Origin of the sequence: Micromonospora sp. GCM10011541 (assembly GCF_042650725.1) — a bacterium.
Lineage (GTDB): Bacteria > Actinomycetota > Actinomycetes > Mycobacteriales > Micromonosporaceae > Micromonospora > Micromonospora sicca.
The window spans coordinates 1-53,550 of record NZ_JBHSBP010000074.1 but is presented as its reverse complement, the minus strand read 5'-3'; the positions used below and the strand labels follow the sequence as shown (position 1 = coordinate 53,550).

At 73.7% G+C, this 53,550-nt stretch carries 63 protein-coding genes; 34 read left to right on the top strand and 29 right to left on the bottom strand.

Going from position 1 to position 53,550, the window contains the following annotated elements; genetic code table 11:
* The first annotated feature begins 80 nt into the window (after positions 1-80).
* Positions 81-278, top strand: coding sequence for a hypothetical protein (locus ACFOYX_RS28595; RefSeq protein ID WP_322439757.1), 198 nt, complete (start codon positions 81-83; stop codon positions 276-278).
* A gap of 69 nt (positions 279-347) precedes the next feature.
* On the opposite strand, the gene ACFOYX_RS28590 is transcribed toward ACFOYX_RS28595, so the two are convergent.
* Together ACFOYX_RS28590 and ACFOYX_RS28585 are read right to left on the bottom strand one after the other, a co-directional pair.
* Positions 348-941, bottom strand: a complete 594-nt coding sequence (locus ACFOYX_RS28590) for an ATP-dependent Clp protease proteolytic subunit (protein ID WP_322439756.1) — start codon at positions 939-941, stop codon at positions 348-350.
* A gap of 136 nt (positions 942-1,077) precedes the next feature.
* On the bottom strand, positions 1,078-1,731 hold the full coding sequence (locus tag ACFOYX_RS28585) for a helix-turn-helix transcriptional regulator (RefSeq protein WP_322439755.1): 654 nt from the start codon (positions 1,729-1,731) through the stop codon (positions 1,078-1,080).
* A gap of 191 nt (positions 1,732-1,922) precedes the next feature.
* Here ACFOYX_RS28585 and ACFOYX_RS28580 point away from each other — a divergent pair, with 191 nt between their 5' ends.
* Entirely contained in the window at positions 1,923-2,939 is a 1,017-nt protein-coding gene (locus ACFOYX_RS28580; RefSeq protein WP_322439754.1) for a potassium channel family protein, read from the top strand.
* Positions 2,940-3,007: 68 nt separating this feature from the next.
* On the opposite strand, the gene ACFOYX_RS28575 is transcribed toward ACFOYX_RS28580, so the two are convergent.
* The 3 genes from ACFOYX_RS28575 to ACFOYX_RS28565 all read right to left on the bottom strand — a co-directional run bounded on the left by ACFOYX_RS28575 (position 3,008) and on the right by ACFOYX_RS28565 (position 7,630).
* The gene (locus ACFOYX_RS28575; protein ID WP_322439753.1) at positions 3,008-4,042 is read right to left on the bottom strand and encodes a 2-oxoacid:ferredoxin oxidoreductase subunit beta; all 1,035 of its coding nucleotides are present in this window, start codon (positions 4,040-4,042) and stop codon (positions 3,008-3,010) included.
* Complete coding sequence (locus tag ACFOYX_RS28570) at positions 4,035-5,882, bottom strand: 2-oxoacid:acceptor oxidoreductase subunit alpha (RefSeq protein WP_322439752.1); 1,848 nt, start codon at positions 5,880-5,882, stop codon at positions 4,035-4,037. Before ACFOYX_RS28570 ends, ACFOYX_RS28575 begins: the two co-directional genes overlap by 8 nt.
* A 305-nt stretch (positions 5,883-6,187) precedes the next feature.
* Positions 6,188-7,630: a hypothetical protein gene (locus ACFOYX_RS28565; protein WP_322439751.1), complete on the bottom strand. Its 1,443-nt coding sequence runs from the start codon at positions 7,628-7,630 to the stop codon at positions 6,188-6,190.
* Between the two features lie 129 nt (positions 7,631-7,759).
* Between ACFOYX_RS28565 and ndhC the strand changes: the two genes are divergently transcribed.
* Complete coding sequence (ndhC, locus tag ACFOYX_RS28560; protein ID WP_322439750.1) at positions 7,760-8,137, top strand: NADH-quinone oxidoreductase subunit A; 378 nt, start codon at positions 7,760-7,762, stop codon at positions 8,135-8,137.
* Positions 8,138-8,164: 27 nt separating this feature from the next.
* On the opposite strand, the gene folP is transcribed toward ndhC, so the two are convergent.
* Positions 8,165-9,034 (bottom strand): dihydropteroate synthase, encoded by an 870-nt coding sequence (gene folP / locus ACFOYX_RS28555; RefSeq protein WP_322439749.1) that lies wholly within the window; start codon positions 9,032-9,034, stop codon positions 8,165-8,167.
* A gap of 163 nt (positions 9,035-9,197) precedes the next feature.
* On the opposite strand from folP, the gene ACFOYX_RS28550 reads away from it, so the two are divergent.
* The 5 genes from ACFOYX_RS28550 to ACFOYX_RS28530 all read left to right on the top strand — a co-directional run bounded on the left by ACFOYX_RS28550 (position 9,198) and on the right by ACFOYX_RS28530 (position 12,560).
* Complete coding sequence (locus ACFOYX_RS28550; protein WP_322439748.1) at positions 9,198-9,929, top strand: DivIVA domain-containing protein; 732 nt, start codon at positions 9,198-9,200, stop codon at positions 9,927-9,929.
* Entirely contained in the window at positions 9,926-10,423 is a 498-nt protein-coding gene (locus ACFOYX_RS28545) for an SRPBCC family protein (RefSeq protein ID WP_109800034.1), read from the top strand. Before ACFOYX_RS28550 ends, ACFOYX_RS28545 begins: the two co-directional genes overlap by 4 nt.
* Before the next feature lie 40 nt (positions 10,424-10,463).
* Entirely contained in the window at positions 10,464-11,060 is a 597-nt protein-coding gene (locus ACFOYX_RS28540; RefSeq protein WP_322439747.1) for a DNA-3-methyladenine glycosylase I, read from the top strand.
* 62 nt (positions 11,061-11,122) lie between these two features.
* On the top strand, positions 11,123-11,743 hold the full coding sequence (locus tag ACFOYX_RS28535; RefSeq protein ID WP_322439746.1) for a hypothetical protein: 621 nt from the start codon (positions 11,123-11,125) through the stop codon (positions 11,741-11,743).
* 64 nt (positions 11,744-11,807) lie between these two features.
* Positions 11,808-12,560, top strand: coding sequence for an SDR family NAD(P)-dependent oxidoreductase (locus ACFOYX_RS28530; RefSeq protein WP_109800036.1), 753 nt, complete (start codon positions 11,808-11,810; stop codon positions 12,558-12,560).
* Between the two features lie 32 nt (positions 12,561-12,592).
* Here ACFOYX_RS28530 and ACFOYX_RS28525 read toward each other — a convergent pair whose 3' ends face one another.
* Together ACFOYX_RS28525 and ACFOYX_RS28520 are read right to left on the bottom strand one after the other, a co-directional pair.
* On the bottom strand, positions 12,593-13,384 hold the full coding sequence (locus ACFOYX_RS28525) for an enoyl-CoA hydratase-related protein (protein ID WP_322439745.1): 792 nt from the start codon (positions 13,382-13,384) through the stop codon (positions 12,593-12,595).
* A 4-nt stretch (positions 13,385-13,388) separates the two neighbouring features.
* Entirely contained in the window at positions 13,389-14,207 is an 819-nt protein-coding gene (locus ACFOYX_RS28520; protein ID WP_109800038.1) for a PaaX family transcriptional regulator C-terminal domain-containing protein, read from the bottom strand.
* A gap of 187 nt (positions 14,208-14,394) precedes the next feature.
* Here ACFOYX_RS28520 and ACFOYX_RS28515 point away from each other — a divergent pair, with 187 nt between their 5' ends.
* Positions 14,395-14,562, top strand: coding sequence for a DUF3117 domain-containing protein (locus ACFOYX_RS28515; protein WP_007455245.1), 168 nt, complete (start codon positions 14,395-14,397; stop codon positions 14,560-14,562).
* 144 nt (positions 14,563-14,706) lie between these two features.
* Positions 14,707-16,176, top strand: coding sequence for a leucyl aminopeptidase family protein (locus ACFOYX_RS28510; protein WP_322439744.1), 1,470 nt, complete (start codon positions 14,707-14,709; stop codon positions 16,174-16,176).
* A 40-nt stretch (positions 16,177-16,216) separates the two neighbouring features.
* Here ACFOYX_RS28510 and ACFOYX_RS28505 read toward each other — a convergent pair whose 3' ends face one another.
* Entirely contained in the window at positions 16,217-16,825 is a 609-nt protein-coding gene (locus tag ACFOYX_RS28505; RefSeq protein ID WP_201749459.1) for an O-methyltransferase, read from the bottom strand.
* Positions 16,826-17,080: 255 nt separating this feature from the next.
* On the opposite strand from ACFOYX_RS28505, the gene ACFOYX_RS28500 reads away from it, so the two are divergent.
* Both ACFOYX_RS28500 and ACFOYX_RS28495 read left to right on the top strand, forming a co-directional pair.
* On the top strand, positions 17,081-18,391 hold the full coding sequence (locus ACFOYX_RS28500) for a trypsin-like peptidase domain-containing protein (RefSeq protein ID WP_322439763.1): 1,311 nt from the start codon (positions 17,081-17,083) through the stop codon (positions 18,389-18,391).
* Between the two features lie 72 nt (positions 18,392-18,463).
* Positions 18,464-18,889, top strand: coding sequence for a preprotein translocase subunit TatB (locus ACFOYX_RS28495; protein ID WP_322439743.1), 426 nt, complete (start codon positions 18,464-18,466; stop codon positions 18,887-18,889).
* A gap of 89 nt (positions 18,890-18,978) precedes the next feature.
* On the opposite strand, the gene ACFOYX_RS28490 is transcribed toward ACFOYX_RS28495, so the two are convergent.
* From ACFOYX_RS28490 to ACFOYX_RS28480, 3 genes are all read right to left on the bottom strand, one after another.
* Positions 18,979-20,127: a P-loop NTPase gene (locus tag ACFOYX_RS28490; RefSeq protein ID WP_109800042.1), complete on the bottom strand. Its 1,149-nt coding sequence runs from the start codon at positions 20,125-20,127 to the stop codon at positions 18,979-18,981.
* 97 nt (positions 20,128-20,224) lie between these two features.
* The gene (locus ACFOYX_RS28485) at positions 20,225-20,833 is read right to left on the bottom strand and encodes a DUF1003 domain-containing protein (protein ID WP_322439742.1); all 609 of its coding nucleotides are present in this window, start codon (positions 20,831-20,833) and stop codon (positions 20,225-20,227) included.
* A complete protein-coding gene (locus ACFOYX_RS28480; protein WP_109800044.1) occupies positions 20,826-22,112 on the bottom strand; it encodes a magnesium transporter MgtE N-terminal domain-containing protein in 1,287 nt (428 codons plus the stop codon). The genes ACFOYX_RS28485 and ACFOYX_RS28480 overlap by 8 nt, the downstream gene beginning before the upstream one ends.
* A gap of 33 nt (positions 22,113-22,145) precedes the next feature.
* Here ACFOYX_RS28480 and ACFOYX_RS28475 point away from each other — a divergent pair, with 33 nt between their 5' ends.
* Together ACFOYX_RS28475 and ACFOYX_RS28470 are read left to right on the top strand one after the other, a co-directional pair.
* On the top strand, positions 22,146-23,015 hold the full coding sequence (locus tag ACFOYX_RS28475) for a PhzF family phenazine biosynthesis protein (protein ID WP_322439741.1): 870 nt from the start codon (positions 22,146-22,148) through the stop codon (positions 23,013-23,015).
* Between the two features lie 97 nt (positions 23,016-23,112).
* The gene (locus ACFOYX_RS28470) at positions 23,113-23,628 is read left to right on the top strand and encodes a hypothetical protein (RefSeq protein ID WP_109800046.1); all 516 of its coding nucleotides are present in this window, start codon (positions 23,113-23,115) and stop codon (positions 23,626-23,628) included.
* A gap of 66 nt (positions 23,629-23,694) precedes the next feature.
* Here the strand turns inward: ACFOYX_RS28470 and ACFOYX_RS28465 are convergent, their stop codons facing one another.
* The gene (locus tag ACFOYX_RS28465; RefSeq protein ID WP_322439740.1) at positions 23,695-24,408 is read right to left on the bottom strand and encodes an HAD family hydrolase; all 714 of its coding nucleotides are present in this window, start codon (positions 24,406-24,408) and stop codon (positions 23,695-23,697) included.
* 97 nt (positions 24,409-24,505) lie between these two features.
* Here ACFOYX_RS28465 and ACFOYX_RS28460 point away from each other — a divergent pair, with 97 nt between their 5' ends.
* Both ACFOYX_RS28460 and ACFOYX_RS28455 read left to right on the top strand, forming a co-directional pair.
* Entirely contained in the window at positions 24,506-25,471 is a 966-nt protein-coding gene (locus ACFOYX_RS28460; RefSeq protein WP_377534548.1) for a DMT family transporter, read from the top strand.
* A gap of 105 nt (positions 25,472-25,576) precedes the next feature.
* Entirely contained in the window at positions 25,577-27,736 is a 2,160-nt protein-coding gene (locus ACFOYX_RS28455) for an APC family permease (RefSeq protein WP_322439738.1), read from the top strand.
* Between the two features lie 63 nt (positions 27,737-27,799).
* Here ACFOYX_RS28455 and ACFOYX_RS28450 read toward each other — a convergent pair whose 3' ends face one another.
* Positions 27,800-28,510: a GNAT family N-acetyltransferase gene (locus ACFOYX_RS28450; RefSeq protein ID WP_322439737.1), complete on the bottom strand. Its 711-nt coding sequence runs from the start codon at positions 28,508-28,510 to the stop codon at positions 27,800-27,802.
* Between the two features lie 117 nt (positions 28,511-28,627).
* Positions 28,628-29,452 carry an SDR family NAD(P)-dependent oxidoreductase gene (locus ACFOYX_RS28445; protein WP_322439736.1) on the bottom strand — a complete coding sequence of 275 codons (825 nt, stop codon included), beginning with the start codon at positions 29,450-29,452 and terminating at the stop codon, positions 28,628-28,630.
* Between the two features lie 128 nt (positions 29,453-29,580).
* Between ACFOYX_RS28445 and ACFOYX_RS28440 the strand changes: the two genes are divergently transcribed.
* Positions 29,581-30,537 carry a CoA ester lyase gene (locus ACFOYX_RS28440; protein ID WP_322439734.1) on the top strand — a complete coding sequence of 319 codons (957 nt, stop codon included), beginning with the start codon at positions 29,581-29,583 and terminating at the stop codon, positions 30,535-30,537.
* Positions 30,538-30,603: 66 nt separating this feature from the next.
* Here the strand turns inward: ACFOYX_RS28440 and ACFOYX_RS28435 are convergent, their stop codons facing one another.
* On the bottom strand, positions 30,604-31,116 hold the full coding sequence (locus ACFOYX_RS28435) for a DUF4190 domain-containing protein (protein ID WP_322439732.1): 513 nt from the start codon (positions 31,114-31,116) through the stop codon (positions 30,604-30,606).
* A 122-nt stretch (positions 31,117-31,238) separates the two neighbouring features.
* On the opposite strand from ACFOYX_RS28435, the gene ACFOYX_RS28430 reads away from it, so the two are divergent.
* Positions 31,239-32,129 carry an SDR family NAD(P)-dependent oxidoreductase gene (locus tag ACFOYX_RS28430; protein ID WP_322439731.1) on the top strand — a complete coding sequence of 297 codons (891 nt, stop codon included), beginning with the start codon at positions 31,239-31,241 and terminating at the stop codon, positions 32,127-32,129.
* Between the two features lie 7 nt (positions 32,130-32,136).
* Here ACFOYX_RS28430 and ACFOYX_RS28425 read toward each other — a convergent pair whose 3' ends face one another.
* Positions 32,137-32,565: a DUF4190 domain-containing protein gene (locus ACFOYX_RS28425; protein WP_322439730.1), complete on the bottom strand. Its 429-nt coding sequence runs from the start codon at positions 32,563-32,565 to the stop codon at positions 32,137-32,139.
* Between the two features lie 180 nt (positions 32,566-32,745).
* Between ACFOYX_RS28425 and ACFOYX_RS28420 the strand changes: the two genes are divergently transcribed.
* Positions 32,746-33,942 carry an acyl-CoA dehydrogenase family protein gene (locus ACFOYX_RS28420; protein WP_322439729.1) on the top strand — a complete coding sequence of 399 codons (1,197 nt, stop codon included), beginning with the start codon at positions 32,746-32,748 and terminating at the stop codon, positions 33,940-33,942.
* Between the two features lie 44 nt (positions 33,943-33,986).
* On the opposite strand, the gene ACFOYX_RS28415 is transcribed toward ACFOYX_RS28420, so the two are convergent.
* Positions 33,987-34,643, bottom strand: coding sequence for a PH domain-containing protein (locus ACFOYX_RS28415; protein ID WP_322439728.1), 657 nt, complete (start codon positions 34,641-34,643; stop codon positions 33,987-33,989).
* A 94-nt stretch (positions 34,644-34,737) separates the two neighbouring features.
* Between ACFOYX_RS28415 and ACFOYX_RS28410 the strand changes: the two genes are divergently transcribed.
* A complete protein-coding gene (locus ACFOYX_RS28410; RefSeq protein ID WP_322439727.1) occupies positions 34,738-35,352 on the top strand; it encodes a TetR family transcriptional regulator C-terminal domain-containing protein in 615 nt (204 codons plus the stop codon).
* 19 nt (positions 35,353-35,371) lie between these two features.
* On the opposite strand, the gene ACFOYX_RS28405 is transcribed toward ACFOYX_RS28410, so the two are convergent.
* Together ACFOYX_RS28405 and ACFOYX_RS28400 are read right to left on the bottom strand one after the other, a co-directional pair.
* On the bottom strand, positions 35,372-35,779 hold the full coding sequence (locus ACFOYX_RS28405; protein ID WP_322439726.1) for a CoA-binding protein: 408 nt from the start codon (positions 35,777-35,779) through the stop codon (positions 35,372-35,374).
* Positions 35,780-35,805: 26 nt separating this feature from the next.
* Positions 35,806-37,872, bottom strand: a complete 2,067-nt coding sequence (locus tag ACFOYX_RS28400; RefSeq protein ID WP_322439725.1) for an intein-containing Rv2578c family radical SAM protein — start codon at positions 37,870-37,872, stop codon at positions 35,806-35,808.
* Between the two features lie 91 nt (positions 37,873-37,963).
* On the opposite strand from ACFOYX_RS28400, the gene ACFOYX_RS28395 reads away from it, so the two are divergent.
* Entirely contained in the window at positions 37,964-38,383 is a 420-nt protein-coding gene (locus ACFOYX_RS28395) for a DUF393 domain-containing protein (protein WP_322439724.1), read from the top strand.
* A 13-nt stretch (positions 38,384-38,396) separates the two neighbouring features.
* Here ACFOYX_RS28395 and ACFOYX_RS28390 read toward each other — a convergent pair whose 3' ends face one another.
* From ACFOYX_RS28390 to trxA, 3 genes are all read right to left on the bottom strand, one after another.
* Positions 38,397-39,308 (bottom strand): HTTM domain-containing protein, encoded by a 912-nt coding sequence (locus ACFOYX_RS28390; protein ID WP_322439723.1) that lies wholly within the window; start codon positions 39,306-39,308, stop codon positions 38,397-38,399.
* The gene (locus ACFOYX_RS28385; RefSeq protein ID WP_322439722.1) at positions 39,305-39,745 is read right to left on the bottom strand and encodes a hypothetical protein; all 441 of its coding nucleotides are present in this window, start codon (positions 39,743-39,745) and stop codon (positions 39,305-39,307) included. Before ACFOYX_RS28385 ends, ACFOYX_RS28390 begins: the two co-directional genes overlap by 4 nt.
* A 169-nt stretch (positions 39,746-39,914) precedes the next feature.
* Positions 39,915-40,277: a thioredoxin gene (gene trxA / locus ACFOYX_RS28380; RefSeq protein WP_109800685.1), complete on the bottom strand. Its 363-nt coding sequence runs from the start codon at positions 40,275-40,277 to the stop codon at positions 39,915-39,917.
* Between the two features lie 544 nt (positions 40,278-40,821).
* Between trxA and ACFOYX_RS28375 the strand changes: the two genes are divergently transcribed.
* Positions 40,822-41,337 carry a MaoC family dehydratase gene (locus tag ACFOYX_RS28375; RefSeq protein WP_109800684.1) on the top strand — a complete coding sequence of 172 codons (516 nt, stop codon included), beginning with the start codon at positions 40,822-40,824 and terminating at the stop codon, positions 41,335-41,337.
* A gap of 96 nt (positions 41,338-41,433) precedes the next feature.
* A complete protein-coding gene (locus tag ACFOYX_RS28370; RefSeq protein ID WP_322439721.1) occupies positions 41,434-41,925 on the top strand; it encodes a hypothetical protein in 492 nt (163 codons plus the stop codon).
* A gap of 31 nt (positions 41,926-41,956) precedes the next feature.
* On the opposite strand, the gene ACFOYX_RS28365 is transcribed toward ACFOYX_RS28370, so the two are convergent.
* Complete coding sequence (locus ACFOYX_RS28365) at positions 41,957-42,625, bottom strand: hypothetical protein (RefSeq protein ID WP_322439720.1); 669 nt, start codon at positions 42,623-42,625, stop codon at positions 41,957-41,959.
* Between the two features lie 169 nt (positions 42,626-42,794).
* On the opposite strand from ACFOYX_RS28365, the gene ACFOYX_RS28360 reads away from it, so the two are divergent.
* The 9 genes from ACFOYX_RS28360 (at position 42,795) to ACFOYX_RS28320 (ending at position 50,016) form a co-directional block, all read left to right on the top strand.
* On the top strand, positions 42,795-43,418 hold the full coding sequence (locus ACFOYX_RS28360) for an RNA methyltransferase (RefSeq protein ID WP_322439719.1): 624 nt from the start codon (positions 42,795-42,797) through the stop codon (positions 43,416-43,418).
* A gap of 118 nt (positions 43,419-43,536) precedes the next feature.
* Positions 43,537-44,235, top strand: a complete 699-nt coding sequence (locus tag ACFOYX_RS28355; RefSeq protein WP_309233966.1) for a DUF6758 family protein — start codon at positions 43,537-43,539, stop codon at positions 44,233-44,235.
* 118 nt (positions 44,236-44,353) lie between these two features.
* Positions 44,354-44,512, top strand: a complete 159-nt coding sequence (locus tag ACFOYX_RS28350) for a hypothetical protein (RefSeq protein ID WP_007455302.1) — start codon at positions 44,354-44,356, stop codon at positions 44,510-44,512.
* A 6-nt stretch (positions 44,513-44,518) separates the two neighbouring features.
* On the top strand, positions 44,519-45,394 hold the full coding sequence (locus ACFOYX_RS28345) for a PH domain-containing protein (RefSeq protein ID WP_109806020.1): 876 nt from the start codon (positions 44,519-44,521) through the stop codon (positions 45,392-45,394).
* 103 nt (positions 45,395-45,497) lie between these two features.
* Positions 45,498-46,217, top strand: coding sequence for a SigE family RNA polymerase sigma factor (locus ACFOYX_RS28340; RefSeq protein ID WP_322439718.1), 720 nt, complete (start codon positions 45,498-45,500; stop codon positions 46,215-46,217).
* A complete protein-coding gene (locus tag ACFOYX_RS28335) occupies positions 46,214-47,476 on the top strand; it encodes a hypothetical protein (protein WP_322439717.1) in 1,263 nt (420 codons plus the stop codon). The genes ACFOYX_RS28340 and ACFOYX_RS28335 overlap by 4 nt, the downstream gene beginning before the upstream one ends.
* A 49-nt stretch (positions 47,477-47,525) precedes the next feature.
* Positions 47,526-48,392 (top strand): PHP domain-containing protein, encoded by an 867-nt coding sequence (locus ACFOYX_RS28330; protein WP_322439716.1) that lies wholly within the window; start codon positions 47,526-47,528, stop codon positions 48,390-48,392.
* Between the two features lie 31 nt (positions 48,393-48,423).
* A complete protein-coding gene (locus tag ACFOYX_RS28325) occupies positions 48,424-49,038 on the top strand; it encodes a MarC family protein (protein ID WP_322439715.1) in 615 nt (204 codons plus the stop codon).
* Between the two features lie 147 nt (positions 49,039-49,185).
* Positions 49,186-50,016, top strand: coding sequence for a PD-(D/E)XK nuclease family protein (locus ACFOYX_RS28320; RefSeq protein WP_322439762.1), 831 nt, complete (start codon positions 49,186-49,188; stop codon positions 50,014-50,016).
* 108 nt (positions 50,017-50,124) lie between these two features.
* Here ACFOYX_RS28320 and ACFOYX_RS28315 read toward each other — a convergent pair whose 3' ends face one another.
* The gene (locus tag ACFOYX_RS28315; protein ID WP_322439714.1) at positions 50,125-50,979 is read right to left on the bottom strand and encodes an oxygenase MpaB family protein; all 855 of its coding nucleotides are present in this window, start codon (positions 50,977-50,979) and stop codon (positions 50,125-50,127) included.
* A 66-nt stretch (positions 50,980-51,045) separates the two neighbouring features.
* Entirely contained in the window at positions 51,046-51,474 is a 429-nt protein-coding gene (locus ACFOYX_RS28310) for a Fur family transcriptional regulator (protein WP_109804219.1), read from the bottom strand.
* A gap of 196 nt (positions 51,475-51,670) precedes the next feature.
* Here ACFOYX_RS28310 and ACFOYX_RS28305 point away from each other — a divergent pair, with 196 nt between their 5' ends.
* Positions 51,671-52,153: a DUF2231 domain-containing protein gene (locus ACFOYX_RS28305; RefSeq protein WP_322439713.1), complete on the top strand. Its 483-nt coding sequence runs from the start codon at positions 51,671-51,673 to the stop codon at positions 52,151-52,153.
* 15 nt (positions 52,154-52,168) lie between these two features.
* Here ACFOYX_RS28305 and ACFOYX_RS28300 read toward each other — a convergent pair whose 3' ends face one another.
* Both ACFOYX_RS28300 and ACFOYX_RS28295 read right to left on the bottom strand, forming a co-directional pair.
* Entirely contained in the window at positions 52,169-52,528 is a 360-nt protein-coding gene (locus ACFOYX_RS28300; RefSeq protein WP_322439712.1) for a hypothetical protein, read from the bottom strand.
* An 82-nt stretch (positions 52,529-52,610) separates the two neighbouring features.
* Positions 52,611-52,760, bottom strand: a complete 150-nt coding sequence (locus ACFOYX_RS28295) for a hypothetical protein (RefSeq protein WP_322439711.1) — start codon at positions 52,758-52,760, stop codon at positions 52,611-52,613.
* Positions 52,761-52,793: 33 nt separating this feature from the next.
* On the opposite strand from ACFOYX_RS28295, the gene ACFOYX_RS28290 reads away from it, so the two are divergent.
* A complete protein-coding gene (locus tag ACFOYX_RS28290; RefSeq protein ID WP_109804223.1) occupies positions 52,794-52,976 on the top strand; it encodes a hypothetical protein in 183 nt (60 codons plus the stop codon).
* Between the two features lie 32 nt (positions 52,977-53,008).
* On the opposite strand, the gene ACFOYX_RS28285 is transcribed toward ACFOYX_RS28290, so the two are convergent.
* The gene (locus ACFOYX_RS28285; protein WP_322439710.1) at positions 53,009-53,242 is read right to left on the bottom strand and encodes a hypothetical protein; all 234 of its coding nucleotides are present in this window, start codon (positions 53,240-53,242) and stop codon (positions 53,009-53,011) included.
* Between the last annotated feature and the right edge of the window lie 308 nt (positions 53,243-53,550).

Sequence of the window (53,550 nt, the reverse complement as noted above, 5' to 3'; positions counted from 1 at the left end):
TCGCCGACCTGCACCTTCAGCCCAGCGCGCCGACTATATCGACGCGAAGCTGCGGAACGCAGGCCTGGGTGCGGCTGGCGATGAACGAGAGCCGGGGCTACGGCGGCGCCTGCTACGGCGACTCCGGCGGGCCGAACTTCGTCACCGTCGGCGGGGAGCTGGTGCTCGCCGCTACCACCATCACCGGGGACGGCCCCTGCTACGCGACGAACGTGTCGTACCGGCTGGACACCCCGAGCGCCCGGGGCTTCCTCGACGAGTTCGTCGACCTGCCCTGACCCGCACGCGCCACCGGCGGCCGGCGGGACCATCCCGCCGGCCGCCCCGTGCCGGCCGGCGGGTCGCCGTCAGCCGGGCAGCTGCTCCGCGCGGCTGAGCACCCGGTCGATCAGGCCGTACTCGCGGGCCTGATCGGCGGTGAACCAGCGGTCCCGGTCCCAGTCCCGCTGGATCTCGTCCAGCGTCCGCCCGCTGTGCTCGGCGATCAGCTGCTGCATGGTGTGCTTGACGTGCAGCATGTTCTCCGCCTGGATGGTGATGTCCGCGGCGGTGCCGCCCATCCCGCCCGAGGGCTGGTGCATCATGATCCGCGAGTGGGGGAGCGCGAACCGCTTCCCGGCCGCCCCCGCGCAGAGCAGGAACTGCCCCATCGAGCCGGCGAGCCCGAGCGCCAGAGTGGCCACGTCGTTCTTCACGTAGCGCATGGTGTCGTAGACGGCCATCCCGGCGCTCACCGAGCCGCCCGGCGAGTTGATGTAGAGGAAGATGTCCCGCTTCGGGTCCTCGGCGGCCAGCAGCAGGATCTGCCCGCAGATCTGGTTCGCCGACTCGTCGGTGACCTCGGTGCCGACGAAGATGATCCGTTCCCTGAGCAGCCGCTCGAAGACATGGTCACCGAAGGACGGCTGTCCGCCGTCCAGCATCCACACGCCGTACCCCATGATCTGACCGCCCTCCGCGCCGCCGGCGGGCGACGGATCGCCCGGGGAACCGGCGATCTCCAGCCTCCGGCGGCCCGACGCCGGGGCCCAGCGATTCTGCCCGGGGCAGATCGGCCGTGGGCAGAACCGGGCCGGCCTAACCGGCGGTCAGCCGCCGCCGGCCCGCCCGGGCCCGCCTGCGGGCCAGCACTCCCGAGGTACGCGGCCGGGGGCGCCCGGCCGGCACGGAGGCGATCAACCGGACCCGCAGGCCCGCTCCGCCGACCGTCGACCCGACGTGCCCGATCGACCCGCCCGCGAGCAGCCCGCCGCCGACCCGCAGCAGCGGCCCGTCCGCGCCGCCGATCCGCGCCAGGTGGCCGCCGAACGTCGCGCCGCCGACGTGTGGGACGCGCCCGCCCGACCTCGGCGCCCGATCGACGGACGCCCCGTCCAGGTGTGGCACCCCGCCGTCGGGGTGGAAGCCGATCCGCAGCCGGGGGCCGGCGTCGTGGCGGGCCACCGGCACCCGGTCGAGTCGGGCCAGGCCCGTCCCGGACGTGGCCGGGACCCGGCGCTCGACCCGGCGCAGCTCGTCCCGGGCCTCCTCGAGCAGGTCGGAGAGGTTGATCCCGAGCGCCCGGCAGATCGCCGCCAGCACCTCCGAGGAGGCCTCCTTGCGGCCGCGTTCCACCTCGGAGAGGTAGGGCAGCGACACCCCGGCCGCCAGGGCGACCTCGCGCAACGTGCGGCCCTGCCGCAGCCGCACCCGGCGCAGCACCCCGCCGATCACCCGTCGCAGCAACGACATGCGGGCCTCCTCGCGGTCGTCATCCCGGGACTCCCCCATCATGCCCGCTGGTCGGCGTCGGCGACGGCCCGGCCGGTCCGGCTTCCCTTCCGGCCCGCCCGGACATCGATGCCGGCCACCCGACAGGCCCGCCGAGGTCGTACCCGCTATGTTGTGCACGTGCGAGCGACTGTGGCGGGGCAGGACCGACGGTGATCCATTTTCCCGCGCAACGGCGGGGGCCGCTGAGCGCGCTCAGCCTGCGCCTGCTCGCCGCCCTGGGCCTGGTCTTCGCGGTGGTCACCGTGGTCTACCTGGACCGGGACGGCTACCGCGACGTCAACGAGGACGGGCTCACCCTCCTCGACTGCTTCTACTACGCGGTGGTCTCGCTCTCGACCACCGGGTACGGCGACATCACCCCGGCGGCGCCCTCGGCGCGCCTGGTCAACGTCCTGTTCGTCACCCCGGCCCGGGTGCTCTTCCTGATCATCCTGGTCGGCACCACCCTGGAAGTCCTGACCGAGCAGTACCGGACCGGCCGTCGCCTGTCGCGGTGGAGGAGGACCGTGAAGGACCACGTCATCATCTGCGGCTACGGCACCAAGGGCCGCAGCGCCGTCTCCGCCCTGCTGGAGAACGGGCTGGACCGGTCCCGGATCGTGGTGGTGGAACGCAGCGGCCCGGCCCTGCGCCAGGCCACCTCGGCCGGGCTGGTCGCCATCGAGGGCTCGGCCACCCGCTCGTCCGTGCTGGAGGAGGCGCACATCCGGAGCGCCAAGTCGGTGATCATCGCGACGGACAGCGACGACGCCTCGGTGCTGGTGGCGCTGACCGTCCGGCAGCTCACCGCCGGCCAGGTCCGGATCATCGCGGCGGTCCGCGAGGCCGAGAACGCGCCGCTGCTCAAGCAGAGCGGCGCGCACCACGTGATCGTCTCCTCGGCCACGGCCGGCCGGCTGCTCGGCCTCTCCACCTCCGCCCCGCCGCTGATCGACGTGGTGGAGGACCTGCTGACCCCGGGGCAGGGCATGGCGCTGGCCATGCGCTCGGCCGAGCGCGACGAGGTGGGCCGGTCGCCGCGTGAGCTGGAGTCCCTGGTCATCGCCCTGGTCCGGCGCGGCAAGGTGGTCACCCTCATGGACAAGGCCGGCGCGGTGATCGAGACCGGCGACATGCTGGTCCACGTCCGCGACGACCGCCCCCAGGCCGCCACCTCCGCCCACTGACCAACGAACAAAGGAGGCCGGTCCCCGGGCGGGGAGCGGCCTCCTTCTTACGTGGTGCCGTCAGCGGGTCAGAGGATCGTCCAGGTGTCGCCGCTGGCGAGCAGGCCGGCGAGCTGCTGCTCCGGGGTCTCGGTGACCTTGTCCTTCGCCGAGGCGACCTGCTCCTGCACCGCGCTGTCGTAGGACGGGCGGCCGACCGAGCGGAACACGCCGATCGGGGTGTTCCGCAGGTCCAGCCCGGGCAGCCGGGACAGTGCGAAGGCGTACGCCGGGTCGCTGACCGTCGCGTCGTGCACGACGATCTCCTCGGGGCGTACCGAGGCGGTCTCCCGCACCTCCAGGCCGAAGCCGCCCGGCGGGTGGACGACGCAGAACTGCCCGTCCCTGCCGAACGTGACGGGCTGCCCGTGCTCCAGCCGGATCAGGTAGTCGTCCCGGGTGCCCGGCTCCTTGAGCTGGTCGAACGCGCCGTCGTTGAAGATGTTGCAGTTCTGGTAGATCTCCACGAAGGCCGAGCCCTCGTGCTCCGCGGCGGCCCGGAGCACCGACTGGAGGTGCTTGCGGTCGGAGTCGATGGTGCGGCCGACGAAGGTGGCCTCCGCGCCGAGCGCCAGCGACAGCGGGTTGAACGGTGCGTCCGCCGAGCCGACCGGGGTCGACTTGGTGATCTTGCCGACCTCGGAGGTCGGTGAGTACTGCCCCTTGGTCAGGCCGTAGATCCGGTTGTTGAACAGCAGGATCTTCAGGTTGACGTTGCGGCGCAGCGAGTGGATCAGGTGGTTGCCGCCGATGGAGAGCGCGTCGCCGTCACCGGTGACCACCCAGACCGACAGGTCCGGGCGGGACACCGACAGGCCGGTGGCGATCGCCGGGGCGCGGCCGTGGATCGAGTGCATCCCGTACGTGTTCATGTAGTACGGGAAGCGCGACGAGCAGCCGATCCCGGAGACGAAGACGATGTTCTCCCGGGGGATGTTCAGCTCCGGCATGAACTGCTGGACGGCGGCCAGGATCGCGTAGTCGCCGCAGCCGGGGCACCAGCGCACCTCCTGGTCGGACTTGAAGTCCTTGGCGGTGAGCTTGAGGGCGATGGGCTCAGACATTCTTCAGGACCTCTTCCAGCATCGTCTCCAGCTCGGCGGCCGTGAACGGCAGGCCGCGGACCTGGTTGTAGCCGATCGCGTCGACCAGGTACTTCGCCCGGATCACGTGGGCGAGCTGGCCGAGGTTCATCTCGGGGATGACGACCCGGTCGTAGGCGCGCAGCACCTCGCCGAGGTTGGCCGGCATCGGGGCCAGGTGGCGCAGGTGCGCCTGGGCGATGGAGAGGCCGCGCTGCCGCAGGCCCCGGCACGCCGCCCCGATCGGCCCGTACGTCGAGCCCCAGCCGAGCACCAGCACCCGGGCGTCGCCGTCCGGGTCCTCCACGTCGATGTCCGGCACCGGGATCGTCTCGATCCGGGCCGCCCGGGTCCGCACCATGAAGTCGTGGTTCGCCGGGTCGTACGAGATGTCACCGGTCTTGTCGGCCTTCTCCAGACCGCCGATCCGGTGCTCCAGGCCCGGCGTGCCCGGGATGGCCCACGGCCGGGCCAGGGTCTCCGGGTCGCGCAGGTACGGCAGGAAGGTGGTGCCGTCCTCGCCGTTGGGCGCGGTGGCGAACTCCACCCGCAGGTCGGGCAGGGACTCCACGTCGGGCAGCAGCCACGGCTCGGAGCCGTTGGCGACGTAGTTGTCCGACAGCAGGATCACCGGGGTGCGGTAGGTCAGCGCGATCCGCGCCGCCTCCAGGGCGGCGTGGAAGCAGTCGGCGGGCGACTTCGGGGCGATCACCGCGACCGGCGCCTCGCCGTGCCGGCCGTACAGCGCCAGGTTGAGGTCGGCCTGCTCGGTCTTGGTCGGCATGCCGGTGGACGGCCCGGCCCGCTGCACGTCGACGATGACCAGCGGCAGTTCCAGCGCCACCGCGAGGGAGATCGTCTCGCTCTTCAGGGCCACGCCGGGGCCGCTGGTGGTGGTGACGCCCAGCGAGCCGCCGTACGACGCGCCGAGCGCGGCCCCCACCGCCGCGATCTCGTCCTCGGCCTGCATGGTGATCACGCCGAACTTCTTGTGCTTGCTCAGCTCGTGCAGGATGTCCGAGGCCGGGGTGATCGGGTACGCCCCGAGGAAGACCGGCAGCCCGGAGCGCACCCCGGCGGCCACCAGGCCGAGCGAGAGCGCCGCGTTGCCGGTGATGTTCCGGTAGGTGCCCGGCAGCATCTTCGCCGGCTTCACCTCGTACCGGACCGAGAAGTCCTCGGTGGTCTCGCCGAAGTTCCAGCCCGCCCGGAAGGCGGCCACGTTCGCCGCGACCAGCTCGGGCCGGGCCGCGAACTTGCGCTCCAGGAAGCGCAGCGTCGACTCGTACGGCCGGGAGTACATCCAGCTCAGCAGGCCCAGGGCGAACATGTTCTTGGCCCGCTCGGCGTCCTTCTTGGACACCTCGTGCGCGGCCAGCGCGCCGACCGTCATCGAGGTCAGCGCCACCGGGTGCACCACGTAGCCGGCGAGCGAGTCGTCGTCCAGCGGGCTGACCTGGTAGCCCACCTTGGCGAGGTTGCGCTTGTTGAACTCGTCGGTGTTGACGATGATGTCCGCGCCGCGCGGCAGGTCGGCCAGGTTGGCCTTCAGCGCCGCCGGGTTCATCGCGACCAGGACGTTCGGGGCGTCGCCCGGGGTCAGGATGTCGTAGTCGGCGAAGTGCACCTGGAAGCTCGACACGCCCGGGAGGGTGCCGGCGGGTGCCCGGATCTCGGCCGGGAAGTTCGGCAATGTGGAGATGTCGTTGCCGAGCTGCGCCGTCTCGGAGGTGAACCGGTCACCGGTGAGCTGCATGCCGTCGCCGGAGTCGCCGGCGAACCGGATGACCACCCGGTCGAGTTGACGGATCTGCTTGGTCACGCCCGCACCTCGCTTCGCCCAGCGCCGTCGCACGGGCGGCTGAACATGTTGGTGACCCCGCCTTGCCCGGCCACGTGACCTCCTTGACGTGCTGCTGCCGCCGACCGTCCGAAGCTGTCCGGCCCGGTACGTTCTTCACGTCAGAGCCTACGTCGGTCCCTTAGGGCGACCTTGGTGGCGGTCCGACGTATGGGACCCGGTCGGGCCGCTGTATGCCCGGCTTTGCGGCGTTTAGTACCGGCATCCGTAATCCAGATCACCGCACGCGCGTCGCGCCGGCCCGAGGATGCGCCCCGAGCCGGCGCTCACTCGGCGGCGGTCGGCGCGGTGGTCGGGTCGGTCGGTCCCGCGGCCATCCGCCGGCGCAGCGAGGCGGTGGCCAGGACCAGGGCCAGCACCACCAGCAGCCCGGAGACCGTGATGAGGGTGACCGCCGTCCGCTGCACCGAGCTGAGGCCGCGCCCGCCGGAGGCCTGTCCGCCGGCGGCGAGCACGCCCTGGGAGCCGGTCGGCGCGGGGGTGGCGACCGGCGGGGTGGACAGGGCGGCCGCCGCGTTGATCCGGAAGCTCATCTGCACCTGCCGGCTCCGGCCGTGGCGCGGGTCGAGCCGGCCGACGACCGCGCCGGCCAGGGGCGCCTGGCGCTGTGCCGCCGGCGTGGCGGTCACCGGCAGCCGGAGGGTGGCGGTGCGCCCGGCCGGCACCGTGCCGAGGCCGCACCGCGTCCGGGTCGGCGAGACCGGCACGCAGCCGGCGGGCGGGCCGGACGCGGTCACCCCGTCGGGCAGGATCACCTCGACCCGGCCGGCGGCGTCGACCCGGCCGGTGTTGCCGAGCCGGACGGTCACCACGCTCGGGGCACCGCTGATGTCGAAGAGCACCTCGTCGGCGCGGAGCGAGATGCCGGGCACCGGCGGGCCGGGCGGGAAGAGCACCGCGAAGCCCTCGTCGTCGGCCGCCGCGCCGGCCACGCCCGGGGCGGTGGCGGTCACCCCGACCGACCCGCTCAGCGGCATGGAACGCCAGGCCGTCCCGTCGACCCGGACCCGGATCGAACTGCTGAACCGGGCGCCGGGCGCGGTGGTCCACCCGCCGCAGCGGTAGCGCCCACCGCCGGCGGGCGCGCACCCGGTGCTCCCCGCGTCGGTGAGCCCGGCCGGCAGCGTGTAACCGAGCCGGATCAGCTCCGGCACCCTGCCGGTGTTCGTGACGGTCACGCGCAGCGTGGTCACCGTGCTGTCGGCGTTCCAGTAGGCCGGGGTGAGCGAGAGGTCCTCGGTGGTCACCCGCACCCCGAGCTGGCCGGCGGGCGGCGGGCCGGGGGCGCCGGGCTGGGCCGGGGGCTGCGCGGGAGGCACGACCGGTGGGGGCGGCGGGGCCGGGGCGGTGGTGGTGGGCGCCGTGGTGGTCGGCGCCGGGTTCTCCGGGGCGGTGGTGTCCGGCACGGGCTCGGTCGTCGGGACCGGCGGGGTGGTCTCCGGAGGCGCGCTCTCGGTCGGCGGCGCCGTGGTCGGCAGCGGCTCCGTCGCGGTCGGGTCGACCGGGGGAGTGCTGTCCGTCGGCTCCGCGCCGGGCTCGTCCACCGGATCGGTGGCCGCGGTGACCACGCCCGTCGCCGCCCGGGACGGGGTCGCCCAGGCGGGAGCGACCGCGGCCGCCGCCAGGCCGGCCGCGAGCGACGCCGCCAGCAGTGCGGAGGTACGTCGCCGGCCAGCCCGCCGATCGGGGCGTACGGGCAGGTCGGCCATCTGTCCTCCGTGACACTCAGCGAGTTTTCATATTCGGTAATGGTTGCCGTGGAGCACTAGTCCCGGGAGGAAACAAATACGTAACGTGTTCGATACGCCTCGGCGACCGGCACGGTAGGCTCGTCCCCCGTGACCGGTTACCTCGGCTCGTACGCCACGCTCGGTCTCCTGCTGCTTGCCAGCGTCCTCTTCTTCGTTACGGCGTTCTCGGCCAATCGGGTGTTACGTCCTGGCCGTCCGGCCGATCCCTGGGGCAAGCGGACCAGCTACGAATGCGGGCTCGACCCGGTCGGCGGCGACTGGGCGCAGATGCAGATCCGCTACTACGTCTACGCGTACCTCTACGTGCTCTTCGCGGTCGAGGCGGTCTTCCTCTTCCCGTGGGCGCTGGTCTTCGACCGGCCCGGGTTCGGTGTCACCACCGTGGTCGAGATGGGGGTCTTCGTCGCCGTGGTCGCGCTCGGCATCCTCTACGCCTGGCGGAAGAACATCCTGCGCTGGACCTGATCCCCGCCGGCCCCGGCCGACCGCCGGTCAGGCCAGGCCGCGCCGGGTCAGGGTGGGCGGCCGGTCGCCCCGGATCGAGGCGACCATGTCCAGCACCCGACGGGTCTGGCGCACCTGGTGGGCGCGGAACACCCGGGCCCCCAGCCACGCCGAGACCGCGGTCGCGGCCAGCGTGCCCTCCAACCGGTCCGGCACCGGCAGGTCCAGCGTCTCGCCGATGAAGTCCTTGTTCGACAGGGCCACCAGCAGCGGCCAGCCGGTGTCGGTGAGCTCCGCGAGCCGTCGGGTGATCTCCAGCGAGTGCCGGGTGTTCTTGCCGAAGTCGTGCGCCGGGTCGATCAGGATGCCGTCAGGACGTACGCCGAGGGCGACCGCCCGCTCGGCGAGCCCGGTCACCGTCGCGACCACGTCGGCCACCACGTCGTCGAAGGCGGCCCGGTGCGGCCGGGTCCGCGGAGCGAGCCCGCCGGCGTGCGAGCAGACCAGCCCGGCGCCGGTCGCCGCGGCGACCCGGGCCAGCGCGGGGTCCGCCCCGGACCAGGTGTCGTTCAGCAGGTCGGCGCCGGCCGCCACCGCCTCCACCGCCACCTCGGCGCGCCAGGTGTCGATCGAGATGACCACGTCGGGGAAGGCGGTGCGGACCGCGGCGATGGTGTCCACCGTCCGGCGGATCTCCTCGGCGACGTCGACCTCGTCGCCCGGCCCGGCCTTCACCCCGCCGATGTCGATGATCTCCGCGCCCTCGGTGACCGCGCGCTCCACCGCGCGCAGCGCGCTGTCGGACGCGAAGGTGGCGCCTCGGTCGAAGAACGAGTCCGGGGTGCGGTTGACGATCGCCATCACCACCAGTTCGCCGGGGGCGAACGTGCGCCCACCGAGCCGCAGCGTCCCGGCCATTCCGCCTCCTGGTCTCCCCGCACCGTCGGCCGTACCGCCGGCCGCCCCCGACGCTATCCGGTCCGCCGTCGCCCGCTCCGTCCGGTACGTCCCGGGGTTGTGATTCATGATCGGAGCGGGTGGAGGGCTCGCCCGGGACCGGCCCGCATGCCACGATCTCTCCATGGGTGAGGTTCTGCTCCTCTTGGTCGTCGCGCTGACCGTCGCGGCGGTGGTGTTCGGGGTGACGGTGCTGGTCTCCGGGCGTGACCCGGGCCTCGCGCCGGCCGAGCCGGACGGGCGGGCCGTGCCCCTGCCGGGCGCCCGCCCGTTGCACGAGTCGGACATCGCCGAGGTGCGCTTCGACACCGCCCTGCGCGGCTACCGGATGGCCCAGGTCGACCAGGCGATGCGCCGGGCGGCCTACGACATCGGCTACAAGTCCGAGTTGATCGGCGTGCTGGAGGCGGAGGTCCTCGCGCTCCGCGAGGGCCGCACCGCGGACGCCGACGCGCTGCGCCGCGCCCGGGAGGAGTCCGCCGGCCCGAGCCCCGCCGGCGTCGCCCCGAGCGACGCGGTGAGCCCGGCCGGCGACACCCGGGCTGACGCGTCGGACGCCGAGGCCGGGGTGGCGGCCGCGCCCGCCGCGGCTGCCGTCGAGGACGAGGCGGTGCTTCCCACGCCCGCCCCGGCGACGCCCGCCGGGGAGGTCGTCCCGGTCGCGGCGCCGGTCGACCAGGAGCCGGCCGACCGCCAGGTGCCGCTCCGGCCGCCGGCCGACCCCACCGCCTCCCCTGCCGCCAGCGCCCCGGCCACCGACCCCGCCGGCACGGTCGGCCGGACCGCGCAGGGCCCGGCCGGCGACGACGACGATGAGCGAGAGCGTGGCGCGGTGGTCCGGTCGGAGTCGGCGTGACCGGGCCGGAAGGCACCGACGGGCTGGCCGAGGCCGCCCAACCCGGCGCCGGCGAGGTGACCGCCACGGTGATCGTCGACGCCCCGGCCGAGCGGGTCTTCGCGGCGCTGACCGCCTGGGAACGGCAGTCCGACTGGATCCCCTTCACCACCGTCCGGGTGGTCGAGGGGGACGGTGGCGAGGGCACCCTGGTCGAGGCGGTCACCGCGCTCGGTCCGGCGGTGCTCCGCGACGAGATGCGGGTGGTCCGGGTCGACGCGCCGTACGAGGTCGGGGTGGTGCACTGCGGGCGGCTGCTGCGCGGGCCGGGCGTGCTGCGCTGCACCCCGGTGGAGCGGGACCGGACTCAGGTGGTCTGGCACGAGTGGTTCCACCTGCCCGGCGGGACCGCCGGCCGGGTCGCCTGGCCGGTGCTCTGGCCCGGCTCGAAGTTCGGCCTGACCCAGGCGCTGAAGAAGTTCGCCCGGCTGGTGGAGCAGGGCCGACTGCCCTGACCGGCGCCCGTTGTCGGTGGGCTGGCCTACCGTGTACGTCGTGACTGACCTGGTGACCGGCCCGGACGGGCTGCCCCGCTGCGCCTGGGGCGCGAGCACCCCCGACTACGCCGTCTACCACGACACCGAGTGGGGCCGGCCGCTACGCGGCGACGACGCGCTCTACGAGCGGCTGACCCTGGAGGCGTTCCAGTCGGGCCTGTCCTGGCTGACCATCCTGCGGAAGCGACCGGCGTTCCGGCTCGCCTTCGACGAGTTCCGCATCGACAAGGTCGCCGGCTACGGCGAGGCGGACGTCGCCCGCCTGCTCGCCGACGTCGGCATCGTGCGCAACCGCGCCAAGGTCGAGGCGGCGATCGCCAACGCCCGGGCCGCGCTGGACCTGCCCGACGGGCTCTCCGCGCTGCTCTGGTCGTACGCGCCGGCGCCCCGGGCCGCCCGACCCCGGTCCTTCGCCTCGGTGCCGGCCCTCACCCCCGAGTCCACCGCGCTGGCCAAGGCGCTCAAGAAGCGCGGCTTCCGCTTCGTGGGCCCGACCACGGCATACGCGCTGATGCAGGCCACCGGGATGGTCGACGACCACCTCGCCGGCTGTCACGTGACCATCGGGGAAGCCGGGGCCACCGGCCGGGCGTGACGGCGACGGCGTCCGGCCGACGTGACGACGCCGGCCCCGACCCGGCGTGATGGGATTGGACCATGACCGACACCGAGGTCCGCTCGAGCGGGACGATCGACGGCAGCGGGCCCGGCGCCTGGGCGGTGCTGCTGCCCGCCGAGCGGTACGAGGCCGAGCGGCTCGTGCACCACGACACCCTGGAGCTGACCGGGCTGGACGGGTCCGCCCGGCCCCGGCCCGGTGACCCGGTCGCGGTGCTGGTCGACGCGCCGCCCCGGCTGGTGGCGCTCGGTCGGGTCGCCGCGGCCACCGCCGAGACCCGGGAGGATCCCGACGACCCGCAGTCCGAGGCCGGTCCGGGCGCGCTCGTGGTGACGTACACCCGGCGGGTCTTCGACGAGCCGGTGCCGGCGGACGGCCTGGCCCTCGACGGGCCGGTGACCGGGCTGGACGCGGCCACCTGGCGGGAGCTGGCCGACCGGCTCGGCCCGCCGCCGGCGCGTCGCTCCTGGCTGGTCAGCCTGGACCTGCCGATCGAGGCGGCCTCGCCCGCCGAGGCGGTCCAGCTGTTCTGGGCGTACGTGCAGGAGCTGGGGCCGCGCGAGCTGCCGGCGTTCGTCTCGCCCTCCGGCGACGAGTTGGCCATGCAGGCGTTCGTGCTCGGGCAGGAGGCCAACCAGGATCCCGAAGAGGACGACTGACCGGCCGGCGCCCGGTTACGGTGCCGGGGAGGGCCGGCGCCGGCCGGTCCCCCGAGGGGGTGCGATGCGGTTCCAGGACAGGGTCGCGCTCGTCACCGGCGGGGCGTCCGGGCTCGGCGAGGCGGCCGCGCGACGGTTCGCCGCCGAGGGCGCGAAGGTGGTGGTCGCCGACATCGACGCCGAGGGCGCCGAGCGGGTCGCGGCCGGGCTTCCCGACGGGTACGCGGTGACCATGGACACCGGGGAGGCCGCCTCGGTGGAGCAGGGCATCGCCGACGCCGCGCAGCGGTACGGCCGGATCGACGTCATCTTCAACAACGCCGGCATCGACGGGCAGCAGCAGCCGTTGCACGAGATGGACGTGGCGAACTGGGAGCGGGTGCGCCGGGTCAACGGCGACGGTGTCTTCTTCGTCCTCCGGTACGGCATCGAGGCGATGCTGCGCGGCGGCGGTGGGGCGATCGTGAACACCTCCTCCACCACGGCGCTGGCCGCTCAGGAGAACATCTCCCCGTACACCTTCACCAAGGCCGGGATCGTCGGCCTGACCCGCTCGGCGGCGATCGAGTACGCGGCCCGCGGCATCCGGGTCAACGCGGTGGCTCCCACGGTGCTGCTGACCCCGCTGGTGGAGCACTTCATCGACAGCGCGCCGGACCCGGGGCAGATGCGCCGGCAGATGGAGTCGTTCAACCCGAAGCCGGGCATCCCCACGCCGGACGACGTGGCCGGGGTGGTCGCCTTCCTCGCCTCGGACGAGGCCGCCTGGATCACCGGCCACACCGTCCCGGTCGACGGCGGTTACGTGGCCCGCTGACCGCCACCGGTGCGCGGGCGGCGCCGCGCGGGTCAGTGTCCCTCGAAGACCGGTTTCTGCTTGTTCACGAAGGCCATGGTGGCGGCCTTGTGGTCGCTGGTGGCGCCGCAGATCGACTGGGCCTGCGCCTCGGCGGCGAGGGCGTCGGCGAGGGTGCCGGCATCGGCGATGGAGAGCTGCCGCTTGATCGCCCCGTACGCCACGGTCGGGCCGGCGGCGAGCCGGGCGGCCAGCTCCTGCGCGGTGGGCAGCACCTGCTCGTCGTCGTCCACCAGCTTGTTCAGCAGGCCCAGCCGGCAGGCCTCCTCGGCGCCCACCGGCTCGGCGAGCATCAGCAGTTCGACGGCCTTGGCGTGGCCGACCAGCCGGGGCAGGGTCCAGGAGGCGCCGGTGTCGGCGGCGAGTCCCACCCCGGCGAAGGCCATCAGGAATCGGGTCTTCGGGCCGCCGATCCGGAAGTCGGCGAGGAAGGCCAGCGAGGCGCCGGCCCCGGCCGCCATGCCACGGACCGCGGCGACCACCGGCTTGGGCAGGTTGGCCAGCCGGGCGGCGATCGGGTTGTAGTGGGCCCGCACGGTGGCCAGCGGGTCGGCGTCGGCCGCCTCCAGGGTCTGCACGTGCTCGCGGAGGTCCTGCCCGGCGCTGAACGACCCGCCCGCTCCGGCCAGCACGACCGCCCGGCAGGAGCGGTCGCTCTCCAGCTCGGCGAGGGTGTCCCGGAGCGCCTCCTTGAGCGCCACGTCGAGCGAGTTCATCGCGGTCGGGCGGTTCAGCATCAGGGTGACGACGGCGTCGGTGCGATCGACGAGCAGCGGCTCGGTCACGTTCTCAACGACCCTTCTGTCGGGCGAGGCGGTTGTTGGCGTCGAGGCACTGCTCGACGTACCGGTCGGCGGCCGGCCGGAGCCGGGCCGCGTGTCGGTCGAAGAAACTGGCCGCGCTGGTGCCCGGCCAGCGCTCGGGGAGCAGCGCCGGGGGGAGCTGCGGGTCCCGGAAGAGGAAGGTACGCCACGCGTGCACGAGCCGGAATCGGGCGGCGTACGCCTCCTCGTCGCTGCTGCGTACGGTCACGCCCGTCAGCAGCGGCTTCTGCTCGGCGACGAACCGTTCGTACGCCCGGCCGATCTCGGTGAGGTCCCAGGCGCGGCGGACCACGCCCATCGCCCCGGGGGTGCCGGCGGCGTGCGCGGCGGTGAACCGCTCGTAGCGCACGCCGGCCTCGGCGAGGAGGACGTCCACGTCCTCGCCGGGGCGGGTGGCCACCCAGGTGCAGTCGTCGAGCGTGCCGTAGCCGAGGAAGGTCAGGTTGGCGGCGAGCCGCTGGCGGTCCCGTCGGGAGGCGGGGGCCTCCAGGACCAGCAGATCGAACCGTCCGTCCCAGCTGACCCGTCCGGTCCGGTAGATCCGGGCGGCCGCTTCGTCGAGCCGGCGGGCCGCCTTCGGCGTGATCGAATATCCCGGTCCGGAGGCCAGCCGGAGCGGGTCGAGCCAGCCCTGGCGGACCATCCGGGAGACCGCGGTGCGCACGGCCGGTGGTGCGATCCCGAGCGGCGCCAGCAGCTTGACCAGGGCGGCGACGGGTGCGCGGCCACCCCTCGCCCGAAGGTGGTCGCCGTACAGGTCGAAGAGTGCCGACCGTGCCTGCATGACCGCACATTGTGACAGGCCTATCCAAGATAAGCTAGATGCTGTTACATCAATGCTGCTTCGGTTTGGGTCCGGCGGTGTTCATCAGGGAAAATCGTTGTCGACACCCCGCGAAGGCTGCGGCGGTGATGGCGAAATGGCTGTGGGGCAACCCACCGACCCTGGTGTAGGTCTGAGGGGAGACAACATGGCGGCGATGAAGCCGCGGACGGGCGACGGTCCGCTGGAAGTCACCAAGGAGGGCCGGGGCATCGTGATGCGGGTCCCGCTGGAGGGTGGTGGCCGGCTCGTCGTCGAGATGACTCCCGACGAGGCCAACGCGCTCGGTGACGCGCTGAAGGCAGCCGCCGGCTGATCGAGGAGCGGTCCGCACGGCGTGCGCCGTGCGGACGGTTCGTCTTGCCCTGAGCCACCGGCCCAGCCGGTGGCTCAGGGCCTTCACAAGCCGGGAAGCGGCGGTCTGTCCCGCTTCGCGAACTTTCTGGAGGTACGGTCCAGCGTGCTGGCCATTCGTCTGGTGAACGGGCCCGAGCGGCTCGACACCCTCGTCCTGCCCATTCGTCCCGTCGGGCCGGCCGAGGGACCGGACGTCCCGGCCGCGCCGGTCCCGACCGCGCCGCCGGCTCCCGGCGACGTACTCGCCGAGGCCGACGCCCTGCTGCCCGCCACGCGGCTGGCCGGGCGCGCCGGCGAACTGCACGAACACCTGCGACCCGGCGGGACACCGCAGCGGCTGATGCTGCTCGGTGTCGGCGAGGGCGACGAGCGGGGCTGGCGGATCGCCGGAGCTGCGCTCGCCCGGGCCGCCAAGGATGAGACACACGTCACAGTGATGCTGCCGGCCGACGCCGCGGCGCTGCGCGGCCTCGCCGAGGGGCTGCTGCTGGGGTCGTACCGGTTCCGGATGACCGAGGCCGGCGGGGCGCCCGCGCTGGCCGAGGTGGACGTCGTGGTGGGCGACCCGGACGCGCTCGCCCCGACCCTGGCGGCGGCCCGGACCACCGCCGAGATGACCCGGCTGGCCCGGGACCTGACCAACACCCCCTCCTCGCTGAAGAACCCGCAGTGGTTCGTCGAGCAGGTCGAGGCGGCCGTGGCCGGTCAGGCCGACCTGACCCTGCGGGTACGTCAGCCGGAGGAGCTGGCGGCCGAGGGGTTCGGCGGGATCCTCGCCGTCGGCCGGGGCTCGGCCAGCGGCCCCCGCCTGATCGAGCTGGACTGGCGCCCGGCGGACGCGGCCACCCATGTCGTACTGGTCGGCAAGGGGATCACCTTCGACAGCGGCGGCATCTCGATCAAGCCGGTGCCGGCGATGAAGCTGATGCGCAAGGACATGGCCGGCGCCGCCGCCGTGCTCGCCGCGACCCTGGGCGCCGCCGCGCTCCGGCTGCCGGTGCGGATCACCACGCTGGCGCCGCTGGCCGAGAACATGGTCAGCGGGTCCGCGTTCCGGCCCGGCGACGTCATCCGCCACTACGGCGGCCTGACCAGCGAGACCACCAACTCCGACGCCGAGGGGCGGCTGGTGCTCGCCGACGCGCTGGCGTACGCGGTGCAGGAGCTCGAACCCGACCTGCTGGTCGACCTGGCCACCCTGACCGGCGCGAACGCGGTGGCCCTCGGCAAGCGGCACGGCGCCCTCTACAGCGAGAACGACCAGCTCGCCGGGGACCTGCTGGCCGCGATCGACGCCGCCGGTGAGGCCGCCTGGCGGATGCCGCTGCCGGCCGACTACGTGGAGTACCTGGGCAGCGACCTCGCCGACCTGCACAGCTCCCCGGCCCAGGGCGCCGGCTCGGTGACCGCCGCGCTCTTCCTCCGCGAGTTCACCGGCGACCTGCGGGACCGCTGGGTGCACGTCGACATGTCCGCCCCCTCCTGGGCGGAGGACGACGACGCCGAACTGACCCGGGGCGCCACCGGCTGGGGCGTACGCGGGCTGCTGCGCTGGCTGGCCACGCTGGGCTGACGGCGCCCGCGCCCGGCGGCCCGCCGCGCGCGGGGTCGGCTCAGCACTTCACGGCGGCGAGCAGGCCGTGCCCGACCGGGAGCAGCGCGGGGATCCAGTGCTCCGACTCCCGGATCGCCTTGATCGTCTCCCGGACGGTGACCGTCTCGACGTCGCGGGCGGCCGGGTCGCCGATCCGCCCGCCGGCCAGGGTGCCGTTGAGGGCGAGCACCCCGCCGGGTCGCAGCAGCCGCAGCGCGGCGTCCACGCAGGCGGTGAAGCCGGTCGCCTCGGCGTCGACGAAGACCAGGTCGTAGACGCCGTCCGCGAGCCGCGGCAGCACGTCGAGGGCCCGGCCGGTGATGATCCGGGTACGCCCGGACGCGAACCCCGCCTCGACGAAGATCCGGCGGGCGATCCGCTGGTGCTCCACCTCCACGTCGATGGTCGTGAGCACCCCGTCGGGCCGCATGCCACGCAGCAGCCAGACGCCGCTGACCCCGGTGCCGGTGCCGATCTCCACCACCGCCCGGGCGTTGCCGGCGGCGGCGAGCAGTCGCAGCGCGGCGCCGGCGCCCGGCGTCACCGCGTCGACGCCCACCTCGCGGGCGAGGCTGCGGGCGGTCCGCAGCACCAGATCCTCGGTGACGTAGGACTCGGCGAACTGCAGGGCCTGGGCCGTCGAGTTGCCGGAACTGGCGACCGTGGCGATGGGACACCTCCGGGCGGCGGGAGTGGTGCGGGGGGCGGGTTGGCGGTATGAGCCTAGAGGCGGGACCCGACGGGCGCAGCCGCGAGTCCGTCGCTTGACGATCACGGGCGGCAACCGCTGACTCCACCCGGGGCATCCGTGCAATCCTGGACGGTATCCCGGGTGGCGTTGCCGGACGGCTCCGTCGGATCGCGGCGCGGGATGCGGGACGGACTGGGAGGCACCGACGTGACCGACGGCTGGGACTGGCGCCAGCCCGGCGGAACTCCGGCACCGGCGGGACGGCCGGCGTCCGGTTCCCCGCCCGGGCCGTACGGGGGCGACCAGGCGTCGCCCTGGTGGTCCGACGCGCTCGCCGACCCGTGGCGCGACCCGTACGCCCCCGCCGCGGTGGTGGTGCCGGCCCTCCCCACCGACGGCGGCGAGCCGGAGCCGGTCACCGACCCGGACGCCCCCGGCCGCCCGAAGCTGCGGCAGGTCGTGCTGATCTCGCTCCTCACCGCCCTGCTGGCCGGCTCGCTCGGCAGCGCCCTGACCTACGCCTTCCTGCACGGCGGGGCTGGCGCCAGCGTGCTCGGCGGCGGTCCCGCCGAGGCCCCGGCCCTGGCCCAGCGCAAGCCGGAGTCGCTGGCCGGCGTCGCCGAGAGGGTCCTGCCCAGCGTGGTCACCGTCCGGGTGGCCAGCCTCGGCGGGATCAGCGAGGGTTCCGGCTTCATCGTCAGCGCCGACGGGCACGTGATCACCAACGACCACGTGGTGGCGGGCGGCTCCGGCAAGGCCACGGTGGTCTTCGACGACGGCAGTTCCACCCCGGCGACCGTGGTCGGGCAGGACCCGGAGTCGGACATCGCGGTGATCAAGGTGTCCCGTACCGGGCTCAAGCCGGTGGAGTTCGGCGACTCCGACGCGCTGGCCGTCGGCGACCCGGTGCTCGCCATCGGCTCGCCGCTCTCGCTGGCCAACACGGTCACCGCCGGAATCGTCAGCGCCCTGGACCGGACGATGCAGGCCGGCGAGCCGGGTGGCCCGGTGCGCTACTACGCGGCGATCCAGACCGACGCGGCGGTCAACCACGGCAACTCCGGCGGCCCGCTGGTCGACGGGGCCGGCCGGGTGGTCGGGGTGAACTCGACGATCAAGTCGCTGGTCGCCGACGGGCAGGAGGCCGGCAACATCGGCCTCGCCTTCGCCATCCCGATCAACCAGGCGAAACGGGTCACCCAGGACATCATCGGCACCGGCAAGGCCCGGCGTACGGTGATCGGCGCCCAGGTCGGCGGCACCGGCGCGGCGGCCGGCACCGGCGTACGCCTCAACGCGGTGGAGCCGTCCGGCCCGGCGGCGGCGGCCGGGCTGAAGGCCGGCGACGTGATCCTGCGGCTGAACGGCCGGCCGATGACCGAGCCGACGGATCTGGTCGCGCTGGTCCGCAAGTACGCGCCCGGCTCGGTCGTGACGGTCGAGTACCGGCGGGGATCCGCCCGCCAGAACGCCTCGGTGACGCTCGCCGCAGATGCGAAGTGAGCAGCGGTCACCCCCTCCCGGACCGGCCCCCGACGTGCGTAGTCTTGCCGTGACACGGACGAGGAGGCCGGAGTGCTCGACAACCTGAACTGGTGGGAGATCGGCGCGCTGCTGCTCCTGGCGCTGCTGATCTTCGGGGACCGGCTGCCCACCGTGATCAACGACGGCCTCCGGATGGTCCGCAACCTGCGCAACATGGCCCGCAACGCCACCGGCGACCTGAGCCGCGAGCTGGGCACCGACATCCAGCTGGAGGATCTGCACCCGAAGGCGTTCATCCGGAAGCACCTGCTCACCGAGGAGGACGAGCAGGCCATCCGGAAGCCCCTGCAGAGCGTGTACGACAACCTGCGCTCGGACGTGACCGGTGTGCACAACGAGCTGAAGGACGTCGCGAACGCCGCGGACCCGCGGGGCAACGGCACCCGCCCGGCCACGGCCACCGGCGGCACCGCGCCCGCCCCGGCCCCCCGCCCCAGCTACGACGACGCCACCTGACCGTCGGGCCGTTCCTTCTCTCCCTGCTTCCCCCCGCTCCAGACACGACGAAGGGGCACCCCGTCACGGGGTGCCCCTTCGTCAGTCGGTCAGCGGCCAGCGGGCTTGAGGCCCAGCGGCTTGCCGACGAGAGACTCACGCCGGACCGCCAGGCGGTCGGCGACCTGGTTGAGCGCCTTGGCGGCCGGGGCGTCCGGCTCGGCCAGCACGATCGGGATGCCGGCGTCGCCGCCCTCGCGCACCCGGGTGTCGAGCGGGATCTGACCCAGCAGCGGCACCTGCGCGCCGATGGTCCGGCTCAGCGACTCGGAGACCGCCTCGCCGCCGCCGGCGCCGAAGACCTCCACCCGGGAGCCGTCCGGCAGCTCCATCCAGGACATGTTCTCGATGACCCCGACCACCCGCTGGTGGGTCTGCAGCGCGATCGCGCCGGCCCGCTCGGCGACCTCGGCGGCCGCGGCCTGCGGGGTGGTGACCACCAGGATCTCCGCGTTGGGGAGCAGCTGGGCCACCGAGATGGCGATGTCGCCGGTGCCCGGGGGCAGGTCCAGCAGCAGGACGTCCAGGTCGCCCCAGTACACGTCGGCGAGGAACTGCTGCAACGCCCGGTGCAGCATCGGGCCACGCCAGACCACGGCCGCGTTGCCCGGGGTGAACATGCCGATCGAGATGACCTTCACGCCGTGCGCCTGCGGCGGCATGATCATGTCCTCGACCCGGGTCGGGCTGCCCTCGGCGCCGAGCATCCGGGGCACCGAGTGGCCGTAGATGTCGGCGTCGACCACGCCGACGGCGAGGCCGCGGGCGGCCAGCGCGGCGGCCAGGTTGACCGTGACGCTGGACTTGCCGACGCCACCCTTGCCGCTGGCCACGGCGTACACCCGGGTGCGCGAGCCGGGCTGGGCGAACGGGATGACCGGCTCCTGGGTGGCACCGCCGCCGCGCAGCTTCGACTGGAGCTCCTGGCGCTGCTCGGGGCTCATCACGCCGAACTCGATCTCGACACCCGTCACGCCTGCCACCGCGGCCACCGCGGCGGTGATGTCGGTGCGCAGCTTGTCCTTCAGCGGGCAGCCGGCCACGGTGAGCAGCAACTCGACCCGGACGACGCCGTCGTCACCCACCACCGCGGAGCGGACCATGCCCAGCTCGGTGATCGGCCGACGGATCTCCGGGTCGTTGACGGTGGCCAGGGCGGCCTGGATCGCGTCGGAGACGGTGCTGACGGGTGCTGACATGCGGGCAATGTTACGTCGGTGGTCATCGGCGGCCGCCGCTGGCGGGGGCCGGTGTGAGCGAATCGATCGCACCCGTCGGCGGGCGGTTGGACCGGGCTCAGCCCTCCGGGCGGCCGTCCCGGGCGGCGAAGTCGCCGTCCAGGTCGTCGCGGGGCTCGTCGAGCGGCTCGCCCCCGCTGCCGCGGGAGGCGCGCTCCTGCTGCCGGCGTTCCAGCTTGTGCCGGCGCTGTGCCGCCTCGTCCAGCTCCTCGGCGAGCCGGGCCAGCTCGGAGCGGAGGAAGTCCCGGGTGGCCACCTCGCCCATCGCGATCCGCAGCGCGGCGATCTCCCGGGCCAGGTACTCGGTGTCCGCCTTCTGCGCGGTGGCCCGCCGCCGGTCCTCCTCCAGCGCCACCCGGTCCCGGTCCGCCTGCCGGTTCTGCGCGAGCAGGATCAGCGGCGCCGCGTACGAGGCCTGCAACGACAGCACCAGGGTCAGGAACGTGAAGGTGTACGGGTCGAAGCGCAGGTCGGGCGGGGCGAGGGTGTTCCAGGCGAACCAGGCCGCGATCACCACGGTCATGTAGACGATGAAGTTCGCGGTGCCCATGCCCCGGGCGATGCCCTCGGACCACCGGCCGAACGCCTCCGGGTCGAACCGGGGCAGCTTGACGCCCCGGGGCTCGCGCGGCTGGTCCAGCCGCTCGGCCCGCCGCTGGTCACTCATTGGCGCCGTCCGGCCCGGTGTGGGCGGCGGGCGGGGCCGGTACGGCGTCCCGGTCCCGCCAGTCGCGGGGCAGTGAGTGGTCCAGCACGTCGTCCACGGTGACCGCGCCGACCAGCCGCATGCTGCGGTCGACCACCGGCATGGCGACCAGGTCGTAGGTGGCCATCCGGCGGGTGATCTCGGGCAGCGGCGTGGTCGGCCGGAGCGGGTCGATGTCGTTGACCACCACCCCGCCGAGCAGGTCCGCCGGGGGCTCGCGGAGCAGCCGCTGGAAGTGGACCATGCCCAGGTAGCGGCCGGTGGGGGTGGTCAGCGGCGCCCGGGTCACGAAGACCTGCGCGGCCACGGCGGGGGAGAGCTGTTCCTCCCGGATCCGGGCGAGCGCCTCCGCGACGGTGGCGTCCGGCGGCAGGATCACCGGCTCCGACGTCATCACGCTGCCGGCCGTGCCCGAGGCGTACCGCAGCAGCTGACGGACCGGGTCGGCCTCGTCCGGCTCCATCAGGTCGAGCAGCACGTCCTGCTCCGGCGGGGGCAGCTCGTTGAGCAGGTCGGCGGCGTCGTCCGGGTCCATCTCCTCCAGCACATCCGCGGCGCGTTCCCGGTCCAGCGCGGCCAGGATCTCCACCTGGTCGTGCTCGGGCAGTTCGCTGAGCACGTCGGCCAGCCGCTCGTCGTCCAGCGCGGCCGCCACCTCGTTGCGCCGGGCGTCGGGCAGGTCCTGCAGGGCGTTGGCCAGGTCGGCGGGGCGCATGTCCTCCAGCACGGCGAGCAGGTTGGCCGTACCCCGGTTGGCGGCGATGTCGCTCAGGCCGCGCACCCGGTCCCATTCGACCTGGTGCAGGTGCCCACGGCGGGTGAGCCGGCCGGTGTGTTCGCGGACCGCGACCCGGGTCAGTGCCCACTCGCCGCCCCGGCTGTGCTCCATCGCCACGTCGACCACCGTGCCCGCCTGGCCGCCCGGCTCCAGCTGCACCCGCCGGTCGAGCAGCTCCTGGAGCACCAGCAGCTCGTTCGGGCGCTTCTCGAAGCGGCGCAGGTTGAGGGTGCCGCTGCCGAGCACGACGGCGTCCGCGTCGATGGAGGTGATCCGGTTGATGGAGAGGAAGATCCGCCGCCGCATCGGCATCTCGGCGACCAGCCCCACCACCTCGGGCGGACGTTGGGTCGGCCGGAGCCGGGCCACCGCGTCGCGCACCCGGCCCACCTGGTCACCGTTCGGGTCGAAGACGGCGACTCCGGCGAGTCGGGCGATGTAGACCCGGTTCGGCGTGCTCACGGGCACCAGCCTAAGCGCCTAGTGTTTATCAACATGTCGACCTTGGCCTACGAGATCGTGGACGTCTTCACCGATCGCCCCTTTGCCGGCAACCCGCTGGCCGTGGTGTTCGGCGCCGAAGGGCTGGCCACCGAGCAGATGCAGGCGCTCGCGCTGGAGTTCAACCTGTCCGAGACGGTGTTCGTGCTGTCGCCCACTCAGGTCGGGGCGACCTACCGCGCGCGGATCTTCACCCCGGCCGAGGAGCTGCCGTTCGCCGGGCATCCGAGCGTCGGCGCCGCGGTCACCGCCAGCCGCCGCGGCATGTTCGAGGTGGGCCGGGTCACCCAGGAGTGCGGCGCGGGCGTGCTGCCGATCGAGGTGACCGCGACGGGCGCGACGCTCACCGGCGGCTCGCCCACCCTCGGGCCCGAGCTGGATCCGGAGCCGCTGCTGGAGATGGCCGGCCTCACCGCCGCCGACCACGCCGGCCCCGCGCCGCGGGTGGCCGGCTGCGGCCTGGAGTTCCCCTACCTTCCGGTACGTCCCGACGCGGTGGCCCGCGCCCGGGTGAACGCGGCGGCGGCGGAGCGGTACGGCGTGGAGCACGTCAGCGTCTTCTCCTGGGACGCCGACACGCAAACCGCGCACGCCCGGGTCTTCGTGCCGGGCCTCGGCGTGCCGGAGGACCCGGCGACCGGTTCGGCCGCCCTCGGGCTGGGCGTCTGGCTGGTCGCCAGCGGGCTGCTGCCCGGCGAGGGCCGCTCGGAGTACGGCGTCCGCCAGGGCGTCGAGATCCACCGGCCGTCCGCGCTGGCCTGCACGGTCACCGCGGCGGGCGGGGTGGCGGTGGGCGCGACGGTGGCCGGCCAGGTGATGCCGGTGGCGCGCGGCGAGATCGCGGTCCCGCCCTTCGTGGGCTGACCGGGCCACCGGAGCCGCCCACGACGCCGGGGTGGGCGATAGCGTGCGGCTGACGGTCCCCGCCGGCCCGGCCGGCGGCGTACGAGAGGATGTCCGGGTGACGGACGAGCTGGACGGCCGGGAGACGACGCCGCTGGTCGACGAGGCGGTGAAGAAGGCGGCCGTCTGCTGGGTGAGCGTCGCGGACGGGCCGGCGTACGGGCTGTGGTGCCTGCCGCTCGACGGCGCGCTCCTCGTGGTCACCGGGCCCGGCGAGCAGTCCGCGCCCGGCCTGGCCGACGCCACCGAGGCCCGGGTCACCCTGCGCGGCGACCACGGCGGACGGATCGTCACCTGGCCGGCCCGGGTGACCCGGCTGCGGCCCGGCACCGAGGAGTGGACCACGGCCGCGCCGCTGGTCGCGGCGAAGCGGCTGAACGCGCCCGGTCCCTCGGCCGGCCTGGTCGACCGCTGGGCGGCCGAGGGCTGCGCGCTGAACCGGCTGACGCCGGCCGGCGCGCCCGCCACGGGCGCCGACCTGCCCGCGGAGTCGCTGGCGGAGGAGCCCCGGCCGGCCCCGGTGGTGCGGGCCACGCGCAGCCCGTTCCGGCTGCACAAGGTCCGCCGCCGCTGACCCGGAGCGCCGCCCGGCACCCGACGCACCGGCGCCGGGCGCCCGACGCCGACACCGACGGCCGGGTCAGGGGACGGCGCAGGCGATCGGCTCGACGGCCGGGTCGACCAGTTCGAGCACCTCGGTCAGCGAGGTCAGCACCCGCCCCGCCCAGCCCCGCTCGGCGTTGAAGACCATGTGTCCGGCCAGGTCCGGCGCGGTCAGCCGGGCGGCGGTCATCCCGGCCCGCTGGGCGCCGGTGAGTTCCTGACTGCCGCCGTCGCCCACGTAGAGGCAGTCGGCCGGGGCCAGTTCGAGCCGCCGGCACGCGGCCAGGTAGAGCGCCGGGTCCGGCTTGCAGCGCCCCACCTGGACCGAGAAGACCCGGACGTCCAGCAACGGGGCGATCGCCAGCTGGGGCAGGAACGCCGGCAGCTCGTGGGTGCAGTCGCTGATCAGCCCGGTGCGTACGCCCCGCTGACGCAGCCCGGCCAGCACCGGCACCGCCTCGTCGCGCAGCCGGGTGTCGGCGCGTACGGCCCGGTGGCGGGACGCGACGGCGGCGCGTACCGCCAGGTCCGACGGGTGCACGCCGGCCTGGTCGCAGACCCAGCGCAGGGTCGCCTCGGCGCTGCCGAGCAGCCCGCTGGCCCGCTGGTAGTAGGTGCGGTCGAGGACCTCGACCAGGGTGTCGCTCGGGCAGCCGAGCAACTCGGCGGTCCAGCGGTGGGCCGCGCCACGCTGCACCGACCGGGTGAGCGTGCCGAAGAAGTCGAACAGCACCGCCTGGAACCTGGGCATGGGGAGCGCCTCCGGGCGTCGAGGGGGGTCGCCGGCGCGGACGGGCATGATCGTAACGGAGTGCTGACGGTCCGTGCTGTCCGGTGTCGTGTGAGGATTGCTCTCCGTGTCCTCCGTTCCGCACCGCCCGCCCCTGGACCCGCTGACCGTCGGCGTGGTCGTGGTCGCCGTCGCGGCCGTCTCGTCCTCCGCCCCGCTGATCGCCTTCGCGGCCGCCCCCGCCCTCGCGGTGGCGTTCTGGCGGAACCTGCTGTCGGTGGCCGTGCTCGGCCCGTTCTCGCTGGTCCGGCGGCGGGCGGAGTTCCGCGCGCTGGCCGTCGGCGCCGGCCGGCGGGAGGGGCTGTATTGCGTACTGTCCGGGGTGGCGCTGGCCGCGCACTTCGCCACCTGGATGCCGAGCGCACAGCTCACCTCGGTCGCCGCGGCCACCGCGCTGGGCGCGACGCAGCCGGTGTGGCAGGGGCTGATCGCCCGCTGGCAGGGGCGGCGCCTGCCACCGGCGGTGTGGGCGGGCATCGCGGTGGCGGTGGTCGGGGCGGGGCTGGCCACCGGGGCCGACTTCGGCGCCTCCGGCCGGGCCTTCGCCGGTGACCTGCTCGCCGTGACGGGTGGGATGTTCGCCGCCGTCTACACCGCCTTCGGCGAGCGGGCCCGGGCCACCATCAGCACCACCACCTACACCACCATCTGCTACGGGGTCTGTTCGCTGATCCTGCTGGTGGTCTGCCTGGTCGGCGGGGTACGCCTGCACGGCTACGACGGCGGCACCTGGCTGGCCATCCTGGCCCTGGTGGCCGGCGCGCAGCTGCTCGGCCACTCGATGTTCAACTACGCCCTGCGCCGGATCTCCGCCACCACGGTCAGCGTGCTGATCCTGCTGGAGGCCCCGGGCGCGGCCCTGATCGGCTGGGTGTGGCTGGGCCAGCTGCCTCGGCCGCTGGCGCTGCCCGGCCTGGCCCTGCTGCTGGCCGGCGTCGTCGTGGTGGTCCTCGCCGGCGCCCGTGCCCCCCGCCGAGCCGCCCCGGTGCCCCTGCCCGCCGACCCCGCACCCCTCGCCGACTGAGCCCCGCCGACCTCCCCTGAGGCGGCTCCGCGGATTCCGCCAAGAGTGGCCATTCCCCAGCCGGAGGGGCGGCTTTCCGTGAAAGTGCGGGGGGAGGGGGTGGGAATGGCGCAGGAGCGGGCGGGCGACGACGAGGCCGAGCGCGGCACCGTCGTCACGCCCTCGGCCGAGTTTCCCCCGCTGGCGCCGGACGAGCGGGCGGCGCTGCGCCGGATCGGCGACCGCTGGCGCAGCCCGCGCCGGCCGGACGAGCTGCCGGTCGACCCGACGCTGGGCCGCCACGGGCGCCGGCCGGCGCCGAGCCGTTTCGGCCGGCTGGCGCCGATCGAGATGTTCATCGTCGAGAAGCCGGACGAACTGGTCGCCACCGAGCCGGCACAGTTGCCCGGCTCCCGGCTGGGGCGCGGGTTGACCCGGCTCCGGCAGGCGCTCTTCGGCCCGCCGCTGCGCAGCTCCGCCGTGCTGTACGAGCGGATGCGGAAGCTCGTCGCCCTGCCGGTCCTCTCCTCGGACCTGCTCAGTTCGGTCGCGTACGGACCGGAGGCGATGCTGACCGTGCTGGTGCTGGCCGGCGGCGGTGCGCTCGGGCTCTCCCTGCCGCTGGCCGCCCTGCTGGTCGTGCTGATGATCGGCGTCGGGCTGTCGTACCGGCAGACCATCCCGGCCTATCCGCACGGTGCCGGCTCCTACATCGTCGCCGGTGACAACCTCGGCGCCACGGCGGGGCTCGCCGCCGCGGCCGGACTGATGCTCGACTACGTGCTGACCGTCTCGGTGTCGGTGGCGGCCGGCGTGCACGCGGTCACCTCGGCGCTGCCCGGGATGGCCCCGGCCACCGTGCCGCTGGGCGTGCTGGTGATCGCGGTGCTGCTGGCCGGGAACCTGCGCGGGGTCCGTACCGCCGGCAACATCTTCGTGCTGCCCACGTACGCCTTCGTGGCCACCCTCGCGGCGCTGCTGGTGGTCGGTTACCTGCGCGCGGCGGGCCGGGGGTTCGCGCCACCGTCCCCGCCGGCGGTGCCGGCGGCGGAGGGCCTCGGGCTGCTGCTGGTGCTGCGCGCGTTCGCCTCGGGTGCGGTGTCGATGACCGGCATCGAGGCGGTGTCGAACGCGGTGCCGGCGTTCCGCCCGACCGAGTGGCGCAACGCCCGCACCGCGCTGGGCTGGATGGTCGGCATGCTGGTGGTCCTCTTCGCCGGGCTGGTCGTCCTGATCCACCTGACCGGCCTGGTGCCCCGGCCAGGCGAGACCCTGCTCTCCCAGCTCGGCCGGGTCACCTTCCCCACCGGCCCGTGGTACCCCCTGCTCCAGGCCACCACCGCGCTGATCCTGCTGCTGGCGGCGAACACCGCGTTCAACGACTTCCCCCGGCTGCTCTTCTTCATGGCCCGGGAGGGGCACGCCCCCCGCCGGTTCCTCCACATGGGTGACCGGCTGGCGTTCAGCAACGGACTGGTCGCGCTCTCCCTCGCGGCGACGGTCATCTTCGTGGTGTTCGGCGGGCACACCGAGTCGCTGATCCCGCTCTACGCGGTCGGGGTCTTCCTCGCCTTCACCCTGTCCCAGGCCGGCATGGTGGTGCACTGGCGACGCCGGCGCGGCCGGGGCTGGCGGCACCGGCTGGCGTTGAACGCCGTCGGCGCCGCGCTCTCCGGGCTGGTGCTGGTGACCGCCGCGGTCGCCAAGTTCACCGAGGGCGCCTGGGTCGTGGTGATCGCCGTGCCCCTGCTGGTGCTGCTCTTCCACCGGATCCAGCGGCACTACGCGGCGCTGCACCGGGCGCTGGCGCTGCACCCGCCGCCGGCCGCCGGGTCCGCGGCCCGCGCCGGGCCCGCCGAGGGCGAGGAGCTGCCCCAGGAGGTACGCCACCTGGTGATCGTGCCGGTCGCCCGGCTGAACCGGGCGTCGCTGCGCGCGCTGGCGTACGCGGCCTCGCTGGGCCAGCCGACGCTGGCGGTGCACATCGCCCCGGAGGACGCCGAGGCGGACCGGTTCCGTGAGCAGTGGCGGGCCTGGGGTGACCACGTGCGGCTGGAGACGATCGTGTCGCCGTACCGGACGGTGATCGGGCCGCTGGCGCACTACCTGGAGGCGCTGCACGCCGCCCGGGCCGAGCTGACGCTGACCGTGATCGTGCCGGAGGTGGTGCTGCGTCGCCGCTGGCACCGGCTGCTGCACAGCCGGGCCGAGCAACGGTTGCGGTCCGCGCTGCGGGCGCTGCCGGGAGTGGTGGTCACCAGCGTTCCGGTGCACATCTCCGACTGAGGCTCACAGGTACGCCGCGAAGTGCTCCGCGACCGCCTCGGCGTCCGGCCGCCGCCCGGTCGGTCAGACGTCCCGGACCTCCAGCACCCGGGTGACCGGCGCGGCGTCGCCGAGCACGGCGCGCAGCGCGGCCCGTTCCGGGTCGGCGAGGAACGACCCGTAGCCGGCCCGGGTGGCGAATCGGATCACGTGCACCTCGCTCCGCCCGTCGCCGGTGCGCAGCCGCCGCTCCAGCCGCCCGTCGTGCCGCCCGAGCAGGGCGAGCACCGTGTCCTCGTACCGCTGGCCGGCCTCGACCGCGTCGGTGCCGAACTCCACCAGGGCGACCAGCCGCACCGCGGCGGCCGGGTCGTGCCCCAGTGACTTCCAGAAGTGGTGGTCGACGTGGCCGCCCGGGATGCCGTCCCGGATCCCGGTGTCGGAGTAGCCGTGCCGCCGGTAGAAGTCCGGCGCCTGGAAGGAGAACGACGACAGCGAGACCTCGGTGCAGCCCCGCCGCCGGGCCTCCTCCTCGGCGGCCCGCAGCATCCGGCCACCCCAGCCCTGGTGCCGGCGGTCCGCCCGCACCCACAGCGTGTTGACGCCCGCGCGGCCGCCCCAGGTCCAGCCGGTCAGCCCGCCGACCAGCTCCCCGTCCGGTCCGGTGACCCGCACCGACAGGTCGGCCTCGTCGTCCGCACCGGTCGCCGCGTTGTTGTAGGCGGTCAGTTCCCGTTCGAGCCGGGCCGACAGTTCCGCGTCCGCGCCGCCCACCCGCAGCTCTCCGGCCGGCACTCCGGTCTCGGCGTCGCCGGTCGGCCGGCCTCGGTGCGCCGCGCGCCGGTGGGGTCTCCCGTCGTCATGCGGCGGAGTGTCCCAGCGGGACGGACCGCTGCGACACCGGAAAACCCGTCAGCCGTCGATGCCGACGGCCATGGCGCTGGCCGTCCAGAGCCGGGCGGCGAGCCGGGGGTCGGCCGCCTTGGGGAGCGGCCGGCGCGGTCGCCGGTCGTGGTAGTAGCCGCCGTCGATCAGCCGGGACGGGTCCTGGTCGGCCAGCCAGACCAGCGTCTCCGCGCCCTTCTCCGGACTGCGGAACGGCAGCAGCCGCATGCCCAGCCCGACCAGCCGGCTCTCGTTGCCGAACCTGGTCCGCACCACCCCGGGGTGGAACGAGTACGCCGGCACGTCCGGCCAGCGCCGCGCCGCCTCGGCGGTGAACAGGATGTTCGCCTGCTTGCTGGTCCCGTACGCCCGCATCGGCCGGTAGCGGCGCAGCGCGGCGTTGAGGTCGTCGGGGTCGAGCGCCCCGCTGCGGTGCGCGCCGGAGGCGGTGACCACCATCCGCCCGATCCGGTCGGCGAGCAGGTTGCTGAGCAGGAACGGGGCCAGATGGTTGGCCTGCATGCTCAGTTCGAAACCGTCGACCGTGGTCACCGGCTGGAGCACGATGGCGCCGGCGTTGTTGGCCAGCACGTCGATCCGGTCGTACGACTCCCGCAGTCGCTCGGCGAGCCGGCGGACGTCGTCGAGGACGGCGAAGTCCGCGCGGAACAGTTCCGGGCGCTCGCCGGCGTACTCGCGGACCCGGTCCCCGGCCGACTGGAGGCGGGCCGGGTCCCGGCCGACCAGCACCACCCGGTCGCCCCGGCGCGCCAGGTCGACGGCGGCCGCCAGCCCGATGCCGGAGCTGGCGCCCGTCACCACCACGGTCCGACGGTCAGTGAGATCTTCCACAGGTCCATTCACCCCGGTCACGGCACGAGGTTACCGTGACGTCACCACGCCCTTTGGGATCGTTAAGTTCTCGGCCTTTCATTCAGTTGGCGTCGGCGTGCCCGCCGGACGCTGGAAGGAGCGCATCCATGGCCGCTGTCGGTCGCCCCCGCCGGTCCTGCCTCGCGGTACCCGGTTCCAGCGTCAAGATGCTCGGCAAGGCCCAGGGCCTGCCGGCCGACCAGGTCTTCCTGGACCTGGAGGACGCGGTCGCCCCGCTGGCCAAGCCGGACGCCCGGAAGAACATCGTCGCCGCCCTGAACGAGGGTGACTGGGCCGGCAAGACCCGGGTGGTCCGGGTGAACGACCTGACCACGCCGTGGACCTACCGGGACGTGATCGAGGTGGTCGAGGGCGCCGGCGCGAACCTGGACTGCATCATGCTGCCCAAGGTGCAGAACGCCGCCCAGGTGCAGTGGCTGGACCTGACGCTGACCCAGATCGAGAAGACGCTCGGCCTGGAGGTGGGCCGGATCGGCATCGAGGCGCAGATCGAGAACGCGGCCGGCCTGGTCAACGTCGACGCCATCGCGGCGGCCTCCCCGCGGGTGGAGACCATCATCTTCGGGCCGGCCGACTTCATGGCGTCGATCAACATGAAGTCGCTGGTGGTCGGCGCGCTGATCCCGGACTACCCGGGCGACCCGTACCACTACATCCTGATGCGGATCCTGATGGCCGCTCGGATGCACGACAAGCAGGCCATCGACGGCCCGTTCCTGCAGATCCGGGACGTCGACGCGTTCCGCGAGGTGGCCAAGCGCTCGGCGGCGCTCGGCTTCGACGGCAAGTGGGTGCTGCACCCGGGCCAGATCGACGCGGCCAACGAGGTCTACTCCCCGGCCCAGGCCGACTATGACCACGCGGAGTTGATCCTCGACGCGTACGAGCACTACACCTCGGAGGCGGGCGGCAAGCTCGGCGCGGTGATGCTCGGCGACGAGATGATCGACGAGGCGTCCCGCAAGATGGCCCTGGTGATCGCCGCCAAGGGTCGTGCGGCGGGGATGACCCGTACCTCGAGCTTCACTCCGCCCTCGGAGTGAGCGGGGGTCGCCCCCGTGCGGCGCGGCGGAGGGCCGTCCCGGTCGACCGGGACGGCCCTTCCGTCGTCAGAAGGTGCTGCTGCCGCTCGTGTCGCCGTTGGCGATCGCCAGCACGATGATCACGACGTAGAAGGCGATCAGCAGCGCCAGCAGGACGGTGAGGATCCAGCCGACGATGATGGCTGCCTTGGCCATCCCCTCGCCCTGTTCGCCGGTCTCGCGGATCTGCTTGCGGGCCACGTGACCGAGGATCGCGCCGATCGGCGCGGTGATGCAGGAGGCGAAGCCGACCAGCGAGAGCACCAGCGCCACGATGGCCAGGGTGTTGGTCTTCGCCGCGGCCGGGTAGCCGTACCCCGGGTAGCCCGGCGGCGGGTAGCCGGCCGCCGCGTACGGGTCGGCCGTCGACTGCCCGCCCGGCATTCCGGCGTACGGGTTGGTCGGGGCGTACGGGTCGGCGGAGGTCGGCTGGGTGGGGATCTGGCCGCCCATCGCAAGGGTCGGATCGGCGGGTGGCGTGGACTGCTGGCCGGGGACCGACGGGTCGTGCCAACCACCGGACGGCGGGGGATAGCTCATCAGGCTTCATCTCCGTTGGATGCGGGTGCGCGCCGTCAGGGTAGCCACGCGCGTGCAAAACGGTGCACCCCCTTTCCGGGTGCCGCGTTGCCGGGAAGGTCCACAGCGGGCAGGATCGCGGCATGGCACATGACGCGCGTGGTGGCCGACCGAGACGGGACGTGAGCCGTCCGGGCCTGGCCCGGCGCAGCCGCGGCACCGCCCCGGCGGGCTCCGCCGACCAGGACCAGCCGGCGCCGCTCGCCGAGCCGGTCACCATGCGCCTCGACGGCCGGGTCGCCCTGGTCACCGGGGCCGGCAGTCCGGACGGCATCGGCTACGCCACCGCCCGCCGGCTGGCCGACCTGGGGGCCCGGGTCGCGATCGTCTCCACCACCCGGCGGATCCACGAGCGGGCCGGCGAGCTGGGCGTGACCGGCTTCGTGGCCGACCTGACCGACGAGGCGGAGGTGGGCGCGCTCGCCGACGCGGTGGCCGAGCAGCTCGGCGACGTCGAGGTCCTGGTCAACAACGCCGGCCTGGCCAGCCGGGCCAGCCCGGAGGTGCTGCGGCCGGTGGTCCAGCTCAGCTACGACGAGTGGCGCGGCGAGATCGACCGGAACCTGACCACGGCGTTCCTGTGCAGCCGGGCGTTCATCAGCGGGATGGCCGAGCGCGGCTGGGGTCGGATCGTCAACCTGGCGGCGACCGCCGGCGCGGTCAACGCGTTGCCGACCGAGGCCGCGTACGCGGCGGCGAAGGCGGGCGTGGTGGGGCTGACCCGGGCCCTGGCGATGGAGATGATCGCCGACGGGGTGACCGTCAACGCGGTCGCTCCCGGCACCATCTACACGGCGGCGTCCACCATGGCCGAGATCAAGCAGGGGCTCGGCACCCCGGTCGGCCGTCCGGGCACGCCGGACGAGGTGGCCGCGGCGATCGCCTTCCTCTGCTCGCCGGCCGCCTCGTACATCACCGGGCAGATGCTGGTGGTGGACGGCGGCAACAGCGTCCGCGAGGCGGAGTTCCGCTGACGTCGGGTCAGTAGGAGGTGCCGCTGTCGGAGTTCGCCCAGATGGCGATGGCGATCCAGCCGCAGCAGGCCAGCAGCCCGATCGCGGTGAACACGTAACTCAGCACCAGGCCCCAGGTGGCGAGCTGGGCGCCCTCCTCGCCGGTCTGCCGGATCTGCCGCTTGGCCAGGTGGCCGAGGACGATCCCGGCCGGGGCGAAGACGAAGGCGAAGACCAGCGACAGCACCGCCATCACGTTGGTGCCACCGCCACCACCGCCACCGCCCCCGCCGGGCGGCGGGCCGTACTGGCCGTACGGCGGCTGCGGCGCGTACGGCGGCTGCTGTCCCCACTGCGGCTGCTGCCCGTACGGGTCGTGGTGCGGCGGCTGGCCGTAGGACGGCGGCTCGTACGGCGACGGCGGCTGGTCCGGCTCCCCGGGTGGTGGTTGGGTCACCCTCGCTCGCCCCCTCCGTCGCAGCTCAACGGCCTTCTCTCTTGCGGACGCTACCCGCAGCGGTGAACCTTTTCACAGCGGTTGTGTGGACTGGTCACCTTGGCCTCGCCGGTCGCGGGACCGATACTGACCCAGCGTTCAGTTACCCACGAGTAATGCGCCGATCCCCCGGAGGCTGAGATGGCCCGACTCGCCCAGACGCCCGGCCTGACCGATGTGCAGCGGTCGATCCTGGAAACCGTCCGGGAGTTCGCCGACAAGGAGATCATTCCGCACGCCCAGCGGCTGGAGCACGCCGACGAGTACCCCACCGACATCCTCGACGGGATGCGCGAGATGGGGCTCTTCGGCCTCACCATCGACGAGGAGTACGGCGGGCTCGGCGAGTCCCTGCTCACGTACGCCCTGGTGGTCGAGGAGCTGTCCCGGGGCTGGATGTCGATCTCCGGCATCGTCAACACCCACTTCATCGTGGCGTACCTGATCTCCCAGCACGGCTCGGCCGAGCAGAAGGCCCGGCTGCTGCCGAGGATGGCCACCGGCGAGGTGCGCGGGGCCTTCTCGATGTCAGAGCCGGAGTGCGGCTCCGACGTCTCGGCGATCAAGTCGAAGGCGGTCCGTGAGGGCGACAACTACGTGCTCAACGGCCAGAAGATGTGGCTGACCAACGGGGCGTACTCCTCGGTGGTGGCCACCCTGGTCAAGACCGACACCGGCGCGGACTCCGTCTACGGCAACATGAGCACCTTCCTGCTGGAGAAGGAGCCCGGCTTCGGCGAGACCGCCCCCGGCCTGACCATCCCCGGCAAGATCGACAAGATGGGCTACAAGGGCGTCGAGACCACCGAGATGGTGCTCGACGGGGTCATCGTCCCGGCCTCCGCCGTCCTCGGTGGCGAGGAGAAGGTCGGCCGCGGTTTCTACCAGATGATGGACGGCATCGAGGTCGGCCGGGTCAACGTGGCCGCCCGCGCCTGCGGCATCTCCATCCGGGCCTTCGAGCTGGCCGTCGCGTACGCCCAGCAGCGCCGGACCTTCGGCCAGCCGCTCGCCAGGCACCAGGCCATCGCGTTCAAGCTCGCCGAGATGGGCACCAAGATCGAGGCCGCGCACTCGCTCATGGTCAACGCGGCCCGGCTCAAGGACGCCGGCCAGCGCAACGACGTCGAGGCCGGCATGGCGAAGCTGCTCGCCTCCGAGTACTGCGCCGAGGTCGTCCAGGAGGCCTTCCGCATCCACGGCGGCTACGGCTACTCCAAGGAGTACGAGATCGAGCGGCTGATGCGGGAGGCCCCGTTCCTGCTCATCGGCGAGGGCACCTCGGAGATCCAGAAGACGATCATCTCCCGTGGGCTGCTCAAGGAGTACAAGCTCTGACCGGTGCGCCGGTCACCCGCCGCCTGGCGGGTGGCCGGCCGCCCCTAGCTGTCCGAGCGGGGAAGCGAGACCGTCAGGTGTCGGCGGGCCAGGGCGACCAGCGCCTGCGGCTCGTCGGCGTAGAGCCGGATCTCGGTGACCGGCTCGCTCGGCCCCTTGGGCAGCGGGACCGAGAGCGGTTCGCGCAGCACGAGGTCGACGCTGGTCTGGCTGGCGGCGCCCATGTTCAGGATCGTCGCCCCGTCGTCGTGCTCGACCTGGATGGCCCGGCTGGAGGGCAGCGAGCGGTACCGGGCGTCGACCCGGGCGACGGCCGTCCAGGGCACCAGAAATTCCACCGAGAAGCCGTTGCGGACGCGCAGGCCGGCGGCGTCGGCGACGTGCGGGTGGATCCGCAGGCTGGCGTAGAGGCCGATCATCCAGAGCAGACCCCAGATGCCGAGCGCCAGCGCGGTGTGCCGCACCGATGGCCACGGCACGGTGTGCCGGATGATCAGGTCGAAGATCGGGATTTCGATCGCGGAGAGCCCGATGAAGACACCGAGAATCGGCTTCACCACTCCGAGGTAGCTGAACGTCTCGGCTCCCGGCGCGAGCCCGACGGGCCGGCGCAGCAGCCACCGGCCGAGGCTGCGCCACATGGCCACCTCGTACACGACCGCGCGACGCAGCAACGCGACGGGAAGACTCTGCTTTCGCACGGTCACCTCGCCTTCAGGTCTTTTACATTGCAGTTGCAACGTAACCGGCGAGCCGCAGTATGTCAATGCAGTCGTATTGTGAAAGCATGAGGGCATGCCGAAACGGGTCGACCATCGGGAGCGCCGCGAACTGATCGCCGACGCGCTGATGCGGGTGGCCGCCGAGCACGGGCTGGAAGCGGTCAGCCTGCGGCACGTGGCGACCGAGGCCGGCGTCTCCTCCGGGATGGTGCAGCACTACTTCCGCACCAAGGACGAGATGATGACCTTCGCGCTGTCGGTGGTCCACGAACGCTCCGAGGCGCGGGTGACCCGGGCGGTCGGCGCGCTCGGCGACGCCCCCTCCCCGCGTACGCTGCTGCGGACCATGCTGGTCGAGCTGCTGCCGCTCGACGAGTCCCGTCGGGCGGACGGGCGGGTGGCACTGGCGTTCCTGGCCTACACGGCCGTCCGCCCGACCGTCGCCGCCGCGCTGCACCAGGAGACCGCCGGCCTGCTCGCCTTCGTCGCCGGGCAGATCCGCCTCGCCCAGGAGACCGGGACGGCCGACCGGCGCATCGACCCGGAACGCGCCGCGGCCGGGCTGCTGGCGATCATGGAAGGGCTGGGGGTGTACGTGCTCGGCGGACACTATTCACCGGAGACGGCGCTCACCGCCCTCGACGCCCAACTGGACCTCGTCTTCGGCCCCGACGAGCCGGGAGAGTGACCGGCGCCGGCCGACAGGTTCAGCCGAGCCGGGTCAGCCCGCCGGCGGCCCGTTCCACGATGAGGCACCGGTCCTCGACGTAGTCGATGCCGGCCTCCTCGGCGATCCGCCGCGCCTCGGCCGACACGATCCCCAGCTGCAACCACACCGCCGGGACGCCGATCGCCACCGCCTGCCGCACCACGTCGACCGCGTCCCGGGCGGGCCGGAACACGTCGACCAGGTCGACGGGGTGCGGGATGTCGGCCAGCGACGGGTACGCCTTCTCGCCGAAGAGCTCGTCCACCGTCGGGTTCACCGGGATGATCCGCCAGCCGTACCGCTGCATCTGCAACGGCACGCTGTGCGCGGCCTTGCCCGGGTCGCGGGACGCGCCCACGACGGCGATCACGGCGGAGTCGGCGAGGATCTGCTGAGCGGTACGCACCCCGCGACTGTAGCCCCGGGCCGCCCTCAGAGCAGGGTGAGTTGCTCGGACGGCGTCTGCGGGGCGGGCTCGGGCAGCCGTCGGTTGTCGCCGACCTCGGCCCGGTGCAACCCGTGCCGGCGGGCCGCGATCCGCACCCGCGCGGTCAGTTCCCGCTGGTACGCCTGCGGCGCGTACGCGCCCGCCCGGTAGAGCTGGCGGTAGCGGGGGACCAGGTGCGGGAACTGGCGGGCCAGCCAGTGCGCGTACCACTCGCGGGCGCCGGGGCGCAGGTGCAGGGCGAGCGGCGTCACGCTGGTCGCCCCGGCGGTGGCGACCGCCGACACGGTCGCCTCGATCGACTCGTCGTCGTCGCTGAGCCCGGGCAGGATCGGTGCCATCAGCACCCCCACCTCGAACCCGGCGTCGGTGAGCTGGCGGACGGCGTCCAGCCTTCGCCGTGGGCTCGGGGTGCCCGGCTCGACCGCGCGCCACAGCTCCTCGTCGACGAAGCCCACCGAGAAGGAGAGGCCGACCCGGGTGACCTCGGCGGCCTGACGCAGCAGCGGCAGATCCCGCAGGATCAGCGTGCCCTTGGTCAGGATCGAGAACGGGTTGGCGAAGTCGCGCAGCGCCTCGATGATCGGCGGCATCAGCCGGTAACGCCCCTCGGCCCGCTGGTAGCAGTCCACGTTGGTGCCCATCGCGACGTGCGCGCCGCGCCAGCGCGGGGCGGCCAGCTCGCGCCGGACCAGCTCACCGGCGTTGACCTTGACGATCACCTTCCGGTCGAAGTCCGCCCCGGCATCCAGATCCAGATAGGTGTGGGTGTTGCGGGCGAAGCAGTTGTGGCTGACCACGCCGTTGGCGATGAAGTCGCCGGTGCCCGTGGTGATGTCCCACAGCGGAAGCTCCAGCCCGAGCGACTCGATGCTCACCACCCGCAGGGCTGCCTGGCCCTCGAGTGCCGCGCCCTCGATCGACCGTTTGCGGGTGATCGCCGGATCGGTCAGATGGAAGAAGCGCAGCCTTTCCGGCAGACCACCGGTCAGCCGGATCCGGCGCACCCGGTTGGGCAGTCCGGGGTCCTCGAGCACCGAGGTGAACCCGAAATGACGAAGGGCGTCCGCAGTGTGGCCGAGGATGTCGTCGGCGCCGTTGCTGATCCGGAAGATGCCCCTGCTGCAACTGCCCTCGGCGTCGAAGATGCCGGCCAGGAAGCCGAGTCGCCAGTCGTCGGTCGGCTCCTCTGGCCAGCGGATCAGCTCGGTGATCGCCTCGATGTCGCGTTGCTTCGAGGTGCGGATGGCGGTGATCGCAAGTCTGGTGGCGCTGACCGGCATGAAGGAGAAGCGGTGCGTTTCGACCCCTGCCTCGGAGAGGAAACGCCTCGTCCGGCTCAGCGCCTCGTCGTCGGCCAGGGCCAACCGGAACCGGTGCACCTTTCCGGACGGATATGAACAGCTGCCGAGGTGAGCGTCGCCCCGGACCATGCCGCAGAGGTAGCCCCGCCGGTAGTCGGTCGAGTCCTTGGGGCCGGCGGCGAAGCGGCCGGTGCCGATCAGCCGGTTACTGGTCGTCAGGTAGGGGCGCTGTCCGGCGCCGGCCATGGTGCCGGTCACGTACTTCCAACCCCGGTCGGAGAGGAAGCGGTGGTCGCCGCTCGCCACCAGGGTCGTGCCGTCCTCCAGGGTGACCCGGTAGGCCGGCTTCACCGTCGACCACTTGTCGAGGACGGCGGTGACGACGTAGCGGCGGTAGGCGCCCCGGCGCTCGGTCCCGTAGATCCGGTCGCCCGGCTCCAACTCGCTGATCGGTTTCGTGCGCCCGTCCGCCATCAGGACGGGGGTGTCGCCGGCCAAGCAGTACACACACGCGTGACTGCAGCCCCGGTACGGGTTGATCGTCCACTCGAACGGGACGCGGGACTCCCCGGGCACCCGGTTGATGATCGACTTTGCCCGCACCTCGTAGAAGGTCATCCCGGCGAAGCCCGGGGTGTCGAACGTGCGGGCGATCGCGCCGGGGAGCGCCAGCGGCAGGGGTGGAGCCGCTGGCGCTGCCCCGTCGGGAATCCCCTCGTCCGGGGGAGCGGAGAGGTTCTCCCAGCGCATGGACCCTATTCGAACACGCGTACGAACGATGTGCAAGTGACTCGCCGGACACCGGTGCCCGACGCGCGCCGGGCGGGTGGAGGATGGGGGCATGGAGACGTCGACCTTCGTCTACGACGGCGACTGCGCCTTCTGCAGTCGCTGCGCCGAGTTCATCGAGCGCCGGATCCCGACCGGCGCCCGCGTGCTGCCGTGGCAGTTCGCGGACCTCGCCACGCTCGGCCTGACGGAGGCCGAGTGCGAGGAGGCGGTGCAGTGGATCGGCGCCGACGGCTCCCGCGCGTCGGGCCCGGACGCCATCGCCAAGCTGCTGGGCGACAGTGGACCGCTCTGGCGGTTCGCCGGGACCGGCCTGCGCCTCCCGCCGGTGCGGGCCGCCGCGTGGCCGGCGTACCGCTGGGTGGCCCGCAACCGGCACCGGCTGCCCGGCGGCACCGCGGCCTGTTCGCTGCCTCAGGAGGCTCGCGAACGCCTCTACGGCCCGAGCGGCCGGCCCACCGCCGGCTCCTGACCGACGGGCGGCGCTATGGCGTGGCCGGTCCGACCGCCGGCTCCGGGCCGGTCAGGGCGCTCGGCGGGGAGGCATCGTCGGCCGGGGTCGCCGGCTCGCCCCGCCGGGCGAGGACACGGCGCGCCCACACCACCGGGCGGACCTTCTCCAGCGGCAGGAAGCTGGTCATCGCCACCAGGTGCGGGGCGAACGAGATGGTGATGGTCGCGACGGTCGCCAGGTGGAACGAGTAGAAGAAGCCCACCGTCGCCAGCCGCCACCGTTCGGGCAGCAGGAACACCACCGGGCTGAGCAGTTCGAAGGCGAGGATGCCGAACTGGGCCACGATCAGCAGGTGCGGCACCTGGGCGATCAGGTCCGCCAGGTCGGTGCCGCGCCGGATGATCGCGCGCGCCAGCACCGAGCCGGTCGCCCAGTCCAGCCCGCCGAAGCGGAACTTGGACCAGGCCGCCAGGAAGTACGTGCAGGTCACCGCGATCTGGGTGACCCGCAGCGCCCAGCCGCCGGCCTCGGTGCGGGTGGGGTCGCCGTGCCGGGCCCGGCCGGCGGTGGGCAACGCGGCCAGCGCGACGAGCAGCCCGACCCGGTCGTGGTCGACCTTGCCGTAGCTCATCGCGACGATCATCCACTCGAAGTAGAGCGCGAAGACCGTCCAGCCGAGCAGCCGGGGCGCCCGCCCGGTCGCGGCGAGCAGGGCCAGCACCAGCAGCGCCCAGAAGATCGCGCCGACCAGCGCCGGGGTGGGGGTGGGCAGCGGGAGCAGCCGGCCGATCAGCAGCGGGTGGTACAGCTCGCCGGGCACGTCGACCCGGGTGCGTACCCAGGGGGTGAAGACGACCAGGTCCGCGGCGACGAAGAGGTAGACCAGGGTGCGGAAGGCGGCCACCCGGCCGCGGGGGACCGCCTCGGTCAGCCAGCCGCTCATCGGTCGGCCTGCCAGCGGACGGCGGTCTCGTCGGTCCACCGGCCGGTCGGGCGGCCGTCCCGGATGCCGTACCAGCGGATCACGATCCGCACCTCGACGAGCGCGGGCGCGTCGGGGTGGCGTTCGGTGTACGCGTCGGCGACCTGACGCAGCAGGGTCGGGTCGGCGGCGTACCGGCCCTGTTGTCCCTCGATCTCGGCGCGGCGGATGCCGGTGGCGTCCTGTCCCAGCTCGACCACCGCGCCGGTGCGGTCGACACCCTCCACCCGGGTGTCCGGGGCGGGGGCGTCCGGCGGGTCCGAGGTGGAGTACATCCGGAACGGCCCGAACGGGAAGTCGTCGTCGGTGCCCCGGACGGTGCCGACGAGGAGCAGCGCCAGCCCGAGCGCGGTCACGCCCAGCCGGACCGCGCGCCCGCGGGAGGTCAAGGTCTCCATCGGTTGGGGACGATACGGGATCGGGGCACCCGGAAGATGTCCTTCCGTCGTCCACTCATCGCTGACCGTGTCGCCGTTTCGGAGAGGCCGGAGAGCGGCAGCGCAGGCTGCGGAAACGGCGCCGGCCGGGCCCCGAGCGGGACCCGGCCGGCGCCGGAGTAGTGGTGGATCAGTGCTTGTGCTCGGCCATCTGCTTGCGGACCTCGTCCATGTCGAGCTGCTCAACCTGCTCGATCAGGTTCTCCAGCGCGGACTCCGGCAGGGCGCCCGGCTGGTTGAAGACGATCACGCCGTCCTTGATCGCCATGATCGTCGGGATCGAGCGGATGTTGAACTTGGCGGCCAGTTCCTGCTGCGCCTCGGTGTCGACCTTGCCGAAGGTGATGTCCGGGTGCTTCTCCGAGGAGCGCTCGTAGACGGGGGCGAACCGCTTGCACGGGCCGCACCAGTCGGCCCAGAAGTCGAGCAGCACGGTGCCGTCGCTCTCGGTCACCTCGTCGAAGTTGGCCGTGGTCAGCTCAACCGTTGCCATTGCACTCTCCGATCAGCGCGGATTACTACGTCCACTGGAACCAGGGCGGGTGCCGTTGAATTCCCGGCCAGGGCGTGGCGAAACTCTCAGCAGTGGATCGGTGACGGAGGGAACTATCGAATGCCATCTGTCTGCGCCGCTGTGCGGAACGCAAGTGCACCGAGCATTTGCGTGACGAGCCGTAATGGGAGCGCTTCCAAGGAGATCCACTGGATTGAGCGCTACGAATCGGTAACTTGGGGCTTGACATGGAGCGATTCGGTGTGCGGAGATCGCTCCCACGAACGGCGTCGGTAACCCAGAGTAGTGTCACAAAAGGATAAATGTGACGTCCGTCTCTGTCCGACCGGCATCGCCGTACGGCAGAATCTGTCGCATCAGAGCGTGGGCGGCGGGTGCCGGGGAGGGCCCCGCCGCTCATTGCGTCTCCCCCCGGATGTGGCCGGTGTGACATTTCCTCGCCACCCGCGCCCCCGTCTTCGCCTTAACAAGCGGTAAGGCATGCTGTGCCGAACTCCATCGCCGCCCGTCGAAGGGGACAAGGATGCAGTTCGGCCGCTACTACGAGGAGTTCGAGGTCGGCGCGGTCTACCGGCACTGGCCGGGCAAGACGGTCACCGAGTACGACGACCACCTCTTCTGCCTGCTCACCATGAACCACCATCCGCTGCACATGGACGCGCACTACGCCGAGACGGCGAGCCAGTTCAAGCGCAACGTGGTGGTCGGCAACTACATCTACTCGCTGCTCCTCGGCATGTCCGTGCCGGACGTCAGCGGCAAGGCGATCGCCAACCTGGAGATCGAGTCGCTGCGGCACGTCGCCCCCACCTTCCACGGGGACACCATCTACGGCGAGACGACCGTGCTGGACAAGCGGGAGTCCTCCTCCAAGCCCGACCGGGGCGTGGTCGCGGTGGAGACCCGCGGCTACAACCAGGACGGCACCCTGGTCTGCGTCTTCCGCCGCAAGGTCATGGTCCCCAAGAAGGAGTACGCGGCCGCCGCCGTGCCGGAGGGCGTCGACCCGGAACGGCCGAGCTTCCCCGAGCCGCGCTGACCCCCGTACGACCCCAGGGGCCCCTTGCCCACCGTGTTCCGGTGGGCAAGGAGTCCCTCGGTCTGTCCGGGGCATATGCTGACGCCGGAGGTCCCCATGAGCCACTCCCTCGCCGGAGAGCCGCCCTCTGCCGGACGTCGTGCCGCACCGCTGACCACCGCCGTCTACTCCGCGGCGGAGTGGGACCTGTTGACCGGCCTGCCGGGCCGGGTCCTCGTCGCCGCCGCCTCGCCGGGCGCCGGGCGTCCGCCCCGGGGGGTCACCGCCGGGCTCGCCGGTCTGGACGCCGTGGCCGCCGGCCGGGCCTTCGACAGCGATCTGGTCCGGGCCGTGGTGGCCGCGATCTACGCCCGCCACGACGAAACCTCCACCGCCGGCGAGCGGCTCACCGACGTGGTCGACCTGCTGGCCGCCTGCCGGGCCGCGGTACGCGTGCTCGACCGCCGCGCCGACCCGGCCGACTCGGCGGCGTACCGGCAGTGGGTGGAATCGGTCGCGGCGCGGGTCTGCCGGGCCGCCGCCGGCGAGTCGAGCCCGGCCGACCGGCGGTTCCTCGACCGGCTCGGCGGTGCCCTGGGGTTGCGCTGAGGCCGCGACGGCCACGGCCGTTCCCGGTCGGTCAGCCGCCCTTCTGCACGCCCCGCGCCTCGGCGAGCACCAGCCGGGCGAGCTCCCTGCCCGCCCTGTCGTACAGGGCGCAGATCGCGCGCTGCCCGGCGGGCACGTCCGCGGCCAGGGACCGGCCCTCCCGGGCGGCCCAGAACAGGGCCGCAGTGGCATCGCCGCCCCAGGGCGCCACGCTGAGCGTGGTGGTCGGGTAGCCCGGCTGCGCGATGGTCGCCCGCGCCACCGGGGCCGAGGCGAACCCGTAGGTGATCAGCCGACCGTCCGGGGCGGGCCGCTCGCGCACCTCGAAGAACGGCAGGGTGTCCCCGTTGCCGAGGGCCGAACGGAAGTTCTCGTCCTCGGGCAGTCGGTGGTGGCGGCCGGTGCCGGTGTCGAACCAGGCGATGTCGACGATGTGATCGGTGGAGGGGCTGAGCATCAGCTCGTCGGCGCCGATCCGGATGCCGGTGCGCAGCACCCGGTCGACCGGCCGGGCGCTGGGATTCGGCCACGGGCCGGAACTCACGCCGGCGTCGGGGGCGGCCACTTCCGGCGACGGGTCGACTGTCGCGGTCGTCGTTCCACCAGCCGGCCCGGCCGCGCCGGTGGCCGGGCCGCAGCCCGCCGTCGCCAGGCCCGCGAGCAGGACCGCCATGGCGCCCCGTCGTACCCGTGCGCTCATCCCGCACCTCCGTCCGTCGTCGGAGCCTATGCGCCCACCGGCCGCCCGGACGCCCCATTCGGTGCCGGACACCGGACCACCGGCGGGCCGGTACGCCACGGGCGCGTCCCGGCCGACCCGGAACCCTCGTGCCGGCGCCGGCCGGCAGGGGCCGTACCCTCTGGAAACCGTGACCGGTGACCAGCTGGACGTGGGTGTGGGGCCGTGGCCCGGCGACCTGCCGGACGACCCGCGGTACGACCCCGAGCTGCTCGCCGAGGGCGACCGGCGCAACGTGGTGGACCGCTACCGGTACTGGCGGCGGGAGGCCGTGGTGGCCGACCTGGACCGGCGTCGGCACGACTTCCACGTGGCCATCGAGAACTGGCAGCACGACTTCAACATCGGCACGGTGGTGCGCAACGCCAACGCCTTCCTCGCCGCCGAGGTGCACATCGTCGGCCGGCGGCGGTGGAACCGGCGGGGCGCCATGGTGACCGACCGCTACCAGCACGTCCGGCACCACCCGACGATCGAGGAGTTCGTCGCCTGGGCGGCGGCCGAGCGGCTGCCGGTGGTCGGCATCGACAACCTGCCGGGCTCGAAGCCGCTGGAGACCACCACCCTGCCGCGCCGCTGCGTCCTCCTCTTCGGCCAGGAGGGCCCGGGCCTCTCGGACGCCGCCCGGTCCGCCTGCGACCAGCTCTTCTCCATCGCCCAGTACGGCTCGACCCGCTCGATCAACGCCGGGGTGGCCAGCGGCATCGCCATGCACGCCTGGATCCGGTCGCACGCCGGACCGCCGCCGGACTGACCCCGGCCCACCGCGCCGGATCCCCCGGCCGGCCCGCCCGCTCCGCCGTCGGACTGAATCCCCCGGCCGTCCGTCCGCTCCGCTTGACGGGCCGCCCGCGCGGGGTGACGGTGGGGGTGTGAGTGTCGCGGTGAGTTGTCCGAGATGTGCGGGCCCGATCCGGGAGCCGGACCTGATGCACGGTGAGTCACGCTGCCTGCGGTGCGGGCCGGTGTCCCCGCTGCACGTGCCCGAGCACATCGGCGCCGAGATCATGGCGAGTGTGGTCGAGCAGGTGACGTCGGCCGCCGACCCGCCCGACCGGCCGGGCGTACCGCTCTGGTGCCCCTGGCCGCTCCCACCCGGATGGACGCTCACCGGGGTGGCCTGGGCCGGGGACGAGCGGAACGGCGTACGGGCCACGGCGGTGGCCTGCGCCGGTCCGGCCCCGCTCGACGGTGGACCGGCCGACCTGCTCTTCGTGGCCGAGGAACCGGGCGTCGGCCTGGGCACCCGGTTCGCCGGCGTGCCGGGGCCGGACCCGGGTCCCGAACTGGCGGCGGCGCTCACCGACCCCGGCCCTGGTCACGCCGAACGCGTACCGCACGCCAAGATCCGGGTGGGTGGCCATCCCACTCCACTGTGGCTGGTCAATTCGCCGACCGACCGAAGCGCGTACGCCGGCGAGGCTCGGGGAATGTGGCTGCATGCGATAGCCTGGCCGGCGAGTGCGGGTCACCTCCTCGCCGAACAAGTCGTGCTGCACGACCTCGCCGAGTGGACTCCGCCCGAACTCGTGTACGGCGCACCAACTCCGTACCTGCACGGAGCGGCCTGACCGGCCGGTCCGGGTGAGTCGGAGTACGGACGCAGATATTCACTGTACGACACCATACTGATACTCTGGGTGCCGCTGCGGTAAACGGACCCGGCTCCGCGCGAGAGGATGGCCCGCTATGGTCAAGAAGGTCCTCACCTGGGCCGGCATCGCATTCTTGATCTTCTTCGTTGCCTACCGGCCGAACTCCGCCGCCGACGTCTTCAAGTCCCTCGGCGGCGGCATCATGGACATCGCTCAGGGCTTCGGCGACTTCTTCACCAGCCTCGTCGCCTAGCCGCCGATGGGAAGCCCCTCCGGTCCGCCCTTCGACCCCGACGATCCCGACCGGGAGCGCCGGGAGCGCGACACCGAGCCGATCCCCCGGATCGATCCCGACGACGGCCCCGGCTACGGCGCCGGTCCGGGCCTCGGCGACGGTCCCTCCCTTTCGGACGACGTCGGCTACGGCGCCGGGCCGGGCTACGCCGGCGAGGGCCGCTCCGGCCGGGCCTGGATCCGGGACCCGGAGGCCGGTTACCAGCCGCCGCAGATCTCCGAGGACGAGCTGGCCGGGCTGCGCGCGGACGCGGCCGGCACGGCCCCCCGCCGGGTGCTGCCCCTGGAGGACGAGCCCAGTTCGCTGGTGGCCCGCTACCTCTTCCCCACCGAGCGCTACCGGGGCGAGTGGAAGCGGCACTGGATCCACCTCTCCACACCGATCATCGTCGGCATCGCGGCCACGTTCGTGCTCGGCTACCTCTCCGGCTTCCTCGCCGGGCGGGACGTCGGCGCGTTGACCACCGTCGCGGTGCTGCTCTGGTTCGCGGTGATGGGCTGGGTCGCCTGGCGGGTCGCCGACTGGTGGTACGACCGCTTCATCCTCACCAACAAGCGGGTGATGGTGGTCAACGGCATCATCACCCGGCGGGTCGCGATGATGCCCCTGGTCCGGGTCACCGACATGAAGTACGAGCAGACGCCGACCGGCCGGGCGCTCAACTACGGCACCTTCGTGCTGGAGTCCGCCGGTCAGGAGCAGGCCCTCCGCGAGATCAAGAATCTGCCCAACCCGAACGAGCTCTACCTGCGTGTGGTCGAGGAGATGTACGAGCCGCAGGCGGTCGAGGCGCGGTTGGGCAAGGAGGCGGACGAGGCCAAGGCCGACGACGGGGCGTGAAACTTTTCGTCCGAACATCGGAGGAACTGCGCACCATTTGCCGTCGACCCGACCCTGCCGGCCGTGGCAGCCTGCCATGAAAGACGGGGCGCGGAGGTGAGCGGTGGCGAGCAGGGACCCGCTGGAGGAGGAGTTCCGCGAGTTCGTCGCGGCCCGCTCCGGTGCCCTGCTGCGCACCGCATACCTGCTCGCCGGGGACTGGGCGACCGCCGAGGACCTGCTCCAGACCGCGCTGACCAAGACCTACCTGGCCTGGAAGCGGCTCGGCGGGATCGAGGCCATCGAGCCGTACGCCCGGCGGGTCCTGGTCAACACCTCCACGAGCTGGTGGCGGCGGCGCTGGCACGGTGAACGCCCCACCGACGTGCTGCCCGAGCGGGCCGGCGTCGACGAGATCGAGCAGCAGCTCGACCGGGACGCGCTGTGGCGGCACCTGAGCGCGCTGCCCGCCCGGCAGCGGGCCGTGCTGGTGCTCCGCTTCTACGAGGACATGTCCGAGGCGCAGACCGCCGCCCTGCTGGAGATCTCGCCGGGCACCGTCAAGAGCCAGACCTCGCGGGCGCTGTCCACCCTGCGCCGCCGGCTCGGCTCCCAGGCCGCTCTCGGCCTGCCGGCGGAGGACGCCACGCCGCCCGCCCGGCCGGTGCCGCGTACCCCCGAGCGCCCGCGACCGGCGACGGCCCCGCCCCCCACGGCGGCCCCGGCCCCCACGACGGCCCCGGCCCGCGCGGCGGGCCCGCTCCCGCCCGCGGTCCGGCCGGCCGCCCTGGCCGGCCGTCCGGCCGCCGTGCGGCCCGCCACCGTCCCGGTGGAGACCCGATGAGGCGGACACCGAACCCCTGCGACAACCAGACCGAGGGTCCGGAGCGTCCATTCGCCGTGACGCAGGACGAGCTGGAGCGGGCGCTGCGGGAGACGTTCGCCCGTCGGGTCGCCGCGCCGGGCCCGCTCGCCGCCGACCCGGCCGCGCTGGCCATCCGCCGGGCGAACCGGACGGTACGCCGACGCGCGCTGGCCGGTCTCGCCCTGGCCGGGGCGGCCACGGTGCTGGTCACCACCGGCACGGCCCAGTTCGGCGACCGGCCCGGCCACCAGGGCAGCCCGATCGTGGTGCTCGGCGATCCGCGCACCCCGGCGCCGCTGCCGACCGCGTCACCGTCCACGCCGTCGCCGAAGGGGCCGGTCCGGGCCGAGCTGGACCTGATCATCGGGTCCTGGCTCGAGGGCAGCGGTGGCGAGCGGCGTGAGCTGACCGATGTGGGCCCGGTAGACCGGGCGCAGCGGGTCGCCGACCACGGCGGCTGGCTGGTCACCTCGGTGGCCACCGCCGCCGGTCGTACCCTCTGGTGGGTGCCGCCCAACGGCAGCGCGCCGCAGGTGCTGCTGGCCGGCGCGGACGCGATCGCGCTGGCCCCGGACGGACGGCAGCTCGCCTGGCGCGACGGCCGGGAACTGCTCGCCGCCGCCCTGGTCGGCGGCCAACTCTTCGCGACCACCGGCACGCCGGCCCCGGACGGCGCGGTGCCGGTCGGCTTCGTCGGTGACGCGGTCCTGGTCCGGCAGCCCGGGCAGGGCGGTTTCACCGTCTGGCGCCGGTTGGCCGGCGCGCTGCCGGCCGCCGCCGAGCGGAGCTTGCTGAACGTCTACGGCGTGCTGCCCGACGGCCGGGTGGTCGGCCAGGTCTCCGCCGGTACGCCCCGACGGCCCTGCCTGGCCCTGCTCGATCCGGCCCGCGGCCTGGCTCCGGTACGCACCGGCTGCGGTCCGGAGCTGGGCACCGACGGCCGGGGCGGGGTGTCGGCCGACGGGCGGTGGCTGCTGGTGAACGGGGCCGGGAAGGATGCGCTCCTGGTCGACCTGGACACGCTCGGCTCGACGGTGTCGGCCCGGTCCGCCGGGCCGGCGGTGACCGACGTGGTGGCCTGGACGCCGACCGGGACCGCGCTGCACGTCGACGGCGCCGGCGGGCTCGTCCGGGTACGGGTCGAGCGGGTGCTGGCCGGCGAGCGCCCCGGCGCGGCGTCGGTCGGCGGCGTCACCCCCGGCGAACGGCCCGTCCTGGTCAGCGACACCACCTCCTGACCCTCCGGGGCGCCCGGCGGGGGCCGGCCGGGACCGGTAGCGTCGGCGGATGACCGCGGCGCCCAGGATCGACCTGCACACCCACTCCACCGCCAGCGACGGCACGCTCAGCCCCGCCGAGCTGGTCCGGGCCGCCGCCGACGCCGGGCTCGACGTCGTGGCCCTCACCGACCACGACACCACCGCCGGCTGGGAGGCCGCGGTACGCGCGCTGCCGCCGGGGCTCACCCTGATCCGCGGCGCGGAACTCTCCTGCCGCTGGTTCGGCGTCGAGCCGGCGATCCCGCTGCACCTGCTCGCGTACCTCTTCGATCCGACCGAGCCGGAGCTCGTCGCCGAGCTGGCCCGGGTGCGGCTGGCCCGGGAGCTGCGCGGTGAGCGGATCGTACGGCTGCTGCAGGCCGACGGCATCGAGGTGAGCTGGCGGGAGATCCTGGCCGGCGCGGCCGGTGGGACGGTCGGCCGGCCGCACATCGCCCAGGCGCTGATCCGGGCCGGGCTGGTGGCGACCACCTCCGAGGCGTTCGGGCCGGACTGGCTGGGGGAGCGGTACCGACTGCCCAAGGAGGACATCGACGTCTTCCGGGCGGTGGCGCTGGTCCGGGCGGCCGGCGGGGTACCGGTCTTCGCCCACCCCCGGGCCACCCGCCGCGGGCGGATCGTGCCGGACGAGCTGATCGTGGCGCTGGCGGCGGCCGGGCTGGCCGGCTTGGAGGCCGACCACGAGGACCACTCGCCGGCCGAGCGCGCCCACGTCCGGGGGCTCGCCGCCGAGCTGGGGCTGCTGATCACCGGGTCGTCGGACTTCCACGGCACACACAAGACGGTCCGGCTCGGCGCGCACACCACCGACCCCGGGGCGTACGAGCGGATCGTCGCCACGGCCAGCGGGGTGACCCCGGTCGCTTCAGGCTGAACCGCCTGGACGCCGCGGCTACCGTGTCCGGGTGGATCTCAAGCTCTTCGGCGAGGTCTTCGTGACCCTGTTGGTGATCGTCGACCCGCCGGGCATGATGCCGATCTTCCTCGCGCTGACCGGGCCGCTGCCCGCCCGGGACCGGAACCGCGCGGCCTGGCAGGCCGTGGCGCTGGCGCTCGGGGTGATCGTGATCTTCGCGGTGGCCGGGCAGACGCTCCTGGCCTACCTGCACGTCGACCTGCCGGCGTTGCAGGCCGCCGGCGGGCTGCTGCTGATCCTGGTCGCCCTGGAGCTGCTCACCGGCAAGGCGGACGACCCGAGCCAGCAGGTGACCTCCAACATCGCCCTGGTGCCGCTGGGCACCCCGCTGCTGGCGGGGCCGGGTGCCATCGTCGCCACCATGCTCTTCGTCCAGCGCGCCGGCGCCCTGGGCGACTACACCGCGATCGCCGCCGCGATCGTCGCGGTCATGGTGGCGGTCTGGGTCGTGCTGCGCTTCTCCGGCGTGATCGTCAAGATCCTCCGGCCCGGCGGGATCGAGGTGCTGACCCGGATCGCCGGCCTGCTGCTGGCCGCCATCGCGGTGCAGCTCATCGCCGACGCGATCGCCGCCTTCGTGACCCACTACCTCACCATGAGCTGACCGCCGGGCCCGCCGCCCGCCCGGGTGTCGTACCGGGGTGGCAGGATCTCAGGCGTGCGACGACCCTCACCGACCGGACGACCGGGCACCGGCGGCCGGGCCCCCCGACCCCGCGCCGAACAGGCCGAGCAGCTCGGCTTCGAGGGCATGCCGGAGCGGCTCTTCGTCTGCACCCCCAGCAAGCTCGGGGCGTACGCCGACTGCCCGCGCCGCTACCGCTACTCCTATGTCGACCGTCCGGCGCCGCCGAAGGGTCCGCCGTGGGCGCACAACTCGCTCGGCGCCAGCGTGCACACCGCCCTGAAGAACTGGTACGCGCTCGCCCCGGAGCGGCGCCGGCCGGAGGCCCTGGCCACCCTGCTCCGCGGCACCTGGGTGCGGGAGGGCTACCGCGACGACGAGCAGGAGCGGGACGCCTACCGCCGGGCGCTGGCCTGGCTGGAGTCGTACGTCGCCGGCCTGGATCCCGGGGACGAGCCGATCGGCGTGGAGCGGGTGGTGGCGGTCAAGACCGGGGTGCTGGCCTTCAACGGCCGCGCCGACCGGATCGACTCCCGACCCGGCGCGGACGGCCCGGAGCTGGTCATCGTCGACTACAAGACCGGCCGCACCGGCCTGGACGCCGACGACGCCCGCGGCTCGCAGGCCCTCGCCCTCTACGCGTACGCGGCCGAGCGGGTGTTCCGCCGGCCCTGCCGCCGGGTCGAGCTGCACCACCTGCCCACCGGCACGGTCGCCGCGCACGACCACACTGCCGAGTCGCTGGCCCGCCAGGTCACCCGGGCCGAAGAGACGGCCCGGGACATCTTGGCCGCCGAGCGGGCGGTCGCCGAGGGCGCCGACCCGGACGAGGCCTTCCCCACCACCCCCGGGCCGCGCTGCGGCTGGTGCGACTACCGCCGCACCTGCCCGACCGGGGCCCAGACGCCGGGCAAGGACCCATGGGCGGCCGTGGAGCGGGCCCCCGACCAGGACTGACGTCGCCCACTCCGGCGACCGGTGGACGTGGGATGCGGCAACCAGGTTCTCCAGGCGGCCGGACGGGCCCAGTTGCGGCAACTCGCGTCGCACCCTGGGCGCCCGGCGTCAGGCGGCGGGGGTCAGGCGGGCGGCGCGTTCCTTGGCGGCCTGCTGCAACGGCCCCTCCCGGTAGCGCCGCGGGAGCGCCGCCAGTGCGAGCCGGAGCGCCCGGACGCTCAGGTCCGCCGAGAGCGCGGTGGTGGGCAGCCCCAGACCGCCGTACAGCCGGCGCGCCCAGGCCGGGAGCAGCCCCAGCGCCGTGCCGGCGATCCCTAGGTACGCCCACCTGGGCGGACCGAGGTGCAGGCCGAGCTTGACGGGCAGGTTGAGCTTCCAGGGGATCGGCGGGACGGTCAGGAACAGGGCCGTCTCGGCCGCCTCCCGCGTCATTCGCAGGTCCCTGCGGATCCGCCGGTAGTAGTCGTCCACCTCGGCGGCGGTGCTGGGCACGTCCGCCGGGTCCAGCCCGACCAGGGCCGCCGCGCGGCGCTGCTCGGTGTAGTAGCCGTCGACCTCGTCGTCGGTCAGGGCCAGGCCGGCCCGGCGGGCCGTGCTGACGAAGGACTCGACCTCGGTGACGTGCACCCAGCGCAGCAGTTCCGGGTCGTCGATCCGGAACTCCTCGCCGGTGAACGGGTCGCGGGCCCGCAGCCGGGCGTGCAGCGTACGCAGCCGTCGGCCGGCCGCCTCCGCTTCGGCGGTGGTGCCGTAGATGGTGGTCGCCACGTAGCCGGCGGTGCGGACCAGGCGACCCCAGGCGTCGGTCTGGTAGCTGCTGTTCTGCGCCACCCCCGCCATCGCCCGCGGGTGCAGCGCCTGCAGGTAGAGCGAACGCAGGCCGGCGACGATCAGGATCGGCTCCTCGTGCACCTTCCACGTGACCGATCCGGGACCGAAGAGGCCGAGATCATCGGAGTCCACCGACCAAGAGTGCCACGTACCGGCCCGCCCTGTCCGGGCCTGCACCCGGCCGGCGGGCCGGACGAGTCAGTCGTCGGCGGAGCGGCGGGCCTGGCAGGTGGGGCAGAGCCCCCAGAAGGTCACTTCCGCCTCGTCCACCTCGAAGCCGTGGGCGGTGATCGGGTCGAGGCACGGTGCGCTGCCGGTCGCGCAGTCGACGTCGGCGATCTCGCCGCAGCCCCGGCACACCACGTGGTGGTGGTTGTCCCCGACCCGGGCCTCGTACCGGGCGGGACTGCCGGCCGGCTCGATCCGGCGGGACAGCCCGGCCCGGGAGAGCGCGCCGAGCACGTCGTAGACCGCCTGGGTGGAGACCGAGTCCAGCCGCTCGCGGACCCGGCGGGTGATCTCGTCGACCTCCAGGTGGCCGCCGGCGGCGAGCACGTCCAGCACGGCGAGGCGGGGTCGGGTCACCCGCAGGCCCCTCGACCGGAGCAGCTCCTCACCACTGGACATGACGTAATGACAGCACGGGCTCACCGGGGCGACAAGGGAGCCGGGACCTGGGTGGCCCGGGACACAGCGACCGGTGGAGTGGTTTCGGTGAACCTCGACCCCGACCCCTGCGTGTACCGGAGTGACGAACAGCGACGACCGTCACAGCGTCGTAGGCTGATCGCCCGCGGTGCCCGTCCACTTGCCGGAGGTGTCGGTGTTCAGGGAAGTCAATGGTCTGCCAGGTCACGTCCTGGTCATCCACGCCGTCGTGGCGCTGGTGCCGCTGCTGGCGTTGCTCTCCGTCGCGTACGGGGTGCTGCCCGGCTGGCGGTCCCGCTTCGGCTGGGCGGTGGCCGTACTCGCGGTGCTGACCCCGATCGTCACCTTCGTGGCCACCCAGTCCGGCGAGGAGCTGGAGGAGGTGCTCAGGGGCCGGGGCTACCCGCCGGAGGGCCTGCAGAAGATCCGCGAGCATTCCGAGTACGGCGACACTCTGCTCTGGCTCACCGTCGGCCTGGCCGTGGCGGCCCTGGTGCTGCTGCTCCTGACCAGCGGACTCGAACGGGTGCGCGGGTTGCCCTCGTGGCTCGCCTGGGTGCTCACCGGGGTGGTCGCCGTCCTCGCGGTGTTCGCGCTGGTGTACGTCTATCTCACCGGGGACAGCGGCGCCAAGATGGTGTGGAGCAACATCGTCTGACCCGGGCCCGCACGCTCAGAAGATCACCCGGGAGCAGAGCAGGCAGACCAGGAGGACCACCACCACGGCGGCCACCGCGCCGATGCCGTAGGTGAGCCGCTGGGCCTGCTGCTCCGCGCCGTCGATGCCGGCCATGTCCTGCGGCGGGAGTTGTCGCGGCGGGGGTACCTGCACGTGCACCGGCGGTCGCCAGCCGGGCGGCGGCGGCACGGTCGGTGGCGGGCCGGCGTACCCACCCGGCCCGCCGCCCGGGCCGGCCGTGGGTCCACCGGCACCCACGTCCGCGGTCGGCTGGCTGGTCCCGTCGGTCGGGGGCTGGTCCGGCGGGCGCCGCCAGAACTCGTCCCGGGGGCTGGCTCCGCTCGGCGTCGTCACGCCGTCCGACGCTACCAACGACCCGGCAGGCCGGCCGCCCGACGCGGCGGGGCGGTCCTCCCGGCGGGCACATACCGGTCCGCTACCCGACGCGGCCGGCGATCTCCGGGCCGGCGGGGTGGCCGTCCGACACCCGCTCGCGACCGACGCGGCGGCCCTGGTGGCCGACGGTGACGTGGTCGGCGGTGATGTGCCGCTGCCGGCCACCCCCTCCGCCGCTCGGACGCCGCATGTCGTCCGCCGGACGGCGGTATCCTTGCCGCTCGTGAGCACCGAGGACCCCGGCGTGCCGGGCGCGCGCGGCGACGACGACCGTACGGTCGATCTCAGCGACGACTTCGTGGTCCTGCCCGAGCAGACCGCGGACGACACCGACCGTGGCTGGGGCGAGCGGTCCGGCGGCAACGACGACTGGCTGCTCGCCGAGCGCCCGCCGCACTGGGACTGATCCGCACCGGCACTGATCGACCCGTCCCGGGTTCAGCCCCGGACGACCACGGCGAACCGGCTCCCTTCGGGCAGGCCAACGGCGCGCTGGGCCTGCTCGGGCCGGAGGGCCAGGTAGAGCGCGGACGAACCGTCGGCCGCCTCCGCGCCCACCAGGTCGATCACCAGCGCCCGGGCGGCGAGGAGGACGGCCCCGCCGGCCGGTACGACCAGCAGGTCCACCCGGGCGCCCGGGCGGAGCACCGCGAGGGCGGCCGGCAGGGCCAACCGGATCGATACCCCACCGCGCCATGGGAAGCGGCAGTCCGCCCCGCGTGACCCGGGCCGGGCGCGGCCGGGCCCACCCCGGGTGGGCAGCCGGACGGCGTCCGCAATACGGCGGCGGCCAAGACGAGCAGTATCGCCACGAGAGTCACCCCGAGCAGCGTCCCGCTCCGGGGCAGCCCCCCCGCCGCGCCGCACCGGACGCAGTGATCCGTTTCCTCTCATGATGCATGGGTGTGCTCATGATTGGATGTCCTACCTTGCGGTGGGACGGTCCCGGTGTTGCCCGCCGTGGCGGTGCCGGGTTGACG

What these genes read in the sequence shown, in the direction of transcription:
- ACFOYX_RS28595 (WP_322439757.1), top strand. Translation starts at nt 81, where the DNA reads ATGAACGAGAGCCGGGGCTACGGCGGCGCCTGCTACGGCGACTCCGGC.
- ACFOYX_RS28590 (WP_322439756.1), bottom strand. Translation starts at nt 941, where the DNA reads ATGGGGTACGGCGTGTGGATGCTGGACGGCGGACAGCCGTCCTTCGGT.
- ACFOYX_RS28585 (WP_322439755.1), bottom strand. Translation starts at nt 1,731, where the DNA reads ATGTCGTTGCTGCGACGGGTGATCGGCGGGGTGCTGCGCCGGGTGCGG.
- ACFOYX_RS28575 (WP_322439753.1), bottom strand. Translation starts at nt 4,042, where the DNA reads ATGTCTGAGCCCATCGCCCTCAAGCTCACCGCCAAGGACTTCAAGTCC.
- ACFOYX_RS28565 (WP_322439751.1), bottom strand. Translation starts at nt 7,630, where the DNA reads ATGGCCGACCTGCCCGTACGCCCCGATCGGCGGGCTGGCCGGCGACGT.
- folP (WP_322439749.1), bottom strand. Translation starts at nt 9,034, where the DNA reads ATGGCCGGGACGCTGCGGCTCGGTGGGCGCACGTTCGCCCCCGGCGAA.
- ACFOYX_RS28550 (WP_322439748.1), top strand. Translation starts at nt 9,198, where the DNA reads ATGGGTGAGGTTCTGCTCCTCTTGGTCGTCGCGCTGACCGTCGCGGCG.
- ACFOYX_RS28535 (WP_322439746.1), top strand. Translation starts at nt 11,123, where the DNA reads ATGACCGACACCGAGGTCCGCTCGAGCGGGACGATCGACGGCAGCGGG.
- ACFOYX_RS28530 (WP_109800036.1), top strand. Translation starts at nt 11,808, where the DNA reads ATGCGGTTCCAGGACAGGGTCGCGCTCGTCACCGGCGGGGCGTCCGGG.
- ACFOYX_RS28520 (WP_109800038.1), bottom strand. Translation starts at nt 14,207, where the DNA reads ATGCAGGCACGGTCGGCACTCTTCGACCTGTACGGCGACCACCTTCGG.
- ACFOYX_RS28515 (WP_007455245.1), top strand. Translation starts at nt 14,395, where the DNA reads ATGGCGGCGATGAAGCCGCGGACGGGCGACGGTCCGCTGGAAGTCACC.
- ACFOYX_RS28490 (WP_109800042.1), bottom strand. Translation starts at nt 20,127, where the DNA reads ATGTCAGCACCCGTCAGCACCGTCTCCGACGCGATCCAGGCCGCCCTG.
- ACFOYX_RS28485 (WP_322439742.1), bottom strand. Translation starts at nt 20,833, where the DNA reads ATGAGTGACCAGCGGCGGGCCGAGCGGCTGGACCAGCCGCGCGAGCCC.
- ACFOYX_RS28475 (WP_322439741.1), top strand. Translation starts at nt 22,146, where the DNA reads ATGTCGACCTTGGCCTACGAGATCGTGGACGTCTTCACCGATCGCCCC.
- ACFOYX_RS28465 (WP_322439740.1), bottom strand. Translation starts at nt 24,408, where the DNA reads ATGCCCAGGTTCCAGGCGGTGCTGTTCGACTTCTTCGGCACGCTCACC.
- ACFOYX_RS28455 (WP_322439738.1), top strand. Translation starts at nt 25,577, where the DNA reads ATGGCGCAGGAGCGGGCGGGCGACGACGAGGCCGAGCGCGGCACCGTC.
- ACFOYX_RS28440 (WP_322439734.1), top strand. Translation starts at nt 29,581, where the DNA reads ATGGCCGCTGTCGGTCGCCCCCGCCGGTCCTGCCTCGCGGTACCCGGT.
- ACFOYX_RS28435 (WP_322439732.1), bottom strand. Translation starts at nt 31,116, where the DNA reads ATGAGCTATCCCCCGCCGTCCGGTGGTTGGCACGACCCGTCGGTCCCC.
- ACFOYX_RS28430 (WP_322439731.1), top strand. Translation starts at nt 31,239, where the DNA reads ATGGCACATGACGCGCGTGGTGGCCGACCGAGACGGGACGTGAGCCGT.
- ACFOYX_RS28420 (WP_322439729.1), top strand. Translation starts at nt 32,746, where the DNA reads ATGGCCCGACTCGCCCAGACGCCCGGCCTGACCGATGTGCAGCGGTCG.
- ACFOYX_RS28410 (WP_322439727.1), top strand. Translation starts at nt 34,738, where the DNA reads ATGCCGAAACGGGTCGACCATCGGGAGCGCCGCGAACTGATCGCCGAC.
- ACFOYX_RS28400 (WP_322439725.1), bottom strand. Translation starts at nt 37,872, where the DNA reads ATGCGCTGGGAGAACCTCTCCGCTCCCCCGGACGAGGGGATTCCCGAC.
- ACFOYX_RS28395 (WP_322439724.1), top strand. Translation starts at nt 37,964, where the DNA reads ATGGAGACGTCGACCTTCGTCTACGACGGCGACTGCGCCTTCTGCAGT.
- ACFOYX_RS28390 (WP_322439723.1), bottom strand. Translation starts at nt 39,308, where the DNA reads ATGAGCGGCTGGCTGACCGAGGCGGTCCCCCGCGGCCGGGTGGCCGCC.
- ACFOYX_RS28385 (WP_322439722.1), bottom strand. Translation starts at nt 39,745, where the DNA reads ATGGAGACCTTGACCTCCCGCGGGCGCGCGGTCCGGCTGGGCGTGACC.
- trxA (WP_109800685.1), bottom strand. Translation starts at nt 40,277, where the DNA reads ATGGCAACGGTTGAGCTGACCACGGCCAACTTCGACGAGGTGACCGAG.
- ACFOYX_RS28375 (WP_109800684.1), top strand. Translation starts at nt 40,822, where the DNA reads ATGCAGTTCGGCCGCTACTACGAGGAGTTCGAGGTCGGCGCGGTCTAC.
- ACFOYX_RS28370 (WP_322439721.1), top strand. Translation starts at nt 41,434, where the DNA reads ATGAGCCACTCCCTCGCCGGAGAGCCGCCCTCTGCCGGACGTCGTGCC.
- ACFOYX_RS28365 (WP_322439720.1), bottom strand. Translation starts at nt 42,625, where the DNA reads ATGAGCGCACGGGTACGACGGGGCGCCATGGCGGTCCTGCTCGCGGGC.
- ACFOYX_RS28350 (WP_007455302.1), top strand. Translation starts at nt 44,354, where the DNA reads ATGGTCAAGAAGGTCCTCACCTGGGCCGGCATCGCATTCTTGATCTTC.
- ACFOYX_RS28345 (WP_109806020.1), top strand. Translation starts at nt 44,519, where the DNA reads ATGGGAAGCCCCTCCGGTCCGCCCTTCGACCCCGACGATCCCGACCGG.
- ACFOYX_RS28335 (WP_322439717.1), top strand. Translation starts at nt 46,214, where the DNA reads ATGAGGCGGACACCGAACCCCTGCGACAACCAGACCGAGGGTCCGGAG.
- ACFOYX_RS28330 (WP_322439716.1), top strand. Translation starts at nt 47,526, where the DNA reads ATGACCGCGGCGCCCAGGATCGACCTGCACACCCACTCCACCGCCAGC.
- ACFOYX_RS28320 (WP_322439762.1), top strand. Translation starts at nt 49,186, where the DNA reads ATGCCGGAGCGGCTCTTCGTCTGCACCCCCAGCAAGCTCGGGGCGTAC.
- ACFOYX_RS28310 (WP_109804219.1), bottom strand. Translation starts at nt 51,474, where the DNA reads ATGTCCAGTGGTGAGGAGCTGCTCCGGTCGAGGGGCCTGCGGGTGACC.
- ACFOYX_RS28295 (WP_322439711.1), bottom strand. Translation starts at nt 52,760, where the DNA reads ATGCGGCGTCCGAGCGGCGGAGGGGGTGGCCGGCAGCGGCACATCACC.